The sequence below is a fragment of the Mangrovimonas sp. TPBH4 genome, from assembly GCF_001280505.1.
Lineage (GTDB): Bacteria > Bacteroidota > Bacteroidia > Flavobacteriales > Flavobacteriaceae > Mangrovimonas_A.
This window is the reverse complement of sequence record NZ_LBIO01000039.1, coordinates 115,343-173,013: the sequence shown is the minus strand read 5'-3', so window position 1 is coordinate 173,013 and position 57,671 is coordinate 115,343. Positions and strand designations below refer to the sequence as shown.

The window sequence follows — 57,671 nt, the reverse complement described above, 5'->3', positions numbered from 1 at the left end:
AGGTGGGCTTCCTGAAAATATTTTACATGAGGAAACGGGTTGGGTCGTTCCAAAGAGACAACCAAAATTACTATTTGAAACCCTTGAAGGGGTCATTAAGGCTTTGAGTACAACGGAAGCTCAAGAGGTAAGATACCAAGCTATTAGAAGGCTAAAAGAGACGTTTAATTTGAGCAAGCAGCAAGATGAATTTAATAAATTCTATCAGTGAGTTATTGGTTTTTAGGATAAATTCGAGTTAAATGTGTTGCTGTAGCTTGATATTTACTCATATGGTAAAACAAGAGAATCAATTTGCCTAGAATATCTTTTAAAACATTAGTTGTTAGTCACTAATTAGAAAGTTAAAGAAAAATCGTAGAGGTAAATAAGGAGAAGATTTAAGGTTTTGAACTTAATGCAGAACTAGCATATTTTATAGATAATTATATGATACAATTTAAGTATTTGATGCAAGATGTCAGGCGCATGATTGGTAGAAATAAATTAAGGTGGCTTATTATCTTGATAACACGTAGTTTTGTTGGTGTTTTTTTTTACAGATTTGAACGGTGTTTGTATTTGGTTTTTGGTGATTATTATAAATATATAAGGATTTTCTTTTTACCTCTATTGTTATTGGTACAGGCATATTCCAATTTAGATTTGCACTATAAAGCTAATATAAAGGGGGGGCTATTGATTTTACATCCTGCGATGGGTTGTGTTATTTCTGGTTATTGTAATATTGGAGAAAATTTAACTCTGACGGGAGGAAATATTATAGGAGTGGGAAAAGCTGTAAAAAACAAGGAGTATAGATTAGATAATAACTGTAGTTTGGGTGCAAACGCAGTTATTATTGGGCCAATTATTTTAGGAAAGAATACTGCTGTAGGAGCATCGGCTTGTGTTGTTAGGTCTTTTGAGCAGGGAGAGGTGACCCTTTTAGGTGTTCCAGCAAAACCTTATATACGGTAATGATGCTTTTTAAATTCCTGAACTATCTCCAACCCACCCATTATTTTTCTTTACACAAGACTGGTGGGACGGGAGTATTCCCTAGGGTAGAGGTCTTACCAGAAGTGGTTAAGTCGCAGTTGGAAGCGGATACGCGTTTTGAAAGTGAGTTGGCACAACAGTACGACCTGTCTTGGCAGGCTTTGCAGAAGGGGTATGTTGGGGATGCTGAGGTCTATTCTGAAACTGAAGCCTTACCTTTACCTTTAACAGACGAGTACCGATTTATTCGCAAGTACTTTAATAAGGCTTGGGTATGGTATGTGTTGGGATTGCGCTTGGGCAGTTTTTGTAATCCTATTAAGGAAGTCAGAGCCTTTTGGCGTAGTCGTCATGCCATACGGAGTACGTATTTAAAACATCCACTTAGTCATGAAGGGTGGGGCAGTTTTGAAAGTCCTTTACTTAACAAAACTCCCAAAGTATCTGTCATCATTCCTACTTTGAACCGTTATCCCTATCTAAAGGATGTCCTGAAGGACTTGGTACAGCAGGACTACCCTAATTTTGAGGTGTTAGTGGTGGACCAGTCCCAACCTTTTCAGGAGACGTTTTATAAGGACTTTGGGTTGGACTTAAACGTGTTTTACCAAGAGGAACAAGCCCTTTGGTTGGCAAGGAACCGAGCGATACAAGAAGCTCAGGGGGACTATTTCTTGTTATTTGATGATGATAGTCGTGTGGCACCCGATTGGATTTCTTCGCATATGAAGGCTTTGGATTTTTTTAAAGCCGATATATCTTCAGGAGTATCCCTTTCGAAAGTGGGGGCCAAGGTGCCTGAGCACTATTCCTTTTTTAGGGTAAGCGATCAATTGGATACCGGAAACGTTTTGATTGCACGGGAAGTGTTTGAGGCCATAGGCTTGTTCGATCGGCAGTTTGAAAAGCAGCGTATGGGGGATGGGGAGTTTGGACTTCGTGCCTATTTGGCTGGCTTTTTGAATGTGTCCAACCCCTATGCCGGGCGTTTGCATTTGAAAGTGGATAGTGGTGGACTACGGGAGATGGGCAGTTGGGATGCTTTTCGAACGAATAAGCTGTTGTCGCCACGACCCATCCCAAGTGTGCTGTATTTTTTTAGGCGTTATTTTGGGAGTAGGGCCGCCAGATATGCTCTGTTGCGCACCGTGCCAATGTCTATTATGCCCTATCGTTTTAAGCAAAACCGATTCATGTTGGTTTTGGGAGCTTTTCTGTCTGTATTGCTTTTGCCTTTGGTTGGAATACAGGTGTGGCGATCTTGGCGTTTGGCCAGTAGAAAGTTGGAGGAGGGGCCGATGATTGAGAATTTAGGATGAAGAATTTAGAAAAAAGAGCAAAGAGGAAAGAATCAAGAAACAAGACTAAATGGAGTAGTGAGCTCTTCTGCCCTTCGACAAGCTCAGGGTGACAAAGGAGTTAATAATGAAAAATTAAGAATGAATAATCTTAGAACAAAGAGGAAAGAATCAAGACTTAATAATTGGTGGGTGGTTCACTTTGATCCTTCGACCCTTCGACAGGCTCAGGGCAGGCTTGCTCAGGATGACCGAGTAATAAGCCCTTCGACAAGCTCAGGGTGACAAAGGAGTTAATAATGAAAAATTAAGAATGAATAATCTTGGAACAAAGAGGAAAGAATCAAGAACCAAGACTAAATGTAGTAGTGAGTTGTGAGTAGTGAAAAATTAAGAATGAGGAATGAAGCATGGAGGAGCAGAGTAAAGAAGGGGATGGAGAAAGTTGTAGGTATTTTACTTTGTATGAACTATTTGTTGTAGGGTAAATCCTGATTTGTTGATAAGAGCGTGTATAAGGTGTTTATAAGTTTGGGTGTAAGGTGTTGAAAACCATGTGTATAACTAATTGTATGATAGCTTGTGTGACACTTTTTTATAGCTACCTTAGTACCAGTTAATAGCAGTATCTTCAAAAAAGCCTTTCCGGTATTCATTTTATAGAGGTTGATTAGTGTTCGGAAGGGCTTTCTTGTTTGTAATGAGGGTGATTAGTGCAAGGTGGAAGTCTCATTAATCAAAACAAAACCAATAGAACAAGTTGATTTGTCCATTAGATCCAAGGGTGAGGGCAGAAGTGGTTATGTTAGCCATTTGAGGGGCCAATCTAAAGGTTTAAAGCAATAAAAATTCTCCTTAAAACTTGCGCCCTGCACGATTATAGCTTTATTTTACTGCATATTGCAAGGCGCTTGAAACCAAAACACATTCTTATCATTACTTCAGAGTTTCCCCCTTTACCGGGAGGGATTGGTACGCATGCCTATCAGTTATCCAAGTATTTGAGCCTTAAGGGGTATATCATAAGAGTGATTGCCGATCAAAGAAGTTGGCATGTTATGGAGGAACAGGAGTTTGATGCTCAGTTAGCCTTTGAAGTCATTAGGGTACCCTTGCGAAAGCTACGGGGCATCATGTATGTTCAACGGTTACAATTGTTATTACAATCTATGAGTTGGGCAGATGTGGTGTTGGCCTCAGGGAAGTTCTCGCTTTGGAGTGTGGCCTTAGGAAGCAAATTTGTGAAGTGCCCTGCAGTGGCAGTTGTCCATGGTACAGAGGTGAATTTTAGAAATTCATTTTTAAGAACTTCTATCCAGAAGTCATTGGATCAGATGGCTTATATTATTGCAGTGTCTAATTTTACGAAGGGATTACTTCCTGAGTATTTACAACAACGAACGAGCGTGGTCCCCAATGGTATTGAAGCCTCTTGGGGAGGCGATGTACTTGGGAATTCTGAAATTTTAAAGGGGAGTCCTAAGCTTATTACGGTTGGGCATGTATCTGAACGGAAGGGACAACTTCAGGTCATCAAAGCTTTACCTCGTTTGCTAAAACGGTATCCCGAATTGCATTATCATTGTGTGGGACTGGCCACGGAGCAAGCTTCCTTTCAGCGAGAGGCGGAGGCTTTGGGTGTAGGGGAACATGTTAGTTTTCATGGTAGGCTCTCTGAAAAGGCCTTGAAAAGCTTTTTGAAGGCCTCAGATGTTTTTGTGATGTTAAGTGGAATTACGGAAAGCGGTGATGTGGAAGGGTTTGGAATTGCGATTTTGGAAGCTAATATCCTAGGGATTCCTGCCATTGGGAGTGAAGGGTGTGGGATTAGTGATGCCATTGTACAAGGACAGACCGGTGAATTGGTGCCTTTGGGAGATGCTGAAACTTTATTGGAAGCGTTGGAATGTATTTTGGAGGCCTATCCACGGTATTCTAATTCGGCAAAGCTTTGGGCTTTGGAGCATGAGTGGGAAGTGATTGTGGAGCGGTATGTGGAGGTGATTGAGGATTTAAGCGTTAGCCCTTAGACAAGCTCAGGGAGACTAAGTTAGTAGTTAGTAGTGAGCCCTTCGACCCTTCGGCTATGCTCAGGACATGCTTGCTCAGGGTGACCATGTTGTGAGTAGTAGAGGAAATGTTGAGAATAGAGGTTAAAGAGTAAAGAGTATAGAGTATAGAGTATAGAGTATAGAGTAAAGAGGGCGGGAAAGCACTAATAATGAATAATGAAGGGAGGTAAAGAAGGTACTGAGGTGTTTTACTATGTCAAAATGAATTTATTTAGAAGATTTTGAAATTAGCGATTATTTCACATACGGAGCATTATACTGCAGAGAATGGCAATATTGTTGGTTGGGGGCCTACTGTGACTGAGATCAATCATTTGTTGGAAGTATTTGAGGAGATTTGGCATGTGGCGATGTGGCATGAAGGGGAGGCTCCAAAAAGTGCGTTGCCCTATGATTCGCCAAACATCCATTTTGTTGCGATTCCAGCAGTGGGAGGTCTAGGGCTTTCTGTAAAGTTGGTGATTTTATTGCAAGCTCCAAAAACTTTAAACGTTATTCGACGAATCCTAAAAGAAGTGGATTGTTTCCAGTTTCGTGCTCCAACGGGTATTGGGAGCTATGTTGTACCGTATTTAAGTTGGTATAGCCGTAAGCCAGGTTGGTTTAAGTATGCCGGCAATTGGAATCAGGCCCAACCGCCTCTAGGTTACCGATGGCAGCGTTGGTTGTTGCAACAGCAATCCAGAACCGTCACCATTAATGGCCATTGGCCAGAGCAACCAAAACACTGTTTGAGTTTTGAAAACCCTTGTTTGACACTTACAGAGGTGGAAGCTGGCCGTTTAAGGTGTGCACAACGGGTATTGCCGGAGCGTTGGACCTTTTGCTATGTGGGACGTATTGAGTCTGCTAAAGGTGTGGGACGTATTCTTGAGGCTTTTGGAAGTTTGTCTGCAGATGTGCAAAGGGAAATAACCGCTGTCCATTTGGTTGGAGAAGGTGCCGCCTTGGAAGAGTATAGGGTTTTGAGTGACACCATTGACGTTCCTATCGTTTGGCATGGTAGTTTGGCCAGAGAACAGGTATTTGATATTTATAAGCAAAGTGATGTGTTTTTGATGCCCACCACGGCTTCGGAAGGTTTTCCAAAGGTCATTGCCGAAGCCATGAACTTTGGCTGTTTGCCCATGGTGTCGCAAGTTTCGGCTATTAGTCAGTATGTGCAGCATGAACGCCAAGGGTGGGTGTTGGATACGGTAAGTATTTCCAATATCCAAAAGGCAATTGGAGAAGTGATGGAATTGACTGCAGCAACTTATCAAGGTTATATTGAAGAAGCCCACAAATTGGCAGGACCATTTACCTATGCACATTATAACCAACGTGTCCGAGATATTTCGGCAGGATTTAAAATTTAGCTATTTTTAGACCTTATTCAAAGTACGTGCGCAGTAATAGCTCTTCTAAATATATCACACAAATTTTGCTCCATATTGTTATGGGGGGCGTGGTCTTCCTTTATGAACCAATTGCGAAGTTATATTTTATTGGAGCTTTAGTTTATTTTTTATGGCAGGTCATTATGGGGCCAAGGAGGGATACTTCGTATCATGTTTTTTTGGCCTGTTCGTATTTTGTGGGTGCCGAGGTGTTTTTTAGGATGACCAAGGGAGGGCTTTCATATGAGGCTTCGAAGTATTTGGTAATTTTATTTGCCTTGATAGGGATGTTTTATAAGGGTGTTTCAGGAAAGGGCTACCCTTATTTTATGTATTTGATTTTATTGGTTCCTGCGATTATTGTTGCTTCCATTACTTTGACTTTTGATGCCAATTTTCGAACCAATGTGGCCTTTGTATTGAGTGGTCCCGCTTGTTTGGGTATTGCTTCCCTTTTTTGTTATGACCGGAAAGTATCCCATAAACAGATCTTAGATATGTTGCTCTATATGCTATTGCCATTGGTGGCGACTACGACCTATTTGTTTTTGTATAACCCAAGTATTAAAGATGCCCTTTCGGGCACTGCTTCCAATTCTGCTGCGTCTGGTGGGTTTGGTCCTAATCAGGTGGCCACAGTTTTGGGATTGGGGATGTTTATCATGGTGGTGCGTTTATTTTTACAATCGCCCAATCTTCTGTTAAAATTATTGAATGTAGGCTTGTTGGGAGCGATGGGGTTTCGGGCCATTGTTACCTTTAGCCGGGGTGGGATTTTCGCTGCTATTATTGTTGTTGGTGCCTTTTTATGGACCTTATTTTTTAGGTCTAATTTGAAGCAGAAAAACCAAATCATAGGCTCTTTTTTACTTTTGGTGATGGGTGTATCCGTAACTTGGGTGATTAGTTCTACCCAAACGTTGGGACTCATCGATAAACGTTATGCCAATCAGGATGCCCAGGGAAGGGAAAAGGAAGATGTTACTACGGGACGTGTCGATTTGTTTAGGGAGGAAGTGGATGGCTTTTTGGAGAGTCCGTTTTTAGGGATTGGTGCCAGTAGGACCAAAAATAAGCGTGTGGAAGAAACCGGTCACCATTTGCCCTCCCATAATGAGGTGGGACGTTTGTTGGCCGAGCATGGTTTTTTTGGGGTTTTAGTATTAATCATTTTAATCTTCACCCCCATAGCCTACCGGGGGAAACACCAAAACAACTTGTTTTTTTGGGCCTTTTTATGCTTTTGGTTTGCGACCATCAACCATTCAGGGATGCGTATCGCTGCTCCATCCTTTATCTATGCCCTGAGCCTTTTAAATGTGAGATATGAGAAACGTCCTGTATATAGGAAACAACTTAAACAACAAATACAGTAACCTTTCGTCTATACAGGTGCTAGGGGCATTGTTGGAAGCAGAAGGCTATGAATTGCGTTATGCTTCGTCCTATAACAACAAATTGCTGCGTTTGTTGGATATGTTTTATCATTGTATGCGTTATTCCAAGTCTACTGATATAGTGCTTATTGATACCTATAGTACGAGCAATTTTTATTACGCCTTTTTGGTGAGTCAGCTATGCCGGGTTTTAAGGTTGCCCTATATTACTAGTTTGAACGGGGGGAATCTGCCTGCCCGTTTGGTCAGTCATCCAAAATTGTGCGCTCTAATTTTTAAACACGCCCAATATAATGTGTCTCCTTCCAAATATTTAAAGGATGCTTTTGCAAAGCATGGCTATGCCAATGTAGTGCATATTCCCAACAGTATTGAGTTGCGCCATTATCCATTAGTAAAGAGGCCTTACGAAAGTATCCGTTTGTTATGGGTACGATCTTTTTCAAAAATTTACAATCCCCAAATGGCAGTTAGGGTAGTATGTGCTTTACAACAAAAGGGGTATGATGCTTCGCTTTGTATGGTGGGACCTGATAGTGATGGGAGTTTGGAAGAGGTTCGGGCTTTGGCAGAGGATTTGAATGTTTCGGTGCGGTTTACGGGGAAGCTGAGTAAGGCTGAATGGACCCAATTGGCCAAGGAGTATAATATTTTTATCAATACGACTAATTTTGACAATACCCCTGTGAGTGTCATTGAAGCGATGGCCTTGGGTTTACCTGTGGTGAGTACCAATGTAGGGGGCATGCCTTATTTGATTACCGATGGAGAGAATGGTCTGTTAGTGCCACCAAATAATGTACAGACTATGGTGGAAGCTATAGAAAAGGTCTATGGAGATGTGGAACTTCGGGAGCATTTGATCCATAATGCCCGTACTGTCGTAGCCGAATTTGACTGGGAACTGGTCAAACAACGATGGAATGCCGTATTACATCCCTAAGACGCGCCTTTCTGTTAAATATCTTTATATATTTACGGCAAAATTCCAACTAACACATGGGAGGGCCAACCAAGGATATACATTTTGAGATTTCAGAACGTAAGGTATTGCTGCGTTTAATGGATTTGGGTATGGTTCTGTTAGGACTCTGTGTGTTGGAATATGGCTTTGGATTTGGATATCTTACCATAGATCAGGAGCATACGGTGCCTTTGGTGGTGTTGGGCCTTTACATTATGGTGTTTGGGACGGTTTTCGAGATTTATGATTTGCATAAATCGAGTAAATTGGATACGACCTTCCGAAATGTGGTATTGACTGCTTCCACCGTGGTGTTGTTTTATTTGCTGACGCCTTTCATTACACCTTTTCTTCCAGAAAAGCGTCTTCAGATTGTTTATTTTTATGTTGCCTTGATTGTGGGCATTTTTTTATGGCGTGTGGCCTATACCACTTTTGTGTCCTCTCCTAGATTTAATAAGAAGGTGCTGTTGGTAGGGGAAATTTCCAATATGGAAAATATTGTCCGCCCCCTGAAGGATTCTGATCCTAACTACCGTATTATCGGGTTTATCAACTGTGAGGCTGAAGCTGAGGCTCCGGTTAAGTTTAAGGGATTAAAAGAGTACCGTTCGGAGGAGTTGATTCCCGTGATTATTGAGGAACGGGTATCGGAGGTTTTGGTGGCCAGCTTTAATGCGGAAACCATTATGCCCGAGATTTATCATGATTTGATGATGCTTTTGGAACGTGGATTTACCATACGGGAATATACCCAGGTATATGAAGAGGTGACCCATAGGGTGCCCATTCAATTTATAGGTAAGGATTTTTATAAGTATTTTCCCTTTAGCCGCAGTAATCAAAACGCTCTCTATCTCTTTTTTCACCGCAGTTTTGATATGGTGTTTGCCTCTTTGGGACTTTTGATAGGGGTCTGTTTTTTGCCATTTGTTCTTTTAGGTAATGCTCTTGGGAATCGCGGTCCCTTATTTTATAAACAAGAACGGGTTGGTAAGAATGGAGTGCCCTTTCATATTGTTAAATTACGAAGTATGGTCGTAGATGCCGAGCGCAATTGTGGGGCCAAATGGGCAGTCAAGAATGATTCCCGTATTACTAAGTTTGGCCGATTTTTAAGGCGGTCCCGTATTGATGAGTTTCCTCAGTTCTACAATGTTCTGAAAGGCGATATGAGTATTATTGGTCCCCGTCCGGAGCGTCCTTATTTCGTAAATGAACTATCGCAAGTAATTCCTTTTTATGAAACGCGTCATGTGATTAGACCGGGACTGACCGGATGGGCGCAAATTAATTATCGCTATGGGGCTACTATTGACGATAGTTTGACCAAGCTGCAGTATGATCTTTACTATATCAAACACCGCAGTTTCTTCTTGGATTTAAATATTATCCTGAAAACCTTGAGTACGATAGTGTATTATAGGGGGCAGTAATGAATGAAGAATTGAGGATAAAGAATTGAGAATGCATAATTTGAGAACAAAGAGCAAAGAAAAAGAGTTAAGACTTAAGTGAGTTGTGCCCTTCGACCCTTCGACGATGCTCAGGACAGGCTTGCTCAGCATGACATAGTGAGTCCTTCTATCCTTATACTTTATTCAGGATGGGCTTTCTCAGGATGCCGTAGTTTTGTAGAAGTGTTTGAAAACTTGTACTGCTTAACATTTAAGTTTACCCACCCTTTAGATAGCCTTCTATAATCTAGGTCTTCTAAACATAGTAATGAGGAAAAGTCCTAGCATCACAAATAAACTGATACGGGCAATATAATCGCCTGCTTTGGTGTAAAAGGTCTGTTTGCTATTTGTATGGATAGTTCCTGTTAGGGCACCTTGTGTATTGTAAGGCAAGGTGGCCTCAAGATCTCCTTTGGCATTTATGATGGCCGAAATCCCTGTATTGGCACTACGTACAATTGGGCGGCGTGTTTCGATGGCGCGAAGGCGGGCATAGCTTAAATGCTGTTTGTGACCTTGGGTTTCTCCCCACCAAGCATCGTTGGTAATGATGGCCAAAAGGTTGGCGCCGTTACGGACGTAGCCTGTGACAAATTCACCATATACCGATTCGTAGCAAATGATAGGGGCAGCCTTGGTTATACCATCAGAGGTAGTGAATACCGAGCGTTCCTTTTGGGTGGTTTTCATGGCTACGGTTCCTCCCAAATCAATCATGACATCCCCAATCAAGGGTTTTAGGATTTCCTGGTAGGGAAAGTTTTCAATCCCAACAACCAGTTTGGATTTATTATAAAACTGTACGCTATCTGACGCGTTTAGCATGATGGCTGAGTTATAGTCGTCATACCAAAGATCGTCCCTCAATTGGTTGGTTTCAGAGCGCACTTTGGCAGGATTTCCGAAGACATCAATAAAAGAAATACCCGTTAAAAAATTGACCTTGGGATGCTGGTTTATATACCCATCCATGAAGGATTTAAAACGAGCATTTGGAAACTGCTTTAAACGCACATTGTCAGCAAATACGGTTTCTGGAGCCAATATCAAAGTCGTCTTGTCTGTAATGTTTTCATCGGTCAATTTTAATAGTAATTGAGCAATACTGTCGTTGGCGGTATGGTATTTTTCACTGTAAGGGTCGATGTTGGGCTGGAGAGCCATTACTTCAACAGGAGTTCCTTCATATGAAAAGATAAAGTAGCGAACGAGAGATATTCCAATTGGTAAAAGGATGAGTGTAGCCAGTCTTATTGCAGATTTTTTAAGGGGTTTTCTACCTTTTTCTTGATAGGCCAAATAGCCTTTAAAGGCAATGAGGTTGCCCAGCCATACCCAAAGGGTGCCCCCAAAGGTCCCTGTATATTCGTACCACTGGATCCAAGAAGGGTGATCAGAAAAGGCGTTACCAAGATTTAGCCAAGGCCAAGAGAATTCCCAGCCTAAATGTAATTTTTCAAAACAGATCCATAAGGTTACCAAAAATAGAAGGGCTTTATTCTGGGAACTGCGTTTTGCGATGGTATGGTAGAGGAGGATGACAAAGGTCATTAATAGGGAATTGACCAAAATGGCAAAACTGGCCCCAAATACATCCGCAAAACGCAACCAATTCGTGGTGATGAAATTCCAAATAACAAAGGCTAGGTAGGCGTATCCCATCAATTTTAGGCGTTTTGCCTTAGTGGAAGATTTCCTTAGGGACTGCTCCAATACCAATAAAGGTACAAAGGCCACAAACAATAAAAGGGGCATGCCATAGGTAGGCCATGAGAGGGCCAATAATAATCCGGAACTTATGGCAAGAATTGGTTTTTGCACTATCTAAAGATACTAAAATCGAGTTTCAGGGAAAATACATTGGAATATAGGGCAGCACTTTGGTCGCCAATATCGGTAAAAGCATAATCTATTTGTATGCCTCGGTATTTGAAACCTACCCCAAAATTGGGTTGAAATGTCGTAGTTTGGGAATCGTCAAACTGGGTTTCGTTTTGAAAATTCCCGAGGCCTCCCCTTAGAAACACCAAATCGGTATAGCCAAATTCAAATCCAAAAGCAGGGTTGATGCTGGCAAAGGAGGTAGAAATAATATCGTTGTTTTCCGCAAAACGGACATTAAGGTCCAAAGCCGTCACCAATGAATAGTCGTAGTGAAAAATGAACTTTTTGGAAAGGCCCAACTGAAGTTTTGGGATTGTGATTTCGGTTTTTTCCGGAAGGCTTTGGTTTTGCCCTTCCACAGCATCGCTTATATCATTGAACTTATCCTCGTCAATAGCCCAAGCATTATAAGTGGTGGTAATGTCGCGTGCCATGATTCCAAATTTCCAATCTTTGTCTGTTTGAAACTGGAGCCCAGCATCAAGTCCAAACCCCCAGGAAGAGGCAAAATCACCTATGATGCGTCGGATGACCTTGGCATTAATTCCATAACTGAAGCCTTGAAGTTTGAGATTACGGGCATAGGAGAAAGTCAAACCATAATCCGCCGTAGAAAAACGTTTGATACGATCGTAATTAATGTTTCCTTGGTCGTCTATTAATTGGGTTGTATCCAAAATATCGTCAACCCCAAAGCGAATGAGAGAGATGCCAACAGCACTTTCGGTGTCGAGTGGCATGGCAAAGGCCATATAATTGTAATTGGCAATATTGGCAAAATAACTGGAGTGCATCAGGGCCAATTGGTTGTCTTCCAGAGCGGTTAATCCTGCTGGGTTCCAATAGCCGGAATTTACATCGGCGGTTAGGGACACCACTGTATTGCTCATTCCCAAAGCTGCGGCGTCCACCCCTATGTTCATAAATTCGTTGGAGTATTTTCTAGCGGTTTGCCCAAGGGTTCCCAAGGAAACCAACATAAAAAGAAGCCCGATATAGTTTTTCAACAGCAAAAAATTTTTACAAAGATGCACAATATTTTTAACCTATTAAACAACAAATATGTTCACTTATTGTATACTGATTGTATGAAGTAACTTTCTTTTTGTGTTTGGGTTTTTAAACCCTGTTGTTAGGGAGGTGATATGGAGTGCAAAAAAGTTGCCTGTGGCGATTTTCCTTATAAACATTCCAAAATAGTTTCTATTTTTACACAAAACTAATGAAACGTATGAAGCGGCACATCCCCAATTTATTTACTTTGATGAATTTGTTTAGCGGTTGCGTTGGTGTGCTCTTTGTGGTATATGGTAATTTTGTGGCTGGCGCTTTCTGTGTGTTTTTGGGAATTTTCTTCGATTTTTTCGATGGATTTATAGCCCGCAAATTAGAAGTGAGCAGTGAATTGGGGCTTCAGTTGGATTCCTTGGCCGATATGGTGACCAGTGGTTTGGTGCCAGGCTTGGTAATGTTTAAATTATTGACCATGTCATTGGATGCAGAGCAGTCTACTGAATGGAATACCTTGATAGATTTTAATGGTGTTGCCTTTCAGCCATTGGCCTTGGTTGGATTATTGGTGACTTTAGGGTCTGCCTACCGCTTGGCGAAATTCAACATAGATACGGAACAGCAAACCGCCTTTAAGGGCTTGCCAACACCAGCCAATGCGCTGTTAGTTTTATCCTTGCCCCTCATTTTGGAGTTTCAAAGTACGGCGTGGCTTACACAGTTAATTCTCAATCCATGGTTTTTGGTGGTGTTTTCTGTATTTAGCTGCTATATCCTCAATTCGTCTGTGAGATTGTTCGCTTTGAAAGCTAAGGATTGGAGCTTTCAAGCCAACAAGGTGCGCTATAGTTTTTTACTGATTAGCCTAGTGTTGTTATTGTTACTTCAGTTTATGGCAATTCCAATTGTAATTGCCTTATATATTATACTATCGGTATTTACCAAAAACGCTTAATTATTTAAAGATTTACATGTATGGCCTCAGGTTTTTTCGCCTTATTGGATGATATTTCTGCCTTAATGGATGATGTTGTGGTGATGAGTAAAATAACCACCAAAAAGACTGCCGGTATTTTGGGCGATGATTTGGCGGTGAATGCTGAAAAGGCGTCTGGATTTGTATCATCTAGAGAACTTCCGGTGTTATGGGCTATTATGAAAGGTTCATTTTTGAACAAGTTGATCATTTTACCCATTGCCTTTTTACTTAGTGCTTTTGTGCCAGTGGCCATTACAATTATTTTGATATTGGGAGGTTTGTATCTGGCCTATGAGGGCGCTGAGAAGGTTTATGAATTTTTTGTGCCACATGCCCATCATGAGGAAGCGGGGGATTCTGAAACAGCTAAATCTCCAAAAGACATATTGGCCAAGGAGAAAAAAAAGGTGAAATCCGCGATCCTAACGGATTTTATACTTTCCATTGAAATTGTCATCATTGCCTTAGGGAATGTGATGGAATCTGAATTGATGGTGCAAATTGCGGTAGTATCGGTAGTAGCCATTATTGCTACGGTAGGGGTGTATGGAATTGTAGCCCTGATTGTACGAATGGACGATTTTGGCTTGAAACTTATTTCCCTAAGTGAGGGGGAGCCCAATGTCACTTATCATTTGGGACGTGGTTTGGTAAGAGCTTTACCCTTTGTTGTTAAAGGCCTTTCTATCATTGGGACCTTAGCTTTGCTAATGGTATCGGGAGGGATTTTTGCCCATAATATACCTTGGTTCCATGAGCATCACATTTTGGAATCGTGGCCAAGTTTGATACGCGAGTTTGTCATGGGGCTAGTGATTGGTGCCCTTGTCCTTGCAGTGGTGTTGGTAATTAAGAAGTTGGTTAAGAAAAAGTAACCTAATAGGTTTTTGGTCATTGGGATGAATGAAGCATTTAGATTCTTCAAAAGGTTCCACTTCATTCTGAAATCGAAGATTCCTCGCAGTCAATGACAAAATAGTAAGTCCTTAAAAGTGCAATTTCTTTTTACGGAGCTCGAAGTTTTGCCCCAAGTAAACTTTGCGCACCATTTCATCGGCGGCTAGTTCTTCAGGTTCTCCGGCTTTCAGGATACTTCCTTCAAACATTAAATAAGTACGGTCTGTAATGGCTAAGGTTTCCTGTACGTTATGGTCTGTAATGAGGATTCCGATGTTCTTTTTGGTCAATTGAGCCACAATACGCTGAATATCCTCTACCGCTACGGGATCCACCCCTGCAAAAGGCTCATCCAATAAGATGAAATTAGGGTTTGTAGCCAAGGCCCTTGCAATTTCCGTACGACGGCGTTCTCCTCCAGACAATAGGTCACCACGGTTTTTACGGATATGCCCCAAACTGAATTCATCAATAAGCGATTCCATTTTGTGCAATTGCTCTTTTTTGCTCATTTTGGTCAATTGCAGCACACTTAAAATGTTGTCTTCAATACTCAGCTTACGGAATACAGAAGCTTCCTGTGCCAAATAGCCAATCCCATTTTGGGCCCTTTTGTACATGGGATAATGGGTAATTTCGGTATTATCCAGGTAAATAGTACCTCCATTGGGTTTGATAAGCCCAACAATCATGTAGAAGGAAGTCGTTTTACCAGCACCGTTAGGTCCCAATAATCCAACAATTTCTCCTTGGTTGACTTCCAAGGAAACATCTTTTACAACCTTACGTCCACTATAGGACTTCATTAAATGTTCGGCTCTTAATTTCACAGGCTTATTTTTTCTTCATTCCTTCTATGAAGGCAAACTTACAATTTTTAATTTTATTATTTGGCACGGAAACATAGGCCGAAAATTAGTAATCATTTGCTTGAAAACAAGGTGGGACTAGTAGTTATTCCTGATTTTCCAAGGCTTCCCAAAATTCGTAGGCACGACGCAAATGCGGAATGACAATGGTGCCGCCCACCAGAGTGGCAATGCCCAAAGCTTCGCTCACTTCTTCTTTGGTTAGGCCTTCGTTATAGGCTGTCTGCAAATGGTATTTGATACAGTCGTCGCAGCGCAGTACTGCAGAGGCGACCAAACCCAACAATTCTTTAGTTTTCACGTCCAATGCGCCTTCCGTAAAGGCATTGGTGTCTAGGTTAAAGATGCGTTTGATGATCTTGTTGTTGTCGGCCAAGATCTTATCGTTCATTCTACTGCGGTAGTCATTGAACTCGTTTACTAAATCAGCCATGAGATGTTTGTCGTTTTTGTTTTTTAATAACTAATGCCGAAATATAGATACTCACTTGGTACAGGAGCAAAATTGGGATGGCCACAATAACTTGACTGGCAATGTCTGGAGGTGTAATAATGGCAGAGAGAATCAATACCAACACCAAGGCAAACTTGCGGTATTTTTTTAAGAATTTTGGGGTTACCAAACCTACTTTAGTTAAAAAATAGATGATGATGGGCAGCTCAAATACAAAACCAGAGGCCAAGGAGGAGGACCTAACCAAAGCCACGTAGGAGCTGACGTCTATTTCATTGGAAATTTCGGCACTTACGTTGTAGGTTCCCAAGAAATTAATGGATAGCGGTGTAACCACATAATAACCAAACAACACCCCTAAAAAGAATAGTAATGAGGTAATGACAATAAAACCACGGGAATGTTTGCGCTCGTTGGGATGCAAGCCAGGGCTTATAAAGTGCCATAATTGATACACTATATATGGAAATGCAATGATTAAACCTGCATATATAGAGGTCCACACGTGGGCCGAAAACTGTCCACCCATGGTACGGTTTTGTATCCTGAATGGCAATTCATCAGCGCAAAAGGTGGTATCTATTCCTATAAATTGAGAGATTTGGCAAAGGTACTTGTAGGTAGGGAAACTCATTTTTTTGGGGCCAAAAATGATGGTGTCAAAAATGAAATCGCTCATTAAAAAGGCCACAACTCCACCCAATAGAATGGCCAAGGTAATTCTTATTAAATGCCATCTTAGATCTTCAAGGTGATCCAAAAAGGACATTTCGTTTACGTTCTTTTTTGCCATTAGATAATTCCTTCTTTAATCAGATCATGTAAATGTACTACGCCGGCATACTTTCCTTTTTCTTCCACCAATAATTGTGAGATGCCATTGGCTTCCATGAGTTCCATAGCATCTACAGCCATAGCTTCGGCATTTATGCGCTTTGGATTACTGCTCATGATGTCTTTTGCGGTAAGATGCATAAAGGAATCGTTTTTGGTAAGCATACGTCTTAAGTCACCATCCGTAATGATGCCTATAATAGTATCGTTTTCCACAACCGCGGTAACTCCCAACATTTTTTCTGATATTTCAATGATGACCTCTTTCAAGTTAGTATCTGGGGCTACCTGAGGTTTTTGGTTTAAAGAGGAAAGGTCGTTGACCCTTAAATAGAGGCGTTTGCCTAAGGCTCCACCTGGGTGGTATTTGGCAAAATCCCTGCTTGTAAACTCTCTTAGTTCCAACAGGCAAATGGCCAAAGCGTCTCCGATAACCAACTGGGCTGTGGTACTGGTAGTAGGCGCCAAATTGTTTGGGCAAGCCTCATGTTCCACATAGGCATTCAAGATATAATCGGCCTGTTGCCCCAAAAAGGAGTTTTCGTTGCCAGTTATGGCAATCATTTTGTTTTTGGCGTTCTTAATAAGTGGGACCAATACCTTGATTTCTGGGGTATTCCCGCTTTTGGAAATACAAATCACAACATCGTCCTCCAAAATCAGTCCCAAGTCTCCGTGAATGGCATCGGCCGCATGCATAAATACGGCAGGTGTTCCTGTGGAGTTAAGGGTGGCTACAATTTTATTGGCAATAATGGCACTTTTTCCTATACCGGTAATGATGACACGGCCTTTGGAATTGTATATTAAAGACACGGCATCGGCAAAATCGTCGTTAAGCAATTTTCCTAGGTTGTCTATGGCATCCCGCTCTAAATCAATGGTTCTTTTCGCAGTTTTGAGGATGTCGCTTTTTATGTTCAAAATTTATTAATTTTATGGTTTGAAGCGGTTAAAGAAATTCATATCTTTAATCAAATGCAAATGTATATAAAATACTAATAGGGATTAATGAGTATCAAAGAAATTGACTTGCATTCAGCACTTAAGCAGTACTTTGGGTTTTCAAAATTCAAGGGATTGCAAGAGCCTGTAATTCAAAGTATTGTTGATGGCCATAATACGTTTGTGATCATGCCTACCGGAGGCGGGAAGTCGTTATGCTATCAACTTCCAGCCCTAATCAAGGACGGAACAGCCATTATCGTATCTCCATTAATTGCGTTAATGAAGAACCAGGTTGACGCTATTAGGGGGATTTCGGACAATGAAGGCATCGCTCATGTACTGAATTCATCACTTAACAAAACAGAAGTTCGCCGCGTAAAATCGGATATCACTAGCGGCATTACCAAATTATTATATGTAGCGCCTGAGTCGTTGACCAAGGAAGAAACCGTAGAGTTTTTACGATCGGTACCAATTTCCTTTATGGCGGTAGATGAGGCCCACTGTATTAGTGAGTGGGGACATGATTTTAGACCAGAGTATCGCAATCTGCGACACATCATTAAACGTATTGGGGAAAATATTCCCATTATTGGTTTGACTGCTACAGCCACGCCAAAAGTACAGGAAGACATTCTTAAGAGTTTGGACATCACCGATGCCAATTTATTCAAGGCCTCCTTTAATCGTCCTAACTTATACTATGAGGTCCGTCCTAAGACCAAACAGGTAGATGCCGATATCATTCGATTTATCAAGCAGAATGAAGGGAAATCGGGGATTGTATATTGTTTGAGTAGAAAACGTGTGGAGGAATTGGCCCAAGTGCTTCAGGTGAATGGTATTAAGGCCGTGCCTTATCATGCCGGACTGGATCCAAAAACAAGGGTTAAGCATCAGGACATGTTTTTGATGGAAGATGTGGATGTGGTAGTGGCCACCATTGCTTTTGGAATGGGGATTGACAAACCTGATGTGCGTTTTGTGATTCACCACGACATGCCAAAAAGTATTGAAAGTTACTATCAAGAAACTGGTAGAGCGGGACGTGATGGGGGTGAAGGTCATTGTTTGGCGTTTTATGCCTATAAGGATATTGAGAAGTTAGAGAAGTTTATGGCCGGGAAGCCGGTAGCCGAACAGGAAATAGGGCATGCCCTTTTGCAAGAGGTCGTAGCTTTTGCAGAAAGTTCGGTGTCGCGTCGTAAATTCATTCTTCATTATTTTGGGGAAGAGTTCGATAATGCCACCGGTGAAGGTGGAGACATGGATGATAATGTAAGACATCCTAAGAAGCAGCACGAAGCCCAAGAGGATGTGGTCACCATTTTGGATACTGTTAAAAAGACCAATGAAAAATATAAGGCCAAGGATTTAGTTCAAGTATTGTTAGGTCGTTCCAACGCTTTGATTGCTTCCCATAAAACTGATGAACAGCCTTTCTTCGGAATTGGAAGCCATCATGATAAACGTTATTGGATGGCCTTGATCCGTCAGTTATTGGTGGCGGGATATCTAAAGAAAGACATCGAAACTTATGGGGTAATGCGATTGTCAAAAGAAGGGAAGGATTATTTAAATGACCCTATCTCCTTTATGATGACCGAAGACCATGTGTTTGATGAAACCACCGATGATAGTATAGTAACGGCTGCCAAGACGGGAGGGGCTGTTGCAGATGCCAAATTGATGGGGATGCTTAAGGATTTACGGAAGCGCAATGCCAAAAAGTTAGGCGTACCGCCTTTTGTGATTTTTCAGGATCCTTCTCTGGAAGATATGGCCCTTAAATACCCAATGACCCTTGAAGAATTGAGTTATGTGCATGGTGTTGGGGAAGGAAAGGCTAAAAAATATGGAAAGGACTTTATAGACTTAATAGCCCGATATGTAGAGGAAAACGATATCATTCGTCCGGACGATATGGTGGTGAAAAGTACTGGAACCAATTCGGCCTTAAAACTCTTTATCATTCAAAATGTTGACAGAAAGTTACCATTGGATGATATTGCTGCTTCCAAAGGAATGAGTATGGAAGAGTTTATTAAGGAGATGGAGGCCATTGTGTACTCGGGAACCAAATTGAATATCGATTATTGGATCGATGAAATCTTGGATGAAGACCAACAGGAAGAAATCCATGAGTACTTTATGGATTCTGAAACCGATAAAATTTCTGATGCCATCGAAGAGTTTGATGGAGATTATGATGATGAGGAATTGCGCCTGTATCGTATCAAGTTTATCAGTGAGGTGGCGAATTAATTAGTGTTACCTATTCACAGTAAACAGTAAAAAGTAAATAGTGAAGGGAGCCAACGGCTCCCTTTTTTGTTGGGCTTCTGTCATTCCGACAAAGGAGGAATCTTATTACAGGTGAAACGGTTCCTTCATTCGTTTCACCCCCTTTTGAAATCGTAGATTCGAGGCAGTCAATGCCAACATATAATTAAGCTTCTTTTGAAGGTTTATAGATATCAAAAGCAATGCGGTGTTTTTTGGCTTCCAACAACAAACTTTGGATACGGGATTTTTTAAATTTAGCCATGTCTTCCTTTTCAATGGCAAAATCGATGCGTGTGATGCTTCGGTTGGAAACGTTGGAATGTTCAGATTCCAATTCTTCCATATCGGAAGTCATCACCATTTTGAAATCTTTGCCATTTATGGTCAATCGAGCTCCTTTAATGGTTTTGATATGAAAGCTACCAACGATAATGGTCTGTAAAAAATGGTAGCCTCCCAATTCATTGAAACCCGCGTAGCAAACATTCTCTGCGCCAACTGCAAAAGGCTCATCCTTAATATCGTTAATAATGCTTTCTGTATAGGAGTCTACATGTAATTTTTCCATGGCTCTGGGATCTCCAAAGGCCGCTTTTAGTTTGGTAAGTGAAAATTTCATAAGTGTTTGTTAGAGAAAGTGCAAATCTAGGTTTTAGGTCAAGCCTATCCAAACTGTATTGGAGATAAATGATGACTGTTTTTCTTAAGTGATTTTATCTTTTGGTTATTGCATCTTCTTAAGGGAAGCTTTCTGCTTCAACCATAGTTTAGTATCTTTGCGCATCGAAATAAAATACAAAGACAATGCAAGACGGTTTATACGCAAAATTTAATACAAGCAAAGGCGACATATTGGTTGCTTTAGAATTTGAAAAAGTACCGGGAACGGTAGGAAACTTTGTAGCCTTGGCAGAAGGAAATTTGGAAAATTCGGCAAAGCCACAAGGGAATCCTTATTATAATGGTCTAAAATTCCACAGGGTAATTCCAGACTTTATGATTCAAGGAGGATGTCCTCAAGGAACTGGAACTGGAAATCCAGGATATAAATTTGACGATGAATTCCACCCAGACTTGAAGCACGATGGTCCTGGTGTATTGTCTATGGCCAATGCCGGTCCTGGAACCAATGGTAGCCAGTTTTTTATCACGCATGTAGAGACTCCTTGGTTGGACAATATGCACACCGTATTTGGAAAAGTGGTTGAAGGTCAGGATGTGGTATATGCTATTGCTCAAGGTGATGTTATGGATGCCGTTGAAATTATCCGTGTAGGTGAGGCTGCTGAAAACTTTAATGCTATTGAAGCTTTTAGAACTTTTGAAGGTGCTCGTGAAGAGCGTATTGCTGCCGAGCGTGAAGCCAAAAGAGCTGAGTTGGATAAATTGGCTGCTGGGTTTGAAGAAACTGCTAGCGGTTTGCGTTACCAAATCATTCAAAAAGGAGCCGGTACAAAAGCTGAAAAAGGAAAAACCGTAGCGGTGCATTACAAAGGTCAATTGGCCGATGGGACTGTATTCGATTCTTCCTATAAGCGCAACCAACCATTGGAATTTACCGTAGGTGTTGGTCAGGTGATTGCTGGATGGGATGAAGGTATCGGTCTGTTGCAAGTAGGAGACAAGGCACGATTTGTAATCCCTAGTGATTTAGGGTATGGGAGTCGTGGTGCTGGAGGTGTGATTCCTGGTGATGCTACTTTGGTATTCGACGTAGAATTGATGGATGTAAAGTAATCATCCAATTTTATATATTAAAAGGAAGCACCTCATTGAGGTGCTTTTTTTATTGAAATATTATGGGTGTTTCCATTCTTGGAATGGCCATGATTTTAAAGGGTTGGGTCATAACCGTTGTAGCCATTCCTTCTGGAGCTTTAGTGGTTACGGTAACGGTGCGTTGGGTTTTTGTAGTTTCCAAATCGATGTTGATATGGTACCCTCCTGTAGTTTTCACATTTTCAAACACCGCAATGACTTGATAGGTCTTAAAATTAATATCCTTAAGCGTGAATTGCTCCGATACGTGATTTACACGATCCATTTGTTCTTTTAGAGCATGCCATTCTGCTTCGGTTTCAATAATGAGCTGTTGTTTGGGAATGCCTTCGTCTCCATTTCCGTAAAGGTTGCCTTCAGCAATTATAAAAGGTTCCATGTTTTGGGGCGTTTTATTGGGTTTTGAACCGCAGTTTATCAAGGTAAAGACTACGGTACATATTAGGAAGATTGTCTTTTTCATAGGATGATGTTTATAATCTCTTAGTGGTTTCTCCTGCCAAAATTTCAAATGGTAATTGGTTTTGACTTGGCGGTAACAAGCAGGTTGTAAAGGCACAATAGGCACAAGGCGGATTATACAATCTATTGAAATCTATGGTAACCGGCCCGTTGGTATTTGGTATTTTCAAGACGAAGTAGCGTCCGCCACCATAAGTGGTGCCTCCGGAGGTAGCATCACTAAGCATGATAAAACCATCGGCTTCGGTGTCGAGTTTGTATGCTTTACCTTCAAACTCAAAACTTACAAAACCTGTAAAATCTGTGGCATGCATATAGCCCAATTTGGATTCTACGTCTTTAGTTTGTGTTTGGTCGTAATAGGTGAATTGGCCTTCCAAGATAAAATCCGGGTTCAAAGGAAATGTTTCAAAGCCTTTAAAAGCATCTATGGCCGGATTTTTTGCATCCCAAACCCTAATATAGCGGTTTTCCCCTCTGGTAATAATTTGCCATTTCATATGCTCTTGATGTAGCATTTGTGAGCTTCCGTAGCTATCAAAAACCATAGGGAGTCTAGCTGATATGGTATCAGCTTCTACCAAAATAATTTTATTTTCAGCAGGAATGAATATAAGGCTATCACCTTGTTGGGTATAATTTCCCAAAATGGTTTGTAGGTCTTCTTTTGTTGTGGAAGGTTTGTTGCTGGCATTCAGACCAAAAACAGTACTACTGTCTGTGAGTTTCAACAAGCCAGATAACTGTAGATAGTTGTCCTTTCTCACCTTATTTTTTGACGTCCAAAATTCAGCAATCTCTTCTTTATAGGTTTGGTCAATTTTCTTTTCTGAGGACGTATGTCCACAAGACATTAAAGCAGCACATAAAAGGAAGAGTAGGATTCGCATGAATTGAGATTTTAGATTTGAAAAATATGAAAATTAAAGATACTCACTTTTTGGAAATAACAAGGGGAGGCACAATTCATCCTTAAAAACTAACAACTCAGTGGGTTTGAATTTTTAAGGGATTGTCCACTCATGATATTTGTACCAATAAACGAACCTATAATGAAATCACTTCTCTATTTATTGGCAATGCTGGTAGCAGGTAATCTGTTTTCACAACACCTTATTTCGGGAACAGTTGTGGACTCCAAAGGACTTCCCGTTGTAGGGGCCAACATTTATATTGATGGCACCTATGATGGTGCCACGAGTAATGAAGAGGGGCATTTTGAATTTGAGACGCTTGAAGTTGGGCAGGTGCATTTGATTGTATCCTATGTGTCTTACGAAACCCAAGATGTCACTAAAGCCGTCACAGACTTGCAAAACCTGAAAGTGGTATTGCGGGAAGCGGTGAATGCTTTGGATGTGGTGGTGATTTCTGCGGGAACTTTTGAGGCAGGTGATAATTCCAAGGTGTCAGTTTTAAAACCCTTGGATGTGGTGACTACGGCAAGTGCCTTGGGTGATTTTGTTGGTGCGTTGCAAACCTTACCGGGAACTTCTACGGTGGCAGAAGATGGGCGTTTGTTTGTAAGAGGCGGGAGTGCCGATGAAACCCAAATTTTTATTGATGGCATTAGGGTATTTACACCTTATACACCCAGTACCAACAATACCCCATCCAGGGGGCGTTATTCTCCATTTTTGTTTGATGGGATTACCTTTTCCACAGGAGGCTATTCGGCAGAATATGGACAAGCCTTGTCTAGTGTTTTGTTGCTGAATACCATTGATGAACCCGACCAAGAGAAAACAGATATTGGTGTGATGACGGTTGGAGGTGCTTTGGGGCATACCGAAAAATGGAAACGTCGATCCCTAAGTGTGAATGCCAGTTATATCAACCTAGCGCCCTATGCAGCAATTTTTCCTGATAGGAACGATTGGGACACCCCTTTTAGAGGCGCGCAGGGTGAAGCCGTATTTAGACAGCAGTTTGATAGTGGTCTGTTGAAATTTTACACCGCCTTTGATACCGGGAGTTTTGCCTTGACCCAAGAGGACATCAATTATGAGGAAGGGGTGTATGTACATTTAAAAAATAGAAATTGGTATACCAATCTGTCTTATCAAGGAACTTTGGGAAACGGATGGTCTGTACATTCGGGGGTGAGCTATACCTTGGGTAAAAATGAGATTGAGCTTATGGAAAGCAAAATTGACAATCGAGAGCAATCGGCACATTTTAAGTTGAAACTGAAAAAGCATTTCAGCAATAGATTGAAGTTAAGTTTCGGAGGTGAAACTTTTGTAACGAATTTTGATGAAGACTTTAAGGAAGATGCACTGGCAGTGAGTTATGGATTTAGTAACAGCATTTCGGCAGCCTATACTGAAGCAGACATTATTTTCAGTAAGCAATTGGCTTTAAAGGCTGGAGTCAGGGCCGATTACCATCATTTGTTTCAAAGTATGGAAGTGGCTCCAAGAATGTCCTTGGCTTTCAAAACCTCAAAAAATGGCCAGCTTTCTCTAGCCTATGGGCAATTCTATCAAACGCCTTCCAACGATTATTTAAAGTTTAATCAGACCTTGGAGGCTGCACATACGTCCCATTATATTTTAAACTATCAGTATGTAAAGGATGGCAAGATTTTTAGAGCCGAAGCTTATAGAAAGGATTATAACAACTTACTGACCTATGATGGCCAACAGCCCACTTTTGACAGTGATTTTGGAACCGATGGAGATGGCTTTGCCCAAGGCGTGGATGTATTTTGGCGTGATAACAAAAGCCTTAAAAATGTGGATTATTGGTTGAGCTATTCCTATTTGGATACCAAGCGAAAATATTTGAATTTTCCAGAGGCAGCCACACCTAATTATGCCAATGCCCATAACCTTTCTGTAGTAGGGAAATATTGGATTGAGGATTGGAAAAGTCAGTTGGGATTGAGTTATACCTTTGCTTCAGGAAGGCCTTATGACAATCCAAATCAAACCAAATTCATGGCAGCCCGAACTAAAAGTTACAATAGTTTAAGTGTGAATTGGGCCTATTTAATAAGTCCGCAAAAAATCCTGTATCTATCAGTAAATAATGTTCTGGGCATTAAAAATGTAAACGGTTACCAATATGCCAATACGCCAGATGCGAATGGACATTACAATAGGCGTGCTCTACTGCCAGGGGCAGATCAGTTCTTTTTTATTGGTTTTTTCTGGACCATTAGTGATGATGGCAAATCCAACCAATTGGATAATCTTTAGTAGTCTAAAGCTTAGATTTTTAATGTTAATTGATGGGGTTCTTTTTTGTTGGAGATAAGTTTAAAATCGATGTCATCAAAATTAGGTAAGGTTGTCATTTCCTTATCCAAAATGTTTTTGATTTCGGAACTTCTTGTTTGCAAATAGGAATTGGATATATTTTTTGAATCTGAATAAGGAAACAGTTTAACAATTAGGGTATGTTGGCTGGAAGAGCCCCCGAAGATACTGTTTGAAAATTTTGATTGGTAACTAAAGTTCACAAGGCTGTCTTGACCTTTTAGTTTTTGTATCACATCTTTATTGGAATTCAACTTAAGTGCTTCACTTAAATCAGGTGTTGGTTGCTTTTTGCTGGAAGGCATAAGGTTGCAGCTAACAAGTTGGCAAAAAGTAGCGAGGAGAATCATTGTTTTGATATGGTTCATAATGGTGTTTGGGTTAAGAATTAATATTGTGTTTCAAATCTAACAAAGTTTTTTAACCTATTCGCTAAGTCATAAAAACATTGAATTAGTACAATTCAACTTATAAAAGTTACAGTTCGGTAGACTTATTTTTAAAAACTTCCTAAAGCGCAGGATCTTTGTTTCAACATTAAAACTTAAAGTTATGAAACATTTTATTTACATCATTTTGTTGCTTTTGGGAAGCATCACCCAAGCACAATCCAATTTTGAAAAGGGCATGCAAAAAGCCTTTAGCCTTTGGGAGTCCAATCAATGGACTGAGGCCGAAAATTTATTTGAACGCATTGCCACCGCCGAACCAGACCAATGGTTACCGCATTACTACATTGCCCAGATGAATAGCTTGAAAAGTTGGGAAGAAAAGGATCCAGTTGTATTGAAAGCACAGTTGGACAAGGCCCAAGAGCATTTGAATACAGCAAAAAGCATTAGCAAAGACAATCCAGAACTCTTGGTGCTTCAGGCCCATGTGCTGACCAATTGGGTGGTATTTGACGGGATGACTTATGGCATGAAATACTCAGCAAAAATTAGTGAGTTGTATAGTAAAGCCAAGCAATTGGCCCCCAATAATCCTAGGGCGGTGTACGGGAAGGCTGAGTGGGAAATAGGTAGTGCCAAATACTTTGGGCAGGATACCTCGGCATTTTGCAAAGACCTAAACCATGCTTTGGAACTTTTTGCTACCTTTAAACCTGAGAGTCCCTTTCATCCAAATTGGGGACAGCAAAGATTGGAACAACTATTGGCAGAATCCTGTCAAGAAAAACACTAAAAAAAGGTCATGAACAAGTCAATGAAATCTGTATTTATCGCCTTTGGAATTGGCTGTGCTGTTTTTGTGTTTGGCAATTTGCTCTACGGAGGGTTTGCCAACAAAAGTGTAACCGATTATGTCATTGACTTTGTGTTTTACCAATTGTATGCCTTTGTGCTCGGTTACTCCAATATGTACTATTTTCAGTATTTGGAGCGCTTTCAATGGAAACATTACCTCAAGCGTATTGTGGTAGGTGTTTTGGGGGCTACCATCATTACCCTAATTGGTTTGTTTGTGCTGAGAGCCCTGACGGCCATGGTATTTAATGGGCATTCCTTTGGAAGTTTTTGGGAACAGGAAACAGCTGAAGCCTATAAGTTTGGGCTTTGGATTACCCTAACCGTGATAGCTGTTTTTCATGTGATTTTTTTCTACAACCGGTACCAAAAGAATAAAATTAAGGAACAGCAGGTCATTGCCGGAACGGCCAGTGCCAAATTCGATGCGCTCAAAAACCAATTGGATCCCCATTTTTTATTCAACAGTTTAAATGTACTCACCAGTTTAATTGAGGAAAACCCCGAGAGTGCCCAACAGTTTACCACCTCGCTTTCCAAAGTGTACCGCTATGTGTTGGAACAAAAAAATAAAGATCTGGTAATCGTTGATGAGGAATTGGATTTTGCCAGAACCTATATGACCCTGCTTAAGATGCGCTTTGAAGACAGTATTGTGTTTGATATTCCGGAAAAGGCTTCCAATCCAGACTATAAGGTGGTTCCATTATCCTTGCAATTACTGTTGGAAAATGCCGTAAAGCACAACATGGTGACCAGTTCAAAGCCATTGTATATTACTATTTATGAGCGTGAAGGAGCGCTCGTTGTAGAAAATAATCTGCAACCCAAACAAATTGTTAAACGAGGTAGCGGCGTGGGACTTGAAAATATAAAACAACGTTACCATCTGCTTACCAGCAAAACCGTTAATATTCACCAACAGCAAGGGAAGTTTTCAGTAGCCATCCCAATGCTGTCCAAAAAAATGTCAGTTATGAGAACACCTATACAACCCAATTCGCAATTTGACGATAGTTATTTGCGAGCCAGAAAACACGTAGACAACCTTAAGGGATTCTATTATAGTTTGATCTCTTATGTGCTTGTAATTCCATTTTTAATCTTCATCAATTACAAAACCTTTTGGGGCTTCCATTGGTTTTGGTTCCCACTTTTGGGATGGGGCATGGGACTGATTTTTCAGGCCTACCATGTATTTGTAAACGATGGAATTTTAGGCCAAAACTGGGAAAGCAGGAAAATTAAGGAGTTTATGAAGGAAGAAGAAAATCAACAAAAATGGAGCTGATTATGGAAACGTATCAAAATAAGGATAAGTACCCAACACGTTTGGAGGATACCTATATCTATAAGGAAGAAGCCTATATAAGAGCCAAGAAAAAAGTTGAAAAACTGGTAGGGTTTTATTGGCATTTGGCCTCTTACGTGATTGTCAATTTATTTATCATCATCACCATTGCCATTGCCAATCATGGGAACATTTGGAATTTTGGCACCTTTGCTACGGCCATTTTTTGGGGTGTTGGTCTCGGGTTCCATGCCTTTGGCGTCTTTGGTCCAGACCTCTTGTTTGGAAAGCATTGGGAAGAACGGAAAATAAAGGAGTTTATGGATAAAGATCAACAAAAATGGCAATGAACGCACTGATAATTGAGGATGAAAAGCCTTCGGCTAGACGTTTACAGCGCATGTTGGATAAATTGGGGGTAAAGGTCGATACCTTGTTGCACTCAGTGGAAGAGAGCATTGCTTGGTTCCAATCCAATCCCAGCCCGGATTTGATTTTTTTAGATATTCAGTTAAGTGATGGATTGTCATTCGAAATCTTTGAAGCTGTTTCCATTTCGTCACCTATTATTTTTACAACAGCATATGACGAGTATGCCCTACAAGCTTTTAAGTTGAACAGTATAGATTATCTTTTAAAACCTATTGACGACACAGAGCTTACCAAGGCTGTAGAAAAATACCAACAGCGCTTACCCCAAAACGGCATGGTAAGTTTAGATTTTGACGCCATAAAAAAACTGTTGGTCAACCCTATAGAGCGTGATTATAAAAAACGTTTTTCGGTAAAGGTTGGGCAACATTTAAAGTTGATAACAACCGAAAGTATTGAGTGTTTTTACAGTGAAAACAAAGGGACTTATGCCCATACGGTAGACGGAAGGAACTATTTGTTGGATACCACTTTGGAGCAGCTGGAACAGGAACTTGATCCCGACCTCTTTTTTAGGATCAACCGAAAGTTTTTTATAAACATTAATGCCATAAAGGACATGATTAGTTATACCAATTCCAGATTGCAGATCAAACTTGGGAGTTTTAAGGAACAGGATGTTATTGTGGCACGTGAACGGGTTAGGGATTTTAAGGAATGGTTGGAGTAGAGCCAATCTTTATTCATCTTCCAGTCTATTGTCATCAAAAGCTGAAGGGAGCATTTTTGGGATGAATTTTATAAAAATGGGCAAGAGGAGCATGCCCCCGGGCAGCAAAAAGATGGCCAAACTAGGGATGGTTTTAATGATGTCCAATAGTTGATCGGTTACCTTTTTTTGTTCCTCATCGGTAAGTGGCCTTGTCGTAGATTTTGTAAGTAGGACCATCAATTCCTTGCTCTGTTTCAATTCCTTTAACAAGCGTTTGCTGTTACGTTTTATGAGCTTGCTTACCATTCTGCTAGAATTGTCGTAAAAGCTCTGCACCATGTTTTTGGAATTCAATAGGGCTATTTTGTCTTTGTTGGTTTTGTAAAACAAATCAATATCCATAACGGATTGCTGGATGACCTCATCCGGTAGTTGTAGATCCTTTCCAAAACGTTTTAAAAACTTTTGTTCTTCGGTATCAATAATTTTGTCGCTCCAAAAGGCCATACATACTACATCAGTGATATAGAATTTGGCAAGCGGGGCTTCCATGCAGTTGATGACATCTTCGTAACTCAAAGATTCCTTGTTTTGGTATCTCAAGGAAGCCATGAGCAATTTTATCAAGCTTTTGTCGTACTGTGATTTTTCGGCTTTATAATCAAATACAGTCACCACAATGGTTTCTATGCAAGCTTCCATTTGCTGGATATAAGCTTCTGTGATGGTGTGTGTACCTAGGTACTTTTGATAGGCCAAAACATCCACAAACAGCAGGGCATTGGTAATAAAATAATTGAAGTTTTTGGTGATGATATTGTCATCGATATGCACGCGCTTGTCAATGATGCTCTCCAGAAGTTCCGAAGCGGTCTTTTCTCCCAATAAATCTTCAAAAAAGGAACTTTTGTAGGCTGCAATGGTATTGTAAAACGCCACCACACTGTCCAAAAAGTTTTGAGGCTCTTTTTGAAGGTGGTGCACATAATAAAAGGCCAGTAGCAGATTGACTTTTCCAAGTTCTTCGTGGGAGAAATCTCTGTTGGCAACGCCATCGAGGACTACTTCTACATTACTACCATAAATAAATCCGCAGTGTTTTAGAGACTCATAAAACTGATAGTCGCCATGGTGGAGAAAGGTTTCATTTTTGGAAACTTCCTTAAGACATTTTTTGATCCAACCATTGGCAGACGGGTTCATAGGCTTTTTTGAAAAATTAGGATGTAAAGATACTTTTTAATCTTAAACCCTAAGTTACTTCAAAACCAAATTAGCTTATGCTGTCTTACTTTTCTGAAATGAAAGGAATTATTCCATCATACCATCAAGAGTTTCTATAGTGCCATCTGGTCTGTGTTGCAATTCCACCATTTTGATACTCCTTAAGTGGGTAACACCATCCGATAATTTACTGTCATGATGGAACAGATACCATTTGTTTTCAAACTTACAGATGCTATGATGTGTTGTCCAACCAACCACAGGTGTTAAAATGACGCCGGCATACGTAAAAGGACCGTAAGGATTGTCACCAATGGCGTAGCACAACATGTGGGTGTCTCCTGTGGAATAGGAGAAATAATATTTCCCTTCATGATAGTGCATCCAAGCGGCTTCGAAAAATCTACGGTTATGGTCGCCGGCTTTTATGGGCTCTCCAAATTTGTCCAAGATGAGTAAATCCTTAGGCATTTCGGCAAATTCCAAAAGGTCATCGGTTAGTTTGGCAACTTTTGGGCAGAGGGCCGGTTCATGATCTTGCGGAATATGAGCAAAAGGGCTTTCCGGTTCATCGGCATTAAAATGCTCGGTTCTCCAACGCTGCAATTGCCCGCCCCAAAGGCCTCCAAAATACATGTAGTGTTCACCATCGACATCTTTAAACACAGCAGGATCAATAGAAAAACTACCTTTTATAGCTTCAGGTTGAGGTGTAAAAGGTCCCGTTGGAGAATCGCTCACAGCTACACCAATCCTAAAAATTCCTTCACGATCTTTTGCGGGGAAATAAAGGTAATAGGTCCCGTCTTTTTCGGCTGCATCGGGTGCCCACATTTGTTTTTCTGCCCATTGCACATCGTTCACGTGTAAAGCAATTCCGTGATCCACAGCCTCACTATCCGGTGTGTCCATTGAAAATACATGGTAATCTTCCATATCGAAGTGGCTCCCCAAATCGTCAAAGGCTTCACCGGCATCAATATCGTGAGATGGATAGATGTATAGTTTACTGTTGAATACATGGGCCGATGGATCGGCAGTATAGATATGTTTTACGAGATGTCTGGCTATTTTATTCATGAGTCGCGGTGTTTGTTGTGTTGGCCTGTTCGATAAGGTCGGTTACAATTGGTTTTGCATTATTGTTTCTGTCGAATAACAGAGGGTAATCGGTTCTACCGGGAATCGGAAAGTCATTTTTCCAAGAGTTTCCGTCGTTGACACCCCAAGTAGTTACCCTTGTGATGCTATTGCTGTGTTTCTTCCAAATATCAAATACTTTTTGGAATCGTTGTCTTTGGGCCATAGCCATGGAGTCTGTTAATCCAGCTTTAAACGGGTCCATTTTTTCCATATAGGCAGCACGTTCAGATATGTCTGCAGTCATTTGTCTGTTGGGCCATTTTAGCACCGAAAGATCAAATTCGGTAATCATTACGGTACCCAATTTTGAAAAGGCTTCAATACTTTCTTCGTATACCTTTAAATCGGGGTTGTCCATAGAAACGTGGCTTTGCATGCCTATGCCGGTCACTTTAATCCCTTTATCCTGAATGGATTTTACCAAATTGATGGCGCCTTGGCGTTTTTCAGGACTGGAAAGATTGTAGTCGTTGTAATATAGTTCGGCCTCTGGATCTATTTTTTCTGCAATACCAAACATAATCTCTACCCAATCCGGACCAATGATGGTATAAAATTTGCTCTCTCGCATCGTGCCATCTTCATTAAGGGCTTCGTTAACAACGTCCCAACCTTTTACTTTGCCTTTGTAGCGGGTCATGACAGTGGTAATATGGTCTGTCATACGGGCAATCAATTCTTCCCTAGTGACATCGTTCCCTTGGTCGTCTACAAACAGCCATGGAGGTGTTTGCGAATGCCAGGCCAAGGTATGCCCTGTGATAAACATGTTGTTCTTCACTCCGAAGTTGACAAAGGCATCGGCATCCTCCCAAAAATAGGTGTCCTTTTCAGGGTGAATCAAGCCTGATTTCATACAATTTTCGGCAACTATGGCATTGAAATGGGTTTTGATCACACTATCCGTAGATACATCCCGTCCATGAATTTGGTTGACGTTAAGCGCCGTTCCTATATAGAAATCATTTGTAAAGGCTTCTTTTAGGGATGTGATTTCTGGATTGTTTTCCACCTTGCTTGGCTGTGCTTCTTTTGATTTACAAGCCACAATCAAAAAGGAAAAAATGAGATATTTTAGTTTCATATCAAAGAATTTTCAAGATTTACATGCGTCGAGCTTTTAGGTCGTTTTCAATTTGATTTTCCATTTGCTTATTGATAACATAGAAAAATAAGATACTAGCACCAATTAAAAATGGAATGGCAGGATAAATACTTACCAACATTTTTGCTCCTTGAGCTACACTTTCGGGCTGAATGATTTCTTGACCTTCGGAAACCATATCCTTGGCAATGTAGCCGTAGCGTCCCAAGATCCAAGTTACCAAAGCGCCTCCAATGCTTAAGCCTGCTTTAAGGCCTACCATCATGGCGGAAAATATGATGGCAGTGGCTCGTCTATTGGTACGCCATTCCGAGTAATCGGCTACATCTGCAATCATAGCCCAAAGAATTGGGATGGTGACTCCGTAGAAAAAGCCATGGAGGATTTGTGACCAAAACATCAATCCAACGCTTTTGGGTTGAAAAAAGTAAAAGGCAATGATAAATAGGGTAGAGATGAATAGGGCAATGCCAAATACATCACGTTTACCATACTTGTCTGCCAATTTTTTGGAAATGGTAATCCCTATAATCATGAAGATAATCCCGCCAGCATTAAACAGTCCAAAACCAGCCGACACAGGGTCTGAACCAAAGAAGTTAATCCCCATGTTAGACATGCTGTCTAAAATAGGACTGATATATTCGGTCAAGGCTGCTTGGTCTACATAGTTATTGAAATAGTAGACATAGGAGCCTCCTTTCATGGCAAGGGTAATAAAAATCAAAATGGTTAAGGACAGCATGATCACCCAAGGTCTGTTTTTAAACAAATCGGATAAGTCTTCCTTTAAGCTTGATTGCTGTTCAGGTTTAGGAACAATGCGTTCTTTGGTAGAGGCAAAAGTAATGAGCAACATCACCGTTCCAATAATGGCTAACCATGTCATAACGGTTTCAATACCGGCAGCCTTGTCACCATCTCCGGCATACATTATAATTGGCAGCATCAACACTTGCACGAAAAATTGGGCAAACATTACGGCAACAAAACGGTATGCAGACATACTGTTGCGCTCTTTCATATCGCCGGTTATCACGCCACTCAAGGCAGAATAAGGCAGGTTGTTGGCGGCGTATAATAAAAGGAGTAGGGTATAAGTTACTACGGCCCAAATGACTTTGCCTTTATATGAAAAGTCAGGTGTTGTAAAGGCCAAAAGTGCTATCACTCCCAAGGGGATGGCAGTATAAAGGATCCAAGGTCTAAATTTCCCCCAACGGGATTGGGTTCTATCGGCAAGCACCCCAATAATAGGGTTGAAGACAAAAGCGGCCACAAGGCCAACGGTGAGCATGATTACCGAAGCATGGTTGTTGTCCAAGCCATAAATGTCGGTATAGAAAAAAGCCAAGTAAGTAATTAGGGTTTGAAATACAAGATTGGCGGCCAAATCTCCCAAGGCGTAGCCAACCTTTTCCATTACGGAGAGTTGTTGTGAATCTGAAGTCATCTACAAGTAGTTTAATTATGGGTTAGAAGTTAGTTTTTGTGGATTATTACCTCAGCGAATCCATCTGTTTCTGCCTTTTCAATTTTCGGCTTGCAGAAATAATCTCTTTTGCAATCTACAAAAAATATGGGCTATTTTTAAGGAAAAATGCAATCGATTGTGAAAGAGTTTATGGATAATTGATTTTGCTAGTGAAATAGGGGGCTTCGGAAGGTTTTAGATGGGGTTGAAAGCATAAAAAAAGATGCCCGAAAACGAGCATCTTTTTATTGTAGGTTTTAAGAGAGGTCTTACTTCTCTTTTTAGCATGTTAATCTTATTCAATAATACCTCCACAGCTTACGCGAGTACCGGCATCACCCGATGGTTGTGAGGTGAAATCATCGGTTCCTTCATGTACAATAACTGCTTTACCCAAAATATCCTTAGAAGGGTCTCCACAGCCAATACACCACTCATCGGTATTAAAGGTAATCGAGCCATGCCCTTTGGCGTCCGCAGTAAAATTGCCAATATCTCCTTTGTGGTACCCGTCGTTGCTGCCCCATTTTCCATGAGGTTGTGCCGTTGGGTTCCAATGCCCTCCGCTAGATTTACCATCCTCGGACGAGCAATCTGCTTTTTCATGCAAGTGGATAGCATGGCTGCCTTCACTCAATCCATCAAATACGGCTACCATTGACACAATACCATCGGTTTCTTTAAAAAGGACATTTCCAGAAACGTTGCTATTGCTTTTGGGCTCCAATCTAACCTTTATTTTTTTGGTTTCAACGGGATTGTTGTCCATCTCTTTTTTCTCTGGCGTTGCTACGGTTTCAGTACTTTCTGGTTCGGAACCTTCGCTAGGTTTTTTATGGTCGCTTTTACATCCCAAAAAAAGGCCAAATGCCAATAATGGAACTATTAAAATTGATTTTTTCATTGCTAATTTGGTTTGAAATTCACGGAAAGTTAAGGATTAAATGAAGAAAACTAAAATTTATTTTAAAGGTTGAAAGGCATTAATTTGATTCAGAATAAATAAGATTTTAGATGTTAATTTCATGATGAATGTACGTAAAAGCTGAATAAAAATCGTAATTTTATCCTTGGAAAAAACATAACCTAAACTACTTATTACAATGAAAAAAATTATTGTTCCCGTTGACTTCTCTGAATATTCAGAATATGCCTTGGAAGCAGCGGCAGCCATAGCCAAAGAGCACGATAGTGAATTAATGGTAATGCACATGCTTGAAATATCCGATGCCGTTTTGAATACGGGAGATCTAGAGCAGGGAGAGAAGGCTGTATTCCTATTAAAGATTGCCGAGCAAAAATTTGAAACCTTTTTAGACAAGCCTTATTTGGAAGGTTTGACTGTAACCCCTGTAGTGAAGCATTTTAAAGTGTTTAGCGAATTGGCAGAGGTAGCAGCCAACCATAGCGTGGATTTAATTGTTATGGGGTCTCAAGGTGCTAGTGGATTCTCTGAGATTTTTGTAGGATCGAATACTGAAAAGGTAGTAAGACATTCTGAAGTCCCTGTATTGGTGGTGAAAGAAAAATTGTCTAGCGTAGAATTTAACAACGTTGTATTTGCCAATGATTTCTCAGGAAAATCTATGAAAGCTTATAAAAAAGCAATGACGCTTTTTAAAAGCATGAATGTAACACCTCACGTACTTTATGTGAACTTGCCTTCAGATCACTTTAGAAACTCTGATGAAATTGATGAAAAGATCACGACTTTCTTGACCAAAGCCGATGGCAATTTGGATAATAAGGACAACGTTACGGTTGTTAATGATTATACAGTGGAAGGTGGAGTTTTCAATTACGCCAATAAAATCGATGCTGATTTAATTGCGGTTGCCACGCATGGTAGAACAGGCTTTTTGCATTTCTTTGAAGGAAGTATTTCTGAAGATATCGCCAACCATGCTTCTTTGCCAGTGTTGACTTTTAAAATGTAAATTTTAAGTGATAAGAAAAATTAAGGGTTGGAACGTTCCAACCCTTTTTTAATTTAATGGCATTCTATTTGGCTACTGGCCATTGGAGTAGATGGTGCAGGGGAAAGGTAAGGGATGCCCAAGCCCAAGCCACGAACAATGAACAAGAGGCCTATAATTACTACAAATACTGGGATCGCTTTTTGAATGCGCTGTTTTACTGCCGAACTAAGGAACTTACCTAAATAAATGGCTGAGGTCATTAGAGGGACCGTCCCCAATCCAAAAAGGGCCATATACAAACTGCCTTCAAGCATGTTTTGATTGGCTATAGCTCCAAATACAGCCATATAGACCAAACCACATGGAAGGAACCCATTTAAAAAACCAATGGTTAAAAAGGTATCGGGGGTTCTTTTTTGTAATGCTTTGCCCAGGCGCTGTTTTATTTTTGAAATCAATTTAAAAATAGGGGCAGTTAAGCGTGAGGCATTGTATTTCCCTTGTGGAAGAAGGATGGCCAAAATCATAAGGATCCCAATGGCAATTGATAGTTGTTGCTGGATTCCAAATAGGTAAAGACTTTTGCCAATAAGTCCAAAAACAAAGCCCATTATGCTATAGGCAAAGATTCGCCCCAAGTGGTAGATGGCAATTTGCCCAATTTTCTTTGTGTTGTTAGAACGGTCTACAGGTAACATAAAGGCAATAGGTCCGCACATGCCCACGCAATGCAAACTTCCCAATAATCCTAATATAAACGCTGTCCAAAGCATTTCTAGTAAACGATATCCTGTTTGTATAAATACGAATTGTCTTCGTATGTCCAATCTACTCTAATATTCCAACGGCCTTCCAAAAGGCGATCGCTTGGAATTAAAAAACTGTGATCGGTTAACTTGATAGGTGCTTTATAGTCCAAATGTTTATTGGATGGACGATACAGTTCAATGTTTCCTGCTATTTTTTGAGTCTGCAAGTTTTCAGGAAAACTAATCAGCATCCCGCTATCTGTTTTTTTCCAACTCAAGTTTTGTTCCAGATTTTTGGCATTGTTCAGTTTATCAATGTCATTTTGAAACTGCAGTTCCTGTTGGTAATAATCGTCTGTTACCAAATGGTGGTCGTTCCTATCCTTATTCATCATGACCACAAAATAGAGTATAAAGCTTATAAAGGCGATAAACGCAACTACAATTCCAGTGCCCCAATTAAATTTCATAGCTCAATCAATTTTAAATTATTTATAACTTCTAGGGCCTAAAAAATTAACCGTTGTGGTTTCAATCAATTCGTCATTGCTATACACATCAATGGTTAATTTATTTTTGTCCCCTTTTAAATCTCCTTGTTTGATTTCGATAAACAATGTCCCTTCAGAAAGTCCTTGTCCGGGAACATCAAATTTATCGTTTGCCGACACCAAATTAATGATGCCTTCGTAATTTCTTAGTTTAAAACTAATATTGTCAATATCCTTGGATGTTTTGTTTACCAATTTATAGGTGAAAACATTACTAATGATATTGTTGTCCTTATGTTCGTAAAGTTGACCAGGCAATCTCAAAATTGTAGCTTCTACATCACTGCGCAATGCCAGAAGACCTATCAAGAATCCTATCAATATGGTGAGCACGGCAATATAGCCTTTCATGCGTAGGGTGAGTTTGAATTTTTGTTTTTTCTCAATTTCATCCTCACTTGCATAGCGAATCAAGCCTTTTGGAAGGTTGATGCTTTCCATGATATGATCGCATTCGTCAATACAGGCGGTGCAGTTAACGCATTCCAATTGTGTGCCATTTCTAATGTCAATACCCGTAGGACATACATTTACACATTGAAAACAATCGATGCAATCTCCGTGTCCCAATGCTTGGCGATCTTCATTTTTTCTGAATTTTTTACGGCCATTTTCGCCTTCACCACGTTTGTGGTCATAGGCTACTACAATAGATTTGGTGTCCAAAAGTACGCCTTGCAATCTACCATAAGGACAGGCGATGATACATACCTGCTCCCTAAACCAAGCAAATACAAAATAGAACACACCCGTAAAAATGAGCAGCGGGAACAAGGTGCCCAAATGCTCGAAAGGCCCATCCATAATATTAGAAAAGAGCTTGTCACCACCAATAAGATAAGCTAAAAATACATTGGCAATTAGAAAGGAAATTAATAAAAAGATGCTCCATTTTAAAGTGCGTTTTCTAATTTTTTCTGCATTCCAAGCTTGTTTGTCCAAGCGTATTTGCTTACCGCGATCGCCGTCAATCCAGTATTCAATGCGGCGGAAGACCATTTCCATGAAAATGGTCTGCGGACAAATCCACCCGCAAAAAATACGTCCGAAACCTACTGTGAACAAGGTAATAAACAAGATGCCAATCACCATTGCAATCACAAACAAATAGAAATCCTGTGGCCAAAATGGAAACCCGAAAATATTGAAGCGCCTTTCAATTACGTTGAACAGTAAAAACTGGTTGCCATTTATTTTTACGAAAGGCGCCAAGATTAAAAAGGCCAACAAGCCATAGCTTACCAACTTTCGTTTGTCGTAGTAGGGGCCGCTAGGCTTTTTTGGGTATACCCAGGCGCGTTTTCCTTCTTTGGTTACAGTGCCAATAGAATCTCTAAATGTTTCTTGTTCCGGAGTATCCATAGTTTAGGTTATTGCACTGAGGCAGTCGTGGTGGAGTCTACCACTGTTTCCACTTCAGTCTCGTCTGGGGTTGCTGGTGCTTCAGGGGTTTCGGTTGGAGCTGTTTCTCCTTCAGGCATCCATAAGTCTCCCTGAGCTTCTTTAGGCTCTGCAGGTGTCGTGCCTTGGAATTGCAGTACGTAGCTGGCTACCTGTGCAATTTGGGAAGGTTTTAAACTTTGTTTCCAGGCAATCATCCCTTTTCCGTTACGACCTCCTTCAGAAATAGTATGGAATACATTTTTGATACCACCACCCAAAATCCAATAATTATCGGTTAAGTTTGGTCCAATACCACCGCCACCATCGGCTTTGTGACAGGCCACACAATTGGTGTCAAAAATAACCTTTCCGGCACTAAGGTCTTTGGCATCCGTAAGAATTTCAACCGTATTGGCATCTACCAAATCTTTAGCCGTTTTCTTGTACTCTTCAATGGCTGCTTTAGCTTCGGCATATTCTGTCTTAAGCTCGTCGTATTGTCCATCGGCATTGAACACTTCATATTTTATCAAATACACAAAGGCAAAAATAATGGTTGCATAGAAGCCATATAACCACCATGGCGGTAAATCGTTGTCAAGCTCCTTAATGCCATCGTAGTTGTGGTCCAAGATAATTTCGTGTTCCAATTCTATAGGTTTGGAACCTAAAAGTTTAAGGTAAGTACGTTTAACCCAGACCACAAATTTTGAATCTTTGGCTTGGGCAGCATCATAACGCTTTTTGCCTTCTTCGTCCAAACTTTGATAAAGGATGTTGTTCATAGAACTAACAATACCTTCTATACCAATTAGCAATAGCAGTACAAAAATGACGAATAGCAATAATGCTGGTTGTTCCAAAATGGCAGGTTTGCCATGGGAGTCTATATTATATTCTATGAGTCCTACTATGAAAAAGAATATTAGTGGTACTCGTATCCAGGAGGGCGTGAATTTTCTCATGATTAATCGATGTTTTGGTTGTCAAATGGAAGGTTGCTCATTCTTGAGATGTACTCTTTTTTGGCGGTGAATACCCACCAAAAAAGGAGTACAAAAAAGATGAAAAATATCAGTAGTGAAATGATGGGATAGACTTCAATCCCATCAATACTGTCCATGTGGTGTTTTATAAATTTTAACATAAGGCCTTAGTTTGAACTAGATGACACATCTTGTTTTACTTTAATATCTGTACCTAAACGTTGTAGGTAGGCTATAAGGGCCACAATTTCACGATTGCGCATTTCTACAAAGTCAGCGCCTCCAGATTTTTTATCGGCTTCATAGCTGTCGGCAAAGTCTGGATCGGAATATAGGTTCTTTTCAATTTGGATTCCTTGCTCTAACATGTGCTGTTGGGCATTGGCAATGTCCTCATCGGTATAAGGCACGCCAAGTTTCACCATGGTACGCATTTTAGCTTCTGTTTGCGACTTGTCCAATTCATCTCTAATCAACCAAGGGTATCTTGGCATGATGGATCCTGATGAGGTGCTCTGTGGGTCGTACATATGGTTTAAGTGCCAGTTGTCGGAATATTTTTGACCCAAGCGGTGTAAGTCTGGCCCTGTACGTTTACTTCCCCATAAGAATGGATGATCGTATACAAATTCGCCAGCTTTAGAGTATTCTCCATAGCGTTCTACCTCACTTCTAAACGGACGTACCATTTGAGAGTGACAGCTCACGCAGCCTTCACGGATGTAGATATCGCGACCCTCCAATTCCAAAGGTGTGTAAGGTTGAATACTACTAATGGTTGGGATATTGGATTTTACCATAATGGTAGGCACAATCTGCACAATTCCACCGATAAGGATGGCAATAGTAGCGTAGATGGTCAATTTAACAGGTTTACGCTCCAACCAAGTGTGGTAACCTTCGCCTGCTACGCGGTGCTTAGCGACTGGTTGAAGTGCTGGCGCTTCGGCTAACTCATCAGTTACAGAAGCATTGGATGTTCTAATAGTGGCAATGATGTTGTATACCAAAATCAAGATGCCGATTACATACATGGTTCCTCCAATGGCACGCATTAAGTACATTGGCATAATTTCGGTCACGGTTTCCAAGAAGTTACCATATACTAAGGTACCATCTGGGTTGAATTGTTTCCACATACTTGCTTGGGTAAATCCAGCCACATACATTGGAAGGGCATAGATGATGATTCCCAAGGTTCCAATCCAGAAGTGGAAATTGGCCAAACCAACAGAATATAATTTGGTTTTATACAAACGTGGAATCAGCCAGTAAATCATTCCGTAGGCCATAAAACCATTCCAAGCCAAAGCTCCTACGTGTACGTGAGCAATGATCCAATCGGTAAAGTGGGCAATAGCATTTACACTTTTTAAAGATAGGGTTGGCCCTTCAAAGGTTGCCATTCCATAACCGGTAATGGCTACCACCATAAATTTCAATACGGGGTCTATACGCACTTTATCCCAAGCACCTCTTAAGGTAAGAAGTCCGTTGATCATCCCTCCCCAAGAAGGCATGATTAGCATTACTGAAAAGGCAACCCCAAGGTTTTGTGCCCATTCAGGAAGGGCAGTATATAGCAAGTGGTGAGGTCCGGCCCAGATATAAATGAAAATTAAGGACCAGAAGTGGATGATAGATAAACGGTATGAGTAAATTGGTCTGTCCGCAGCTTTTGGAACGAAATAATACATCAGTCCCAAAAACGGGGTGGTTAAAAAGAAGGCCACCGCATTGTGCCCGTACCACCATTGTACCAAGGCATCTTGTACGCCGGCATATACCGAGTAACTTTTTAGACCGCTCACTGGTAATTCCAAACTGTTGAAGATATGCAGTACGGCAACCGTAACAAAAGTGGCTAAGTAAAACCAAATGGCTACGTACATATGGCGCTGTCTACGTTTTAAAATGGTTCCGATAAGGTTCCATCCAAACACCACCCATACTACGGCAATGGCAATATCTATAGGCCATTCAAGTTCAGCATATTCTTTGGAAGTGGTGAACCCTAAAGGCAATGAAACGGCGGCTGAAACGATAATTAACTGCCATCCCCAAAAGTTGATGTTACTTAGGGTATCACTGAACATTCTGGCCTTAAGGAGTCGTTGCGAGGAGTAGTAAACCCCGGCAAAGATGGCGTTTCCTACAAAGGCGAAAATAACGGCATTGGTATGCAGCGGACGTAAACGTCCAAAACTTAGCCATGAAATGCCATCGGTTAGGTTTGGGAAAATAAACATGAACGCCAGCAGGAGTCCTACGAGCATTCCAACAACACCCCAAAGCATGGTTGCTGTGAGGAATTTTTTAACGATTTTATTATCGTAATAAAATTGTTCTACTTCCATAATTTAATTGGTCTTTTTTTGTTTAACTGAAGGTTTTTGTACATCTTTTACAAGCTCGTCTTCAAAGAGCATGCGTATGGAGGGTGTATAGCTATCGTCGTATTGCCCTTTTCTTACGGCCATGATAAAGGCGAAGAAAAACACAACAGCAACCACTATGCTGATACTTAATAATAGGTATAAAACACTCATAGCGTGTTGAATTGATACTTAAATTTAGGGTTTAATTTGTTTAATTTCATAATCCTGTAATTTTTAATTTAGTTTTTTGCCCAACAAATTGGTAGCAATAGTGGTGAATACCACAATGCTAATAGAACTCAGGGGCATTAGGATAGCTGCAATAACGGGCGATAGTTGCCCGGTCACCGCAAAAAAGAGTCCTATAAGATTGTATACCAAGGATAGCATAAAGCTCCACTTGATGATTTGAATAGCTTTTTTAGAGGTTTGAATGTACTGGTACAAAGAGGTGAACTTTGAGGCGTCCAAAATGGCATCGCAGGCAGGTGAGAACACATTTACATTTTCTGAAATGGCAATCCCTACATTGCTTTGTGCCAAGGCTCCGGCATCATTCAAACCATCTCCAACCATCAATACATTGGCACCTTCGCTTTGATGGTGTTTGATATATTCCAGTTTATCGTCTGGTTTTTGGTTGAAGATCAATTTTGTTTTAGCAGGCAATAGTTTTTTGAGATTGTCGCTTTCGCCATCGTTATCGCCAGAAAGTATAACTAAATCGTTGTCCTTTTTTAAAAGGTTAAAAAGTTGAGTAAGCCCTTTTCGATAATTATTGTAAAAGGTGTATTTGCCCTTGTACACATTGTTGGTACTAATGTGTACGCTAGTTTCCAAAACGGGAGAACTTTCAGTTTTTCCAACAAAATTGGCGGAACCTATTTTAATAAGGTCGCTTTTAAAACTTCCTTGAATGCCCTGTCCTGGATGTTCTTCAAAATGGCCTAACGGAAGAATGTTGTGTTCCTTTAAAAGGTCATACAGATTACGGCTTAAAGGGTGGTTGGAGTTACGAACCGTACTCTTTAAAAGGTCTTCCTCTTGATTGGTCAATGGCATCCCATCATACACAGCTTGGGTGTGCTTGCCGGAAGTGATGGTGCCTGTTTTGTCAAAAATAATCAGGTTGATATCAGCCAACTGCTCAATCACTGAAGCATTTTTGAGATAGAATTTATGTTTGCCAAAAATTCGTAAAATATTGCCTAAGGTAAAAGGGGCGGCCAAAGCAATGGCGCAAGGGCAGGCAATGATGAGTACTGCCGTAAAAACATTCATGGCTTTGCTAGGGTTGACGACTAACCAAATCACGGTAGCAATAAGGGCAATGCTTAATACGGCAATGGTAAAATGTTTACTTATAGTATTGGTTAATGTGGTAAAGCGGTGCTCTTTTTCTTGTTGGAACACCTCGTTGCTCCATAATTGGGTAAGGTAACTTTGTTCCACCGGCTTTACGGCTTCCATTTCAATGATACCGGAGGTCTGCTTCCCTCCAGCAAAAAGTTTGTCACCCGAAACCTTTTTTACTTTTTTGGATTCTCCCGTTACAAAACTATAGTCAATGGCGGCAGCTCCTTTCAATAAAATGCCATCTACGGGAATTAACTCCTCATTTCTTATGAGTAGGCGGTCTCCTTTTTTAATGTCGTAAACCTGAATGTTACTTTCCTTTCCATTTTCCAATTTGGTTACCGCAATAGGGAAATAAGATTTGTAGTCGCGTTCAAAAGAAAGGAAGGAGTAAGTTTTTTGTTGAAAAAACTTTCCGACTAGTAAAAAGAACACCAGTCCGGTTAAACTGTCGAAAAAGCCACTTCCCAAATCAAAGATGATTTCAATGGTACTTCTTAAAAAAAGCACTGCAATTCCCAAGGCAATGGGCACATCGATATTCAATAGTTTGGATCGTAATCCTTTATAGGCCGAAATAAAATAGTCCTGAGCCGCATAGAACACCACCGGAAGGGAGAAGGCAAACATCAACCATCTAAAGACTACTTTGTACTGTTCCAACCAATATTCTCCAACCTCAAAATACTCAGGAAATGATAGAAACATCACATTTCCAAAGGCAAAACCGGCAATTCCCAATTTATAGATCAAGGAACGGTCTGTCTGCTTTTTATTGTTTTTAAAATCGTCAAGACTTATATAAGGTTCGTAACCAATACTACTTAACAGCAAGACGAGCTCCTTCAGCGAACAGGAGTCGCTATTATAGGTAACGGTTACGGTCTTTTTACCAAAATTAACCTGCGAACTGTTTATGCTCCTGTTCAGCTTGTTGAGGTTTTCCAAAATCCAAATACAGGAACTGCAGTGAATATGCGGAATATATAAAGTGGTAATCTGAACATCTCCATCGTTAAAATCGGTAAGCTCATCAATAATGGATGCTTCCGTAAGGAAATCGTATTTGTGTTGCTGGATTTTTGGAGTAGCCCCTGGAGCCGATTGGAAATCGTAGTAACAGGTCAAGCCATTATCCGAGAAAATCTCATAAACGGTCTTACACCCATTGCAACAGAATACTTTTTCGTCCAAAGTAATCGTGTTGGAATTGCAATAATCGCCACAATGATAGCAGGTTAGGCCCTCCATGAATTTTTGTTTAATCTGTTAAACAAAGGTTAAAAGATAAGGAAAAATATAATATGATAATTATCAGCTTTGAATTGGGAAATGCTGGGTTTGTCTGTAATGTGTTGTTTGTTAGTTCTTTACATGTGTGTTTTTTCGGTTAATGCTATGCTTGAGGTTTTTTTATTAGTGTATAAGAAGCTCTCTGTCAACATTCGGATGGCATGCCAAAAAGTTGTAATTTTATAGGGCTATGAAAACAAACAGATACATTTTTAAGGGATTTGTTTTTACAAGTTATGAGGCGCAAGAGCAATCTATTTTTGAGAAGCTATTGGAGATCTTTATGGAATTGATTACCCATACCTCAGGTGATTTTGATGAAGCCATTGACTGGTTGAAACAGTTGGATAAGGAATACAATCTCACAACGGAAGATTACACCATAGACGATTTTATTGAAGACCTCAAAAAGAAAGGCTATATCCGTGAAGAAATTCGTCCCGACGGCGAAGGTGGTATGGGCATTACTTCCAAAACAGAGCGCGCCATAAGGAAGGCGGCCTTGGATCAAATTTTTGGAAAGATCAAACGTAGTGGGCAGGGCAACCATAGAAGTAAAAGTCCGGGAATTGGCGATGAGCATACGGGTGATTATAGGGAGTATCAGTTTGGAGATGCTTTGGACCGTGTATCCATGACCGAAAGTTTAAAAAATGCACAAATCAATCATGGCCTTGGTAATTTCAGTTTGTCTGAGGACGATTTGGTGGTTGAGGAGACTTTGCATAAATCGCAAATGAGTACGGTTTTGATGATTGATATCAGTCATAGTATGATTTTATATGGAGAAGATCGAATTACCCCCGCCAAAAAAGTAGCCATGGCCTTGGCGGAATTAATTACCACTAGGTACCCTAAGGACACCTTGGATATTTTGGCCTTCGGCAATGACGCTTGGCAAATTGAAATCAAGGATTTACCTTATTTACAAGTTGGCCCCTACCATACCAATACCGTGGCAGGCTTGCAATTGGCCATGGATTTACTCAGAAGAAAGCGTAATACCAACAAGCAAATCTTTATGATCACCGATGGCAAACCTAGCTGTTTGATATTGCCCAATGGCGAATATTACAAAAACAGTTACGGCTTGGATGAGGTTATCGTGAACAAATGCTATGCCATGGCGCAGCAGGCTAGGAGGCTGCATATTCCCATCACCACATTTATGATTGCCCAGGATAACTATTTAATGCAATTTGTACGGGAGTTTACCTATGCCAACCAAGGAAAGGCTTTTTACACAGGACTAAAAGGTTTGGGAGAAATGATTTTTGAGGATTACGAAACCAATAGAAAAAAACGCATTAGAGGGTAGCAGGCCCTTTTTGATAAAACAAAACGAGACAATACACCTATGGATATATCAACCATTACCACGTTGGGAGCTCTAAAAAAGGCAGGATACAACTACCAATCCATTAAAGAGGAGCTAAGGAATAATTTAATTGAAAAGCTGAAAAGGGAGGAGGACACTTTTGAAGGAGTTCATGGGTATGAACATACCGTAATCCCTGAGTTGGAACGGGCTATTTTATCAAGACATAACATTAATTTGTTGGGTTTGAGAGGACAGGCTAAAACTAGGCTGGCGCGCTTGATGGTAAATTTATTGGATGAATACATTCCAGTGGTTGAAGGTTCCGAAATTAATGACGATCCACAACGGCCTTTGTCTAGATATGCCACAGAACTTATTGCCGACAAAGGTGATGAGACACCTATTGTTTGGTTGCATCGCAGTGAGCGCTTTGCCGAAAAATTGGCCACTCCCGATGTTACGGTTGCCGATATTATTGGTGATGTAGACCCCATAAAAGCGGCCAATCTTAAATTGAGTTATGCTGATGATCGTGTGATTCATTACGGCATGATTCCTAGGGCCAATCGCTGTATTTTTGTAATCAATGAGTTGCCCGATCTTCAGGCGAGAATCCAGGTGGCGCTCTTCAATATCCTACAGGAAGGGGATATTCAAATACGCGGGTTTAAATTGCGCTTGCCTTTGGATATTCAATTTGTCTTTACGGCCAACCCAGAAGATTATACCAATAGGGGCAGTATCGTTACCCCACTAAAAGACCGCATCGGTTCTCAGATTTTGACTCATTATCCCCAAGATTTGGAAACGGCAAAACTAATTACCCAACAGGAAGCCAAATTGGATGCAAGACAAGCTGAAAAAATTTCAGTCCCCGAATTGGCCAAGGACCTGTTGGAACAAGTGGCCTTTGCTGCTAGGGAAAGTGAGCTGATAGATGCCAAAAGTGGAGTGAGCGCAAGGTTAGGAATCACGGCATATGAGAACTTGTTGAGTACTGCCGAGCGTCGTGCCCTGCAATGTGAGGATGCAACTACAACAGTTCGTATGGGAGATTTTATGGGGATAATTCCATCCATTACGGGAAAGGTGGAATTGGTGTATGAAGGGGAGCAGGAAGGAGCTTCGGTAGTGGCCTACAATTTAATAGGTGATGCCGTGAAATCTTTGTTTGTTGAGATATTTCCAAAGATTGAAAAATTGAAAAAGGAAACAGATGTCACCCCATACGATGATATTGTATCCTGGTTTTTTAATCAAAAAGAAGGGTTTGAATTACTGGATGATGTGCCAGATAGGGATTATAAGGAGCTGTTGGATAGTATAGGGCCTTTGGAAAGCCTATTGGATCAATATGTCCCAGATTTGGAACCCTCCGAAAAGTACTTTGTAAAGGAATTTGTGTTATGGGCCTTGGTGGAATTTAAACAGTTGAGCAAATTTCGTTTTACCGAGGGTATACAGTTTAAGGATCCCTATGGCAGTTTTTTTGGAAGCATTTAATAGCCTCCACGACTTTTGATATTGTCATTACAAAGTTGTACAATTTCTAAAATGCGTTTGGTTCTGGTAGCTTCCCGCTTGGCTTGATTTAGCCAATATAAATAACTCTTTCTATAGGAAGGCGCAAAGTTTTGGTAATTTTCAAAAGCTTTGGGATTTTGGTCGAAGGCTCGCTGCAGATCATCTGGAATGATGCCATTTTCCACATCATCCAATGCAGTCCAACTGCCATTATCCTTGGCAATTTCTATGGTTTTCAGGCCACTATCATGCATCATGTTGGCGTCCAAAAGTTCTTGAATATAGCGTTTGTTCAAAGCACTCCAGACACTTTTGGGGTTTCTAGGAGTGAAATATTGCCGCCGCTTGCCATCTCCAAGACTTTTTACTGTGGAATCAATCCACCCAAAACAAAGTGCCACTTTAACGGCTTCTTCCCAACGCATACTTTCGTTATCATGGGAAACTTTATAAAAAATGAGGTAAACACCCGTGTATTCACTATGGTTGGTCATTAGCCATTCCCGCCATTCAATATGGGACTTAAAATATAATTCCGGTATGTTGGACATGCCTAAAGGCTTTAACTATTGACAAAGTTTTCAAGCAATTGCCGAACCTCTGAAGTGTCCTTGATATAGTATTTGGCCTTGGTGTTTTTGGACGCTACTTTAACGGTATAAGCCGATTTTGGTAGTTCTTCAAACATATATTCATCGGTCCAATCATCACCAATGGCGAAAATAAAATCATAGGTATCCTCTGGTAGAAGTCTTAAGCAGGCACGTCCCTTATTCACGTTACTGCTTTTTATTTCTATTACTTTATTTCCTGAAAGCACACTAAGGTTGTCGTTGGAGATCAATCCTGTGAGCACGGTATTCAATTCAATGGTTCTAATTTGTGCCAATTCGGGATCGGCTTTTCGGTAATGCCAAGCTAAGGAGTATTGTTTGGTTTCTATAAAAGTACCAGGGGTTCGGTCTACAAAGGTTTCTAAAATAGGCCTTACATTTTCCATCCAATCATTTTTGAGGTGCTCTAAGGCTTCCCAATTCCTATCGGGGCGTTTTAACCAAACCCCATGATCTGTAATCAGGTTGTAATTTTTGCTGCCAAACCATCCGTTGAAAGTATCCTGATCCCTACCACTTATGATGACTACATCGGTATTTTCTTGTGTGCTAAGTTTATCTAAAAGAGTATACAGTTCTTCATCTGGACTGGCATCTTTAGGGTTGTCTTTAAAACCTACCAGGGTGCCATCATAATCCAAGAACAAAAGTTTCTTTTTAGCTTTTTTATACTCCGTAAACATGTCTTTTTGAACGGCATCGTCCAGACGTTTGGCCACGGCCACCGACTCAGTTTCTTTGGTAGCGTTAAGGGATTTCATAAACTCATCAGCCCATTTTTCAACGGTGTAACGCTTCAATCGTTTTTGAAGAATTTTAATGCGTTTTTGTTGTTCTTCCAAAGGCATTTCCAAAGCCTGTTTTAGGGTGTTGGCAATGTCCTCGAAGTTATTTGGATTGATGAGCAGTGCTTCGTTCATTTCTTTGGAAGCTCCTGCCATTTCGCTTAAAATTAATACCCCATCATTATTGACTCTAGTAGCAACATATTCCTTAGCGACCAAATTCATACCATCCCTTAATGGAGTAATGATGGCTACATCCGAGGAGGTGTAGAGATCAATTAAATTTTCAAAGGGCATAGCTCTGTAAAAGTACCAAATTGGGGTCCAGCTTACAGTAGAAAATTCACCATTGATGCGGCCTACTAGCTCATCGGTTTCCCGTTTTAGGCGTTGGTATTGTGGGACGTTGGATCGGGATGGAACCGCCAACATGATCAATCTTACTTTTTCTTTAAATTCAGGGTATTTGTTAAGAAAATATTCAAAAGCACGTAATCTATTTGGGATGCCCTTGGTGTAATCCAAACGGTCTATGGAAAGAATCATTTTTGCATTGCTGGTAGATTCTATGTGGTCATCCAAGCGGCGTTGCAATTCCGATTTTTCGTTTGGCCCCATTTGGTTGTGCCTAAGGGCTGCCTCATGAAATTTGGCATAGTCAATTCCCATAGGGAAGGAGTCTACTTTTACAGTGCGATCGCCATATGTAATTTTATTAAACTTAACATCCAAACGTAATATGCGTTTTACCGAACTTAAAAAATGGCGTTCGTAATCGTAGGTATGGAAACCTAAAAGGTCGGCACCTAACATACCTGTTAAAAGTTCCTCACGCCATGGAAAGGTTCTGAATATTTCATATGAAGGATAGGGGATATGCAAAAAGAACCCTATGGTCGTGTTGGGCTTTTTATCCCTAATGAGTTCTGGCAACAGTAGTAGTTGGTAATCGTGCACCCAAACTGTATCGCCGTCTTCAAGGTTTTCCACAACGACATCGGCAAATTTTTGGTTCACCTCTATGTAAGAGTCCCATTGGTCTTTTTCAAATTCGGTGTATTCCATGAAGTAGTGAAAAAGGGGCCAAAGGGTTTTGTTGCTAAATCCATAATAGAAATTTTCCACATCTTGTTCGGTCAGGGGAACGGCCACACACTTTTCCTTTTTGATGGCACTGTCCACCTCTTTGGATAGGTCTTCGTCCAACTCCTCTTCTGTCAATCCAGACCATCCTATCCAGATTCCGTTGCCATCTGCGTGAACCGATTTCATTCCAGTGGCAAGGCCCCCAACGCTAGGGACGATATTCAAGGAATTCTGTTCTATTTTAACCTGCAATGGTAGTCTATTGGATACGATGATGGTTTTACTCATGAAATTTGTTTTATAAAATTGTTTATACTGTGAATTTTGTTAATTTAATGAAAAATTGAACGTTTTCCATATCAAAAAAGAAAAAAGAATTAATGAATAATTTAGACTACGGTATCATTGGTAATTGCAGAAGTGCTGCATTGATCTCAAAAACAGGGGCTATAGAGTGGTGTTGCCTTCCAGAATTTGATTCCTCTTCGGTATTTGCAAAATTATTGGACGAAAATATAGGGGGGAGTTTTGAGATTTTGGTGGATGAAGATTATAGTATTACACAAGAATATATTGAGAACACCACCATTTTGGTGACCCGGTTTAGCAAGGGCAAAGATGTATTTGAAGTGCATGATTTTATGCCACGTTATTACAAGGCTAATGGTGGCTATCAAGCGCCCCCAGAACTCATTCGTTATTTTCATTATGTTTCCGGGAAACCAACTTTTAGGGTACATTATAATCCAAAGTTGGAATATGCCAAAGGAGTTACAGAAATATTCGTAAAGGAACATTTTATAGTAAGCTTGACCCATGGGGATAGCTTTGATACTTTGTTCTTATATTCCAATTTCGACAAAGAAAAAATCGTCAATGGAGATCCCATTGAGTTGACCAAAGACGGTTATTTTTTGGTGGGCTACAATGAAAAGGTTTTTGAAACTACCGTAGAGAGCGTGTATCTAGAACACCAACGCACCAAGGTATATTGGTTGAACTGGATGGACCGTACTCCAAAATATAAGCGCTACCAAAAACAGATTGCCAGAAGTGCCTTGACTTTAAAATTACTTACTTATGACAAAACAGGAGCGGTATTGGCTGCGGCAACTACTTCCTTACCAGAAACGATTGGAGAGGTGCGCAATTGGGACTATCGTTTTTGTTGGATTAGGGATGCCTCCATGGTGATTAAAGTGGTCTCTCAGTTGGGACATAAAAACATTGCTAAACGCTATCTTAAGTTTATCATGGATTTGATTCCGGATAAGGATGAGAAACTCCAGATTATGTATGGGATCAATAAAGAAAAGCGCCTAAGCGAAACCACTTTGGACCATTTGAGTGGTTACCAAAATTCCAGTCCTGTAAGGGTGGGTAATGCTGCGTACAAGCAAAAGCAGAATGACATTTACGGTATTTTGATGGATGTGATTCATCAGCAGTTTATTAACTTTTCCTTGGATATCGAGCATACCGAAGAGATTTGGACCATTACCAAAGGCATTGTTTGGGTGGTTAATAAACACTGGAAAGAAGCCGATAAAGGTATTTGGGAATTTAGAACTGAGGACAGGCATTTTACCTTTTCCAAAGTGCTGTGTTGGGTGGCCGTAGACAAGGCCATCAAGGTGGCCGAAATATTGAATAAGCAGGGGAAAGTCACCAAATGGAAACAAATAGCGGCAGAGATCAAGCAGGACATCATGGATAAGGCTTGGAGTGAAGAAGCCAAGGCTTTTACACAATCTTATGGTTCTTACGATCTGGATGCTTCCGTGTTGTTGATGGAGCCCTATGGTTTTATTGATGCTCGAGATCCTAAATACATCAGTACCGTGAATGCTATAGAGCGCGATTTAAGTAATGACGGACTGTTGTATCGCTATAAAAACAGGGATGATTTTGGTTTGCCGTCGTCATCCTTTACCATTTGTACCTTTTGGTTCATCAACAGTTTGTACAAAATAGGAGAGGTTCAAAAGGCAAAGCAATGGTTTGATAGATTACTTTCCTATAGCAATCACTTAGGTTTGTTTAGTGAGGATATCGATTTTAAAACCAAACGTTTGTTGGGTAATTTCCCTCAGGCCTATTCGCATTTGGCCTTGATAGAAACCGCCATCAACTTGTCAAATGTCACCGATGATGAGCGCGTATTGGATAAGATGCGTTAAGCCTTAGTTGGATTTTTTATAGTAGAATTTCACAATTTCCACTTCACCAGATTTGTTGTGGATATCAACATAGACATTCATTTCAGTGTCGCTAATTTTTTCAAAGGTCATCCCTTCAAAAATAACTTTTGTAGGGGTGATTTCTTTTAATGGAAAATCTACTGTTTCGTCTTTGTCTTCCCAGCCGGTCAAATCACTATTAAAATGTTTTAGTTGAAGAATCAGGGTATTATTGACTTCGCGGATGATTTCAATTTCATAAAAAGAGACTTTACCATCGTTGATAAGCTTGAAAGTGGCCATCATGGAGCCTCCCGAAGGTTCGCTCCAGTTTTCTTCCGTTTGTCCTCCAAAGGCTTCACCTTTCCAATTACCGGATATCCACGCAATATTATCTAGTTTGGGTTCTAAAAGTGAGGCTGCATTTTCTGCAACAAGCGCTAGTTTTGTACCGTCTGGACTAACCGCCATTCTGGTAATGTTGTGAAGGTTTAACTCTTTTAAACTTGCAATTTGAACCCATTCTTTTCCTTGTTTAGGATTTAGATGATAGATGTCCTCGTTTTTGGCCATTAGGATACTACCATCTTCTAACCAAACAAGATCTTCACTGTTGGGAAGAGTTTGGGCAATAAGAGAGGATTTGTTTGTTTTTGGATTAAACGAACGGATTTCCCATTGCGGCTTTTCTTTGGAAACATAACTTATTAAATTGGAGTTGGGAATGTTGAGTAGGGAACGTCCAATATTCCTTTGGATGGTATCTGCTTTGTGATGTTTTAGGTTGTATTCCACCAACGAAAGCATGTCTGGTTCCAAAACGGCCAAAAACAAGGTGTTTTTGTCTTTCCATGCATGATAGCCAATCAGTAAATTATCTATAAGAATTTCCGAGGAGTCATCATTCAAATTGTAACTATACAGTTTTTGGCTGTTATCCAATCCCAAATTTATTGCAGAAAAGGCCTTTTGACCAGGGATTTTAATGGGGGAGTATTCACTGCCTTCGGTGTTACAAAGCCAAGTTGTCTCACCTGTTTTCAAATTGTATTGGGCTATATCGGTCTGCCCATTTCTAGTGGAAGAAAATACAAGGATATTATTATCTAAAAATGACGGTTGGTTGTCATAACCTTCTTTATTGGAAATATTTTGGATATTGGATAATTCCAATTTACCCGAGGAATGGTTAAGATCAAATAGAAATACATCTGTGTTGGGTTGGGCTATAATGTTTAGACTGAAACAAGCTATAAATACAATTAAAAATGGTTTCATAGTTTATGATATTGGAATTTTAAAGATAGGTAAATTAAAAAAGCCAATTCAAATTAATGAATTGGCTTTTCTGCTTCTGTAAACTTAAAATTTTGAATTAGTCAGAACATATTTAGAAGCAGTATTTATTTTCGGCAGTTACCTTTTCGGCAATACTATTGCGTAAGGCAACAATGTCTGGGTAGTTTGTGTATTTGGTGAAACGTTTCAGTCCCATTAACATCATGCGTTGCTCATCTCCTTGGGCAAAGGAGATAATGCCTTCACGTCCATTTTGCTCTATCGTAGTTACGGCGTGGTACAAATACAGTTTGGCCATGGCAATTTGTGAAGCTTGGGCTTCTTCACCAAAGCGTTTGGCATTTTTCTCAGCTCTTAAAATAGCCGATTCCGCCATATAGATTTCAATTAAAATATCAGATGCCGCCAACAGCAATTGTTGATGGGCTTCCAAGTCTGGCCCAAATTTTTGAACCGCAGCTCCAGCAACCATCAAGAACACCTTTTTCAGTTTGGCAATCATAGCCTTTTCTTCTGAAAGCAATTTTGAATAATCTGGGGTGTCAAACGAAGGAATACCCATAAGTTCCTCTTGAACCTTCATGGCAGGTCCTAATAAGTCCACGTGGCCTTTCATGGCTTTTTTGATCAGCATACCTACCGATAGCATTCGGTTGATTTCGTTGGTTCCTTCATAAATACGGGCAATACGGGCATCTCTCCAAGCAGCTTCCATTGGGGTGTCTTTAGAGAATCCCATACCTCCAAAAATTTGGATTCCTTCATCGGCACAATTTTGTACATCTTCCGATACGGAAACCTTCAAAATAGAACATTCTATGGCATATTCCTCGACACCTTTAAGCTCGGCTTCTTGGTGGGAATTCCCGGCTTCCATTCTTAAGGCTATACGATCCTCAATATTTTTAGCAGCTCGGTAACAGGCCGATTCCCCTACATAGGCATTGGTGGCCATTTCTGCTATTTTCAATTTAATAGCGCCAAAATTAGCAATAGGTGTTTTGAACTGCTTACGCTCGGTGGCATATTGTACTGCAGTGGTAGTAATGCGTCGCTGTGAATCCAAACAAGCGGCAGCCAATTTAATACGACCTATGTTTAGGGCATTCATAGCGATTTTAAAACCTTCCCCACGTCCAGCAAGCATATTTTCTACAGGCACTACCGTATCACTAAAAAATACTTGACGTGTAGAAGAAGCGTGGATGCCCAATTTGTGCTCTTCTTCCCCAAGGGAGATTCCATTATTAGGGTCGTTTTCAACAATAAATCCAGTGATGTATTTGTCATCCTCTATACGTGCAAATACAATGAACATATTACAGAAACCGGCATTTGAGATCCACATTTTTTGTCCGTTGATCTTATAGCTTTTCCCGTCTTCTGAAAGTTGGGCCGTCGTTTTTCCAGAATTAGCATCACTACCAGCCCCAGGTTCTGTAAGCGCATAGGCGCCAAACCATTCCCCTGTAGCCAACCTAGGAACATATTTTTGTTTTTGTTCTTCGGTTCCATAAAGCGTGATAGGCATGGTACCTATCCCAGTATGAGCTCCAAATGCTGTACTGAAAGATCCGGTTCCACTGGAAATATAATCGCAGGTTAGCATGGTAGAGACAAAGCCCATACCAAGTCCGCCATATTCCTCAGGAACGGCCACCCCTAAAAAGCCAAGTTCTCCAGCTTTTTTCATTACCTCTTCGGTTAAGGCGTAATCCTTGGCCTCAAAACGAGGTTTGTTCGGGATGATTTCACGGTCGTTGAATTCCATAACCGCTTCCTTCATCATTAGTTGTTCCTCTGAAAAATCTTCAGGAGTAAACACGTCGTCACAGTTGGTTTCCTTAACCAAAAACTGTCCGCCTCTTAAAATATCTTTTTCTGTAGTTTCCATATGTTTAAAGATTTTAGTAGTTAGTATTGAGTATTGAGGCTAAGCTTCTCACTACTCACATCTCATATCTCAATTCTAATTTAAAAATTCAAAAATTCCACAGGCACCTTGCCCTGTTCCCACACACATGGTTACAGCGCCATATTTGCCTTTCATATCACGTTTGCGCATTTCGTCAAACAATTGCACCGAAAGTTTGGCTCCTGTGCATCCCAGTGGGTGTCCTAGTGCAATGGCTCCACCATTGACATTGACGATGCTTGGGTTCAATTCCAATTCGCGGATTACGGCTATGGATTGGGATGCGAATGCTTCGTTAAGCTCTATAAGGCTGAGGTCTTCTTGTTTCAGACCAGCTTGTTTCAATGCTTTTGGAATGGCTTTTACGGGGCCAATTCCCATAATGCGTGGTTCAACACCGGCAGCGGCGTAATTTACCAAACGTGCAATAGGCTCCAAGTTGAGTTCCTTTACCAAATCTTCACTCATTACCATTACAAAAGCAGCACCATCGCTCATTTGTGAAGAGTTCCCTGCTGTTACGCTACCATCGGCAGCAAATACAGGTCTTAATCTAGATAAAGCACCAAGATTGGTATCTTTTCTTGGTCCTTCATCTTTGGTAACAGTATAGGTTTTTGAGGCTTTTTTCCCATTTTCGTCGATATAAACCTGTTCTACATTAATGGGAACAATTTGATCCTGAAAGCGGTCTTCTGCCTGCGCTTTTAAGGCTTTCATGTGGGAATTAAAAGCAAATTCGTCCTGATCTGTTCTGGAGACTTTAAATTGCTTTGCAACGGCTTCAGCAGTTAATCCCATACCCCAATAATAATCTTCATGTCCAGCTTTGGCGGCAGCATAATCAGGCACCGGTTTGTAACCTCCCATAGGGATGTAACTCATACTTTCGGCTCCACCGGCTATAATACAGTCGGCCATACCTGCCTGGATTTTAGCGGTGGCAATACCAATGGTTTCTATACCAGAGGCACAATAGCGGTTAACGGTAACACCCGGTACGTCTTCAATTTTCAATCCCATGAGGGAAATCAAGCGGCCCATATTAAGACCTTGCTCGGCCTCAGGCATGGCGTTTCCAACAATGACATCGTCAATACGGGTTTTGTCAAATTCAGGGAGTTGGTCCATCATGTACTGTATGGTTTCCGCAGCCAATTCGTCCGGCCTTTTAAAACGGAACACTCCTTTAGGGGCTTTCCCTACAGCGGTTCTATATCCTTTTACTATATATGCGGTTTTCATATTTTTAGTATTGAGTATTGAGATTTTAGTATTTAGATTCAGAGCTTTTGCTGAAACGAATAATTCATTTTTTGAATTTCAATACATAACTCAATAAGGGGTTGTACGTTATTCTTGTTGAGTAAATTTAATTCTGATATTAAAAGTAATTGTGTCTGCAATTCATATGCTGAACCGTTCGCAATACTTAAGAAGTGTTTAAATTCATTGTTGGAATTTCTTCCAGCACCTTCAGCAATATTTGAAGGAATAGAAATTGCACTTCGCTTTATTTGAGATGTCAATCCAAATTTTTCGTCAGTTGGCATATCCAAGCAAAGCATGTAAGTGGCCTTGGACAATTCCATTGCTTTCTGCCAAATTTTTAATTCTTGAATGTTATGCATGTCTAACTACTTAATTCTAATATCTCAATACTGAGCAATTAATTGCGCAATGGTTTTCCTGTTTTTAGCATATGTTGAATGCGTTCTAACGTTTTACGTTCGGTACAAAGACTTAGGAAGGCTTCACGTTCTAGATCCAATAAATATTGTTCGCTAACCAATGACGCTTCTGATAAATCGCCTCCTGCCATCACATAGGCTAGTTTGGTGGCAATCTTTTTGTCGTGTTCCGAAATATAATGACCCGCCTGCATAGAGTCAATTCCTACCAAGAACATTCCCAAAGCTTGTTTTCCTAGCACCTTCACATCATTGCGTTTGATAGGTTGCGTATAACCTTGATCTGCCATAAGTCGGGCGTAGGCTTTAGCGGTGGCAATTTGTCGGTCTTTATTGACCACGACCACATCTTTACCTTTTTGTAGCACGCCAAAATCAAAGGCTTCATAGGCAGAAGTAGACACCTTGGCCATACCAATAGCCATGAAATATTCTTGTAGCACATTCAATTCCACATCATTTTTTCTGAAGGTATCCGAAGCTCTTAAAGTCATTTCCTTGGAACCACCACCACCAGGGATGACACCTACACCGAATTCTACAAGTCCCATATACGTCTCGGCAGCAGCTACCACTTTATCGGCATGAAGTGAAAGCTCACAACCACCACCTAAAGTCATACCGTGAGGGGATGAAATGGTTGGAATGGAAGAATAGCGCATACGCATCATGGTATCCTGAAAATACTTGATGGCCATGTTTAATTCGTCGTATTCCTGTTCTACTGCCATCATAAAAATCATACCGATGTTGGCACCTACAGAGAAATTGGCTCCTTGGTTACCAATTACCAAACCATCAAAATCTTTTTCAGCTAGATCAATGGCTTTGTTGAGTCCTGCTAAAACATCCCCAC

The 57,671-nt window shown here is 40.6% G+C and carries 51 protein-coding genes (2 of these 51 running past the window's edge); 21 read left to right on the top strand and 30 right to left on the bottom strand.

Annotated features, from left to right (window positions below; all coding sequences use genetic code 11):
- The 8 genes from ZA05_RS03990 to ZA05_RS03955 form a co-directional block, all read left to right on the top strand.
- Positions 1–211: the final stretch of a glycosyltransferase family 4 protein gene (locus ZA05_RS03990; protein ID WP_157514499.1), read on the top strand. 848 nt of this gene lie to the left of the window's left edge; 211 of the gene's 1,059 nt are visible here — the last part of the coding sequence; the start codon falls outside the window, past its left edge; the stop codon is at positions 209–211.
- A gap of 218 nt (positions 212–429) precedes the next feature.
- Positions 430–960: a serine acetyltransferase gene (locus ZA05_RS03985; RefSeq protein ID WP_053990386.1), complete on the top strand. Its 531-nt coding sequence runs from the start codon at positions 430–432 to the stop codon at positions 958–960.
- A complete protein-coding gene (locus ZA05_RS03980) occupies positions 960–2,300 on the top strand; it encodes a glycosyltransferase family 2 protein (protein ID WP_231632443.1) in 1,341 nt (446 codons plus the stop codon). Before ZA05_RS03985 ends, ZA05_RS03980 begins: the two co-directional genes overlap by 1 nt.
- An 890-nt stretch (positions 2,301–3,190) precedes the next feature.
- Positions 3,191–4,309 (top strand): glycosyltransferase family 4 protein, encoded by a 1,119-nt coding sequence (locus ZA05_RS03975; protein ID WP_053990385.1) that lies wholly within the window; start codon positions 3,191–3,193, stop codon positions 4,307–4,309.
- A gap of 263 nt (positions 4,310–4,572) precedes the next feature.
- Positions 4,573–5,709, top strand: a complete 1,137-nt coding sequence (locus ZA05_RS03970; RefSeq protein ID WP_053990384.1) for a glycosyltransferase family 4 protein — start codon at positions 4,573–4,575, stop codon at positions 5,707–5,709.
- A gap of 65 nt (positions 5,710–5,774) precedes the next feature.
- Positions 5,775–7,106 (top strand): O-antigen ligase, encoded by a 1,332-nt coding sequence (locus ZA05_RS03965; protein ID WP_231632435.1) that lies wholly within the window; start codon positions 5,775–5,777, stop codon positions 7,104–7,106.
- On the top strand, positions 7,057–8,070 hold the full coding sequence (locus ZA05_RS03960) for a glycosyltransferase family 4 protein (protein WP_053990382.1): 1,014 nt from the start codon (positions 7,057–7,059) through the stop codon (positions 8,068–8,070). Before ZA05_RS03965 ends, ZA05_RS03960 begins: the two co-directional genes overlap by 50 nt.
- A 56-nt stretch (positions 8,071–8,126) precedes the next feature.
- Positions 8,127–9,527 carry a sugar transferase gene (locus tag ZA05_RS03955; RefSeq protein WP_053990381.1) on the top strand — a complete coding sequence of 467 codons (1,401 nt, stop codon included), beginning with the start codon at positions 8,127–8,129 and terminating at the stop codon, positions 9,525–9,527.
- Between the two features lie 261 nt (positions 9,528–9,788).
- Here ZA05_RS03955 and lnt read toward each other — a convergent pair whose 3' ends face one another.
- Complete coding sequence (gene lnt, locus ZA05_RS03950; protein ID WP_053990380.1) at positions 9,789–11,375, bottom strand: apolipoprotein N-acyltransferase; 1,587 nt, start codon at positions 11,373–11,375, stop codon at positions 9,789–9,791.
- A complete protein-coding gene (locus ZA05_RS03945) occupies positions 11,372–12,415 on the bottom strand; it encodes a PorV/PorQ family protein (RefSeq protein WP_053990379.1) in 1,044 nt (347 codons plus the stop codon). Before ZA05_RS03945 ends, lnt begins: the two co-directional genes overlap by 4 nt.
- Positions 12,416–12,666: 251 nt before the next feature.
- Between ZA05_RS03945 and ZA05_RS03940 the strand changes: the two genes are divergently transcribed.
- A complete protein-coding gene (locus ZA05_RS03940) occupies positions 12,667–13,401 on the top strand; it encodes a phosphatidylcholine/phosphatidylserine synthase (protein WP_053990378.1) in 735 nt (244 codons plus the stop codon).
- A 20-nt stretch (positions 13,402–13,421) separates the two neighbouring features.
- A complete protein-coding gene (locus ZA05_RS03935; protein WP_053990377.1) occupies positions 13,422–14,300 on the top strand; it encodes a DUF808 domain-containing protein in 879 nt (292 codons plus the stop codon).
- Positions 14,301–14,411: 111 nt separating this feature from the next.
- On the opposite strand, the gene lptB is transcribed toward ZA05_RS03935, so the two are convergent.
- From lptB to ZA05_RS03915, 4 genes are all read right to left on the bottom strand, one after another.
- A complete protein-coding gene (lptB, locus tag ZA05_RS03930; RefSeq protein WP_053990376.1) occupies positions 14,412–15,152 on the bottom strand; it encodes an LPS export ABC transporter ATP-binding protein in 741 nt (246 codons plus the stop codon).
- A gap of 124 nt (positions 15,153–15,276) precedes the next feature.
- Positions 15,277–15,624 carry a carboxymuconolactone decarboxylase family protein gene (locus ZA05_RS03925; RefSeq protein WP_053990375.1) on the bottom strand — a complete coding sequence of 116 codons (348 nt, stop codon included), beginning with the start codon at positions 15,622–15,624 and terminating at the stop codon, positions 15,277–15,279.
- Complete coding sequence (gene tatC / locus ZA05_RS03920) at positions 15,617–16,438, bottom strand: twin-arginine translocase subunit TatC (RefSeq protein WP_053990374.1); 822 nt, start codon at positions 16,436–16,438, stop codon at positions 15,617–15,619. Before tatC ends, ZA05_RS03925 begins: the two co-directional genes overlap by 8 nt.
- Positions 16,438–17,403 (bottom strand): SIS domain-containing protein, encoded by a 966-nt coding sequence (locus ZA05_RS03915; RefSeq protein ID WP_053990373.1) that lies wholly within the window; start codon positions 17,401–17,403, stop codon positions 16,438–16,440. Before ZA05_RS03915 ends, tatC begins: the two co-directional genes overlap by 1 nt.
- Positions 17,404–17,490: 87 nt before the next feature.
- Between ZA05_RS03915 and ZA05_RS03910 the strand changes: the two genes are divergently transcribed.
- Complete coding sequence (locus ZA05_RS03910) at positions 17,491–19,692, top strand: ATP-dependent DNA helicase RecQ (protein WP_053990372.1); 2,202 nt, start codon at positions 17,491–17,493, stop codon at positions 19,690–19,692.
- A gap of 184 nt (positions 19,693–19,876) precedes the next feature.
- Here ZA05_RS03910 and ZA05_RS03905 read toward each other — a convergent pair whose 3' ends face one another.
- Positions 19,877–20,332 (bottom strand): hypothetical protein, encoded by a 456-nt coding sequence (locus tag ZA05_RS03905; protein WP_053990371.1) that lies wholly within the window; start codon positions 20,330–20,332, stop codon positions 19,877–19,879.
- A 185-nt stretch (positions 20,333–20,517) separates the two neighbouring features.
- On the opposite strand from ZA05_RS03905, the gene ZA05_RS03900 reads away from it, so the two are divergent.
- Positions 20,518–21,450 (top strand): peptidylprolyl isomerase, encoded by a 933-nt coding sequence (locus ZA05_RS03900; protein WP_053990370.1) that lies wholly within the window; start codon positions 20,518–20,520, stop codon positions 21,448–21,450.
- A 49-nt stretch (positions 21,451–21,499) separates the two neighbouring features.
- Here ZA05_RS03900 and ZA05_RS03895 read toward each other — a convergent pair whose 3' ends face one another.
- Both ZA05_RS03895 and ZA05_RS03890 read right to left on the bottom strand, forming a co-directional pair.
- A complete protein-coding gene (locus ZA05_RS03895; RefSeq protein ID WP_053990369.1) occupies positions 21,500–21,955 on the bottom strand; it encodes a protease complex subunit PrcB family protein in 456 nt (151 codons plus the stop codon).
- A 10-nt stretch (positions 21,956–21,965) separates the two neighbouring features.
- A complete protein-coding gene (locus tag ZA05_RS03890) occupies positions 21,966–22,844 on the bottom strand; it encodes a DUF1684 domain-containing protein (RefSeq protein WP_082333660.1) in 879 nt (292 codons plus the stop codon).
- A 162-nt stretch (positions 22,845–23,006) separates the two neighbouring features.
- On the opposite strand from ZA05_RS03890, the gene ZA05_RS03885 reads away from it, so the two are divergent.
- Entirely contained in the window at positions 23,007–25,157 is a 2,151-nt protein-coding gene (locus ZA05_RS03885; protein WP_053990367.1) for a TonB-dependent receptor, read from the top strand.
- Between the two features lie 11 nt (positions 25,158–25,168).
- Here the strand turns inward: ZA05_RS03885 and ZA05_RS03880 are convergent, their stop codons facing one another.
- A complete protein-coding gene (locus ZA05_RS03880; RefSeq protein WP_053990366.1) occupies positions 25,169–25,522 on the bottom strand; it encodes a hypothetical protein in 354 nt (117 codons plus the stop codon).
- A gap of 247 nt (positions 25,523–25,769) precedes the next feature.
- Here ZA05_RS03880 and ZA05_RS03875 point away from each other — a divergent pair, with 247 nt between their 5' ends.
- From ZA05_RS03875 to ZA05_RS03860, 4 genes are read left to right on the top strand one after another with little or no spacing between them, the layout of a single operon-like run.
- A complete protein-coding gene (locus ZA05_RS03875) occupies positions 25,770–26,402 on the top strand; it encodes a M48 family metallopeptidase (RefSeq protein WP_053990365.1) in 633 nt (210 codons plus the stop codon).
- 9 nt (positions 26,403–26,411) lie between these two features.
- Complete coding sequence (locus ZA05_RS03870; RefSeq protein WP_053990364.1) at positions 26,412–27,755, top strand: histidine kinase; 1,344 nt, start codon at positions 26,412–26,414, stop codon at positions 27,753–27,755.
- 2 nt (positions 27,756–27,757) lie between these two features.
- Complete coding sequence (locus tag ZA05_RS03865; protein ID WP_053990402.1) at positions 27,758–28,105, top strand: 2TM domain-containing protein; 348 nt, start codon at positions 27,758–27,760, stop codon at positions 28,103–28,105.
- Positions 28,102–28,857 carry a LytTR family DNA-binding domain-containing protein gene (locus tag ZA05_RS03860; RefSeq protein ID WP_053990363.1) on the top strand — a complete coding sequence of 252 codons (756 nt, stop codon included), beginning with the start codon at positions 28,102–28,104 and terminating at the stop codon, positions 28,855–28,857. The genes ZA05_RS03865 and ZA05_RS03860 overlap by 4 nt, the downstream gene beginning before the upstream one ends.
- A 9-nt stretch (positions 28,858–28,866) precedes the next feature.
- On the opposite strand, the gene ZA05_RS03855 is transcribed toward ZA05_RS03860, so the two are convergent.
- The 5 genes from ZA05_RS03855 to ZA05_RS03835 form a co-directional block, all read right to left on the bottom strand.
- A complete protein-coding gene (locus tag ZA05_RS03855; protein WP_053990362.1) occupies positions 28,867–30,042 on the bottom strand; it encodes an LETM1-related biofilm-associated protein in 1,176 nt (391 codons plus the stop codon).
- A 108-nt stretch (positions 30,043–30,150) separates the two neighbouring features.
- Positions 30,151–31,143, bottom strand: coding sequence for a glycoside hydrolase family 43 protein (locus ZA05_RS03850; RefSeq protein ID WP_053990361.1), 993 nt, complete (start codon positions 31,141–31,143; stop codon positions 30,151–30,153).
- Positions 31,136–32,290 (bottom strand): endo-1,4-beta-xylanase, encoded by a 1,155-nt coding sequence (locus ZA05_RS03845; RefSeq protein WP_053990360.1) that lies wholly within the window; start codon positions 32,288–32,290, stop codon positions 31,136–31,138. The genes ZA05_RS03850 and ZA05_RS03845 overlap by 8 nt, the downstream gene beginning before the upstream one ends.
- Positions 32,291–32,309: 19 nt before the next feature.
- Positions 32,310–33,764, bottom strand: a complete 1,455-nt coding sequence (locus tag ZA05_RS03840) for an MFS transporter (RefSeq protein WP_053990359.1) — start codon at positions 33,762–33,764, stop codon at positions 32,310–32,312.
- Positions 33,765–34,080: 316 nt separating this feature from the next.
- Positions 34,081–34,689, bottom strand: coding sequence for a superoxide dismutase family protein (locus ZA05_RS03835; protein WP_053990358.1), 609 nt, complete (start codon positions 34,687–34,689; stop codon positions 34,081–34,083).
- 199 nt (positions 34,690–34,888) lie between these two features.
- On the opposite strand from ZA05_RS03835, the gene ZA05_RS03830 reads away from it, so the two are divergent.
- The gene (locus tag ZA05_RS03830; RefSeq protein ID WP_053990357.1) at positions 34,889–35,722 is read left to right on the top strand and encodes a universal stress protein; all 834 of its coding nucleotides are present in this window, start codon (positions 34,889–34,891) and stop codon (positions 35,720–35,722) included.
- A gap of 53 nt (positions 35,723–35,775) precedes the next feature.
- Here ZA05_RS03830 and ZA05_RS03825 read toward each other — a convergent pair whose 3' ends face one another.
- The 8 genes from ZA05_RS03825 to ZA05_RS03790 all read right to left on the bottom strand — a co-directional run bounded on the left by ZA05_RS03825 (position 35,776) and on the right by ZA05_RS03790 (position 44,358).
- A complete protein-coding gene (locus tag ZA05_RS03825; protein ID WP_053990356.1) occupies positions 35,776–36,477 on the bottom strand; it encodes a sulfite exporter TauE/SafE family protein in 702 nt (233 codons plus the stop codon).
- Positions 36,478–36,479: 2 nt separating this feature from the next.
- Complete coding sequence (locus tag ZA05_RS03820; protein ID WP_053990355.1) at positions 36,480–36,923, bottom strand: FixH family protein; 444 nt, start codon at positions 36,921–36,923, stop codon at positions 36,480–36,482.
- Between the two features lie 18 nt (positions 36,924–36,941).
- Positions 36,942–38,366 carry a cytochrome c oxidase accessory protein CcoG gene (gene ccoG, locus ZA05_RS03815; protein WP_053990354.1) on the bottom strand — a complete coding sequence of 475 codons (1,425 nt, stop codon included), beginning with the start codon at positions 38,364–38,366 and terminating at the stop codon, positions 36,942–36,944.
- Positions 38,367–38,374: 8 nt separating this feature from the next.
- Positions 38,375–39,352 carry a cbb3-type cytochrome c oxidase N-terminal domain-containing protein gene (locus ZA05_RS03810; RefSeq protein WP_053990353.1) on the bottom strand — a complete coding sequence of 326 codons (978 nt, stop codon included), beginning with the start codon at positions 39,350–39,352 and terminating at the stop codon, positions 38,375–38,377.
- 2 nt (positions 39,353–39,354) lie between these two features.
- The gene (locus tag ZA05_RS03805) at positions 39,355–39,534 is read right to left on the bottom strand and encodes a cytochrome c oxidase subunit IV (protein ID WP_053990352.1); all 180 of its coding nucleotides are present in this window, start codon (positions 39,532–39,534) and stop codon (positions 39,355–39,357) included.
- A gap of 6 nt (positions 39,535–39,540) precedes the next feature.
- The gene (gene ccoN / locus ZA05_RS03800) at positions 39,541–41,730 is read right to left on the bottom strand and encodes a cytochrome-c oxidase, cbb3-type subunit I (RefSeq protein WP_053990351.1); all 2,190 of its coding nucleotides are present in this window, start codon (positions 41,728–41,730) and stop codon (positions 39,541–39,543) included.
- A gap of 3 nt (positions 41,731–41,733) precedes the next feature.
- Positions 41,734–41,922: a cbb3-type cytochrome oxidase assembly protein CcoS gene (gene ccoS / locus ZA05_RS03795; protein WP_053990350.1), complete on the bottom strand. Its 189-nt coding sequence runs from the start codon at positions 41,920–41,922 to the stop codon at positions 41,734–41,736.
- Positions 41,923–41,985: 63 nt separating this feature from the next.
- A complete protein-coding gene (locus tag ZA05_RS03790; protein WP_053990349.1) occupies positions 41,986–44,358 on the bottom strand; it encodes a heavy metal translocating P-type ATPase metal-binding domain-containing protein in 2,373 nt (790 codons plus the stop codon).
- Between the two features lie 232 nt (positions 44,359–44,590).
- On the opposite strand from ZA05_RS03790, the gene ZA05_RS03785 reads away from it, so the two are divergent.
- Positions 44,591–45,718 (top strand): VWA domain-containing protein, encoded by a 1,128-nt coding sequence (locus tag ZA05_RS03785; protein WP_053990348.1) that lies wholly within the window; start codon positions 44,591–44,593, stop codon positions 45,716–45,718.
- Positions 45,719–45,757: 39 nt separating this feature from the next.
- The gene (locus ZA05_RS03780) at positions 45,758–47,224 is read left to right on the top strand and encodes a sigma 54-interacting transcriptional regulator (RefSeq protein ID WP_053990347.1); all 1,467 of its coding nucleotides are present in this window, start codon (positions 45,758–45,760) and stop codon (positions 47,222–47,224) included.
- Here ZA05_RS03780 and ZA05_RS03775 read toward each other — a convergent pair.
- Positions 47,221–47,796, bottom strand: a complete 576-nt coding sequence (locus ZA05_RS03775) for a YdeI family protein (RefSeq protein ID WP_053990346.1) — start codon at positions 47,794–47,796, stop codon at positions 47,221–47,223. The genes ZA05_RS03780 and ZA05_RS03775 overlap by 4 nt on opposite strands.
- A gap of 11 nt (positions 47,797–47,807) precedes the next feature.
- Positions 47,808–50,018 (bottom strand): bifunctional alpha,alpha-trehalose-phosphate synthase (UDP-forming)/trehalose-phosphatase, encoded by a 2,211-nt coding sequence (locus ZA05_RS03770; RefSeq protein ID WP_053990345.1) that lies wholly within the window; start codon positions 50,016–50,018, stop codon positions 47,808–47,810.
- 92 nt (positions 50,019–50,110) lie between these two features.
- Between ZA05_RS03770 and ZA05_RS03765 the strand changes: the two genes are divergently transcribed.
- Positions 50,111–51,910 carry a glycoside hydrolase family 15 protein gene (locus ZA05_RS03765; protein ID WP_053990344.1) on the top strand — a complete coding sequence of 600 codons (1,800 nt, stop codon included), beginning with the start codon at positions 50,111–50,113 and terminating at the stop codon, positions 51,908–51,910.
- A 3-nt stretch (positions 51,911–51,913) separates the two neighbouring features.
- Here the strand turns inward: ZA05_RS03765 and ZA05_RS18160 are convergent, their stop codons facing one another.
- From ZA05_RS18160 to ZA05_RS03740, 5 genes are all read right to left on the bottom strand, one after another.
- A complete protein-coding gene (locus ZA05_RS18160) occupies positions 51,914–53,188 on the bottom strand; it encodes a DUF6265 family protein (RefSeq protein WP_053990343.1) in 1,275 nt (424 codons plus the stop codon).
- 112 nt (positions 53,189–53,300) lie between these two features.
- The gene (locus ZA05_RS03755) at positions 53,301–55,103 is read right to left on the bottom strand and encodes an acyl-CoA dehydrogenase family protein (protein WP_053990342.1); all 1,803 of its coding nucleotides are present in this window, start codon (positions 55,101–55,103) and stop codon (positions 53,301–53,303) included.
- Between the two features lie 75 nt (positions 55,104–55,178).
- Entirely contained in the window at positions 55,179–56,369 is a 1,191-nt protein-coding gene (locus ZA05_RS03750; RefSeq protein WP_053990341.1) for an acetyl-CoA C-acyltransferase, read from the bottom strand.
- 38 nt (positions 56,370–56,407) lie between these two features.
- Positions 56,408–56,755, bottom strand: coding sequence for a four helix bundle protein (locus tag ZA05_RS03745; protein WP_053990340.1), 348 nt, complete (start codon positions 56,753–56,755; stop codon positions 56,408–56,410).
- Positions 56,756–56,793: 38 nt separating this feature from the next.
- Positions 56,794–57,671: the end of a 3-hydroxyacyl-CoA dehydrogenase/enoyl-CoA hydratase family protein gene (locus tag ZA05_RS03740; protein ID WP_053990339.1), read on the bottom strand. The gene runs 1,531 nt beyond the window's last position; only the last 878 of its 2,409 coding nucleotides appear in the window; its start codon lies beyond the right edge, outside the window; its stop codon occupies positions 56,794–56,796.

What these genes read in the sequence shown, in the direction of transcription:
- ZA05_RS03985 (WP_053990386.1), top strand. Translation starts at nt 430, where the DNA reads ATGATACAATTTAAGTATTTGATGCAAGATGTCAGGCGCATGATTGGT.
- ZA05_RS03980 (WP_231632443.1), top strand. Translation starts at nt 960, where the DNA reads ATGATGCTTTTTAAATTCCTGAACTATCTCCAACCCACCCATTATTTT.
- ZA05_RS03960 (WP_053990382.1), top strand. Translation starts at nt 7,057, where the DNA reads ATGAGAAACGTCCTGTATATAGGAAACAACTTAAACAACAAATACAGT.
- ZA05_RS03955 (WP_053990381.1), top strand. Translation starts at nt 8,127, where the DNA reads ATGGGAGGGCCAACCAAGGATATACATTTTGAGATTTCAGAACGTAAG.
- ZA05_RS03945 (WP_053990379.1), bottom strand. Translation starts at nt 12,415, where the DNA reads ATGTTGGTTTCCTTGGGAACCCTTGGGCAAACCGCTAGAAAATACTCC.
- ZA05_RS03940 (WP_053990378.1), top strand. Translation starts at nt 12,667, where the DNA reads ATGAAGCGGCACATCCCCAATTTATTTACTTTGATGAATTTGTTTAGC.
- ZA05_RS03935 (WP_053990377.1), top strand. Translation starts at nt 13,422, where the DNA reads ATGGCCTCAGGTTTTTTCGCCTTATTGGATGATATTTCTGCCTTAATG.
- ZA05_RS03925 (WP_053990375.1), bottom strand. Translation starts at nt 15,624, where the DNA reads ATGGCTGATTTAGTAAACGAGTTCAATGACTACCGCAGTAGAATGAAC.
- tatC (WP_053990374.1), bottom strand. Translation starts at nt 16,438, where the DNA reads ATGGCAAAAAAGAACGTAAACGAAATGTCCTTTTTGGATCACCTTGAA.
- ZA05_RS03910 (WP_053990372.1), top strand. Translation starts at nt 17,491, where the DNA reads ATGAGTATCAAAGAAATTGACTTGCATTCAGCACTTAAGCAGTACTTT.
- ZA05_RS03905 (WP_053990371.1), bottom strand. Translation starts at nt 20,332, where the DNA reads ATGAAATTTTCACTTACCAAACTAAAAGCGGCCTTTGGAGATCCCAGA.
- ZA05_RS03900 (WP_053990370.1), top strand. Translation starts at nt 20,518, where the DNA reads ATGCAAGACGGTTTATACGCAAAATTTAATACAAGCAAAGGCGACATA.
- ZA05_RS03895 (WP_053990369.1), bottom strand. Translation starts at nt 21,955, where the DNA reads ATGAAAAAGACAATCTTCCTAATATGTACCGTAGTCTTTACCTTGATA.
- ZA05_RS03890 (WP_082333660.1), bottom strand. Translation starts at nt 22,844, where the DNA reads ATGCGAATCCTACTCTTCCTTTTATGTGCTGCTTTAATGTCTTGTGGA.
- ZA05_RS03885 (WP_053990367.1), top strand. Translation starts at nt 23,007, where the DNA reads ATGAAATCACTTCTCTATTTATTGGCAATGCTGGTAGCAGGTAATCTG.
- ZA05_RS03880 (WP_053990366.1), bottom strand. Translation starts at nt 25,522, where the DNA reads ATGCCTTCCAGCAAAAAGCAACCAACACCTGATTTAAGTGAAGCACTT.
- ZA05_RS03875 (WP_053990365.1), top strand. Translation starts at nt 25,770, where the DNA reads ATGAAACATTTTATTTACATCATTTTGTTGCTTTTGGGAAGCATCACC.
- ZA05_RS03870 (WP_053990364.1), top strand. Translation starts at nt 26,412, where the DNA reads ATGAACAAGTCAATGAAATCTGTATTTATCGCCTTTGGAATTGGCTGT.
- ZA05_RS03865 (WP_053990402.1), top strand. Translation starts at nt 27,758, where the DNA reads ATGGAAACGTATCAAAATAAGGATAAGTACCCAACACGTTTGGAGGAT.
- ZA05_RS03860 (WP_053990363.1), top strand. Translation starts at nt 28,102, where the DNA reads ATGAACGCACTGATAATTGAGGATGAAAAGCCTTCGGCTAGACGTTTA.
- ZA05_RS03855 (WP_053990362.1), bottom strand. Translation starts at nt 30,042, where the DNA reads ATGAACCCGTCTGCCAATGGTTGGATCAAAAAATGTCTTAAGGAAGTT.
- ZA05_RS03850 (WP_053990361.1), bottom strand. Translation starts at nt 31,143, where the DNA reads ATGAATAAAATAGCCAGACATCTCGTAAAACATATCTATACTGCCGAT.
- ZA05_RS03845 (WP_053990360.1), bottom strand. Translation starts at nt 32,290, where the DNA reads ATGAAACTAAAATATCTCATTTTTTCCTTTTTGATTGTGGCTTGTAAA.
- ZA05_RS03840 (WP_053990359.1), bottom strand. Translation starts at nt 33,764, where the DNA reads ATGACTTCAGATTCACAACAACTCTCCGTAATGGAAAAGGTTGGCTAC.
- ZA05_RS03835 (WP_053990358.1), bottom strand. Translation starts at nt 34,689, where the DNA reads ATGAAAAAATCAATTTTAATAGTTCCATTATTGGCATTTGGCCTTTTT.
- ZA05_RS03830 (WP_053990357.1), top strand. Translation starts at nt 34,889, where the DNA reads ATGAAAAAAATTATTGTTCCCGTTGACTTCTCTGAATATTCAGAATAT.
- ZA05_RS03825 (WP_053990356.1), bottom strand. Translation starts at nt 36,477, where the DNA reads ATGCTTTGGACAGCGTTTATATTAGGATTATTGGGAAGTTTGCATTGC.
- ZA05_RS03820 (WP_053990355.1), bottom strand. Translation starts at nt 36,923, where the DNA reads ATGAAATTTAATTGGGGCACTGGAATTGTAGTTGCGTTTATCGCCTTT.
- ccoG (WP_053990354.1), bottom strand. Translation starts at nt 38,366, where the DNA reads ATGGATACTCCGGAACAAGAAACATTTAGAGATTCTATTGGCACTGTA.
- ZA05_RS03810 (WP_053990353.1), bottom strand. Translation starts at nt 39,352, where the DNA reads ATGAGAAAATTCACGCCCTCCTGGATACGAGTACCACTAATATTCTTT.
- ZA05_RS03805 (WP_053990352.1), bottom strand. Translation starts at nt 39,534, where the DNA reads ATGTTAAAATTTATAAAACACCACATGGACAGTATTGATGGGATTGAA.
- ccoN (WP_053990351.1), bottom strand. Translation starts at nt 41,730, where the DNA reads ATGGAAGTAGAACAATTTTATTACGATAATAAAATCGTTAAAAAATTC.
- ccoS (WP_053990350.1), bottom strand. Translation starts at nt 41,922, where the DNA reads ATGAGTGTTTTATACCTATTATTAAGTATCAGCATAGTGGTTGCTGTT.
- ZA05_RS03790 (WP_053990349.1), bottom strand. Translation starts at nt 44,358, where the DNA reads ATGGAGGGCCTAACCTGCTATCATTGTGGCGATTATTGCAATTCCAAC.
- ZA05_RS03785 (WP_053990348.1), top strand. Translation starts at nt 44,591, where the DNA reads ATGAAAACAAACAGATACATTTTTAAGGGATTTGTTTTTACAAGTTAT.
- ZA05_RS03780 (WP_053990347.1), top strand. Translation starts at nt 45,758, where the DNA reads ATGGATATATCAACCATTACCACGTTGGGAGCTCTAAAAAAGGCAGGA.
- ZA05_RS03775 (WP_053990346.1), bottom strand. Translation starts at nt 47,796, where the DNA reads ATGTCCAACATACCGGAATTATATTTTAAGTCCCATATTGAATGGCGG.
- ZA05_RS03770 (WP_053990345.1), bottom strand. Translation starts at nt 50,018, where the DNA reads ATGAGTAAAACCATCATCGTATCCAATAGACTACCATTGCAGGTTAAA.
- ZA05_RS03765 (WP_053990344.1), top strand. Translation starts at nt 50,111, where the DNA reads ATGAATAATTTAGACTACGGTATCATTGGTAATTGCAGAAGTGCTGCA.
- ZA05_RS18160 (WP_053990343.1), bottom strand. Translation starts at nt 53,188, where the DNA reads ATGAAACCATTTTTAATTGTATTTATAGCTTGTTTCAGTCTAAACATT.
- ZA05_RS03755 (WP_053990342.1), bottom strand. Translation starts at nt 55,103, where the DNA reads ATGGAAACTACAGAAAAAGATATTTTAAGAGGCGGACAGTTTTTGGTT.
- ZA05_RS03750 (WP_053990341.1), bottom strand. Translation starts at nt 56,369, where the DNA reads ATGAAAACCGCATATATAGTAAAAGGATATAGAACCGCTGTAGGGAAA.
- ZA05_RS03745 (WP_053990340.1), bottom strand. Translation starts at nt 56,755, where the DNA reads ATGCATAACATTCAAGAATTAAAAATTTGGCAGAAAGCAATGGAATTG.